This is a genomic window from Mycobacterium neumannii, from assembly GCF_002245615.1.
In the GTDB taxonomy this organism is placed as follows: Bacteria; Actinomycetota; Actinomycetes; order Mycobacteriales; family Mycobacteriaceae; genus Mycobacterium; species Mycobacterium neumannii_A.
Window position 1 is genome coordinate 57,672 of record NZ_NKCO01000016.1, and the last position, 56,407, is coordinate 114,078.

Here is a 56,407-nt window from a genome sequence, read left to right on the forward strand (position 1 = left end):
TGAACAGGCGCAACCCCAACGACCGGCCCACCGCGCCCATCACGGTGATCCGGTTGCGCCCGGTGGAGGTGGTGTCGGCCGAGGCGCTGCAGCTGCCACTGTGGGGCGGAGTGGGTGAAGAGGATCGACTGCGCGCCCGTCGTGCGCTGGTGCGCGTGCAGGGTCTGCTGGGGCCGGAGGCGGTGCAGGTCCCGGTGCTCAGCGGCGGTCGAGGCCCTGCCGAGCGCATCACGTTCACCCCGCTGGGGGATGAGCAGGTGCCGCGGGCCGATCCGTGTCAGCCGTGGCCGGGCCAGCTGCCCGAACCGTCGCCGACCGTGCTGCTCGACGATCCGGTCGAGTTGTTCGACGCCGACGGCCGTCCGGTGCGGGTGACCGCTCGTGGCCTGTTCTCCACCGATCCCGCGCGGTTGGACGCGCCGGGCAAGGCCGTCAAGGCGGGCAGATTGACCTGGTGGGCAGGACCATGGCCGGTCGACGAACGATGGTGGGATCCGGAAGGCCGCAAAGCCGGCCGCACCGCCCGCGCACAGGTGTTGCTCGACGACGAGTCCTCACGCGAAGCCCGACCGGGGCAGGCCTTGCTGCTGTGCTACCGGCAGCGACGGTGGTACGTCGAAGGGATTTATGAATGACGACCGCGCGATGGGGTACCCGTGCGTCGATGACCGCCATACCGCCCGACCCAGAACCGTCCAACACGCCGGACCTCGAACCCGGTGGCGGAGTGCCGCCGGGGTCGACGCCGCCCGACTCCGACCAGATCTCCGGTGTGGGCGCCGTCGAGTCCCGGCCGCGGCACCGGTGGACACCGACAGCCGTCGTCAGCGTCATCGCGCTCGCGATCTTTCTGCTGTTGTTCCTGGCGGTCGTGGTCTCGGTGATCCTCTAACCGTTCAGCGCTCGCGCGAGCGCGCCGACGCGGGCGATGAACCGGTCGAAGAACGCTCCCGGGTCGACGTCAACACCGATGAGCGCGTTGGGTTCCCGGCCCCACCGGTTGCTCCAGTCGGCGATGGTCATGCCGCGGGTCAGTGTGCCCGTCAACTCGACGTCGACGGTGGTCGGCCGGTAGGTGACGAGGTCGGGGTCCAGCGCCACCGCCGCGGCCAGCGGGTCGTGCAGATGCGCCAGATAACCCTCGCCCTGGTCGAAATGGAACTCGAAGTAGAACCGCATCGCGTCCTCCAGCACCGCGATCAGCGGGTTGTCCGACGCCGACCGGGTGCCGCGGTCGTCGGACACGCTCATCGCCACCGACTCCGCTCCGGCCTCCTCCGCGAGCCGGTTCAACAGGGCGGGTGTCATCGCGATGTGTTCGGTCAGGTTCAGCCCCAACACGATTGGGAGGTGCGAGGGTTTCTCGGCTCCCCACGCGGCCGTCCACTCGGTGAACACCTCGGCGGCGGCTTCCGGGTCCACGCTGATGTTCCATTCGGCGACCGGGGTCGTGTTACCGCGGTAGTCGAACGCGCCGCCCATGATGACCAGCCGGCGCAGCAGCGTGGGAAGGGCGGGTTCGGCGCGAAGCGCCAGCGCGAGATTGGTCAGTGGGCCGACGGCGATCGCGATCAGATCGCCGGGATGGGCGTGAGCGGCACGCACCCACGCCTCGGCAGCGTCGTACTCGGTGAGCCGGCGCTCGGAGGCGGGTAACTGCGCGTACCCCATCCCCTCAGGACCGTGGGTGTCCTCTGCGGTGCGCAGCGGCGAGCTGACGGGCTGCTCGGACCCTTTCGACACGGGGATGTCCGGCATCCTGCACATGTCCAACAGACCGAGGTTGTTGCGACAAACCTGTTGTACCGGAACATTTCCCGCTGTCGATGCGATACCGACCACCTCGGCGTCGTCACTGGCGAACAGGTATGCCAACGCCATCGCGTCGTCAACGCCGGTGTCGACGTCGACGAAGACTGGCTGTTTCACCTGGCCAACGATAGGGACAGGCGGTTACCAGTGCACACCCGGTACCAGGCGCACCGCGGACTTCACCGGCCGCGGAACTCGCACGGTGCGGACGGGTCGCTTCGGGCGACGCGTGGTGAGCGAGGCCGACGGGGCTGTCGGCACGCCGCGGGCCGCAGCCGAATCCGGATACCCGAGGTAGAGCTGGTGAAGGATCCGCCGCGAGAGTTTCGGCGTGAAGTAGTTGCCGAAGTCGGCGAGCGTGCCCAGCGGGGTGTCGATCCTGGCCGGCTTGTCGATCAGCGCGCGCACCACCATCGCCGCGGCGTGCTCGTCGCTGATGGCCGGAACCGGATTGAGCCGGCGCGACGGCACGATCATCGGCGTACGCACCAACGGCATATGGATGGTGGTGAATGTGATGTGGTCGGACAGCGTCTCGGTCGCGACAACATCGGCGAACGCGTCGAGCGCGGCCTTCGTCGGAAGGTAGGAACTGTATTTCGGGTTGCGCGCCTGCACACCGGCGCTGGACACGTTGACGACGTGGCCGAATCGCCGCTCACGCCAATGCGGGAGCAGCGCAAGGACCATCCGCACCGCGCCGAAGTAGTTGACGGCCATCACCCGCTCATAGTCGTGCAGGCGGTCGGTGGAGGCGATCACCGAGCGGCGAATCGATCGGCCCGCGTTGTTCACCAAGTAATCGACGTGGCCGAACCGGCCCAGGATGTCCTTGACGGTGCTCTCTACCGATGTCGAGTCGGTGACGTCGCAGGTGAACGCATGCGCCTGACCGCCGTCGGCCCGGATTTCGGCCACGAGGTCGTCGAGGGCATCGGCGTTGCGCGCCAACGCGAATACTGTCGCGCCACGTTCGGCGATCGCCAGGGACGAAGCCCGGCCGATCCCGCTCGATGCGCCGGTGACGATCACGTGCCTGCCGACCAGCGGGCCGCGGGGATGGTCGCGACGCGCCCGGTCGGGATCAAGATGTTCGGCCCAGTAGCGCCACAGGGCAGGCGCGTAGTCGGCGAAGTCGGGAACCGTGATTCCCGTGCCGCGCAACGCTTCCGAGGCGCGGTCGGCAGTGAACGTCGGCATCAGCCCGACTACGTCGAGGATCTCGGCGGACAGGCCGATCTGGGTGAGCGCCATATTGCGGATCACCTTGGCGCGGCCGGAGGCCCTCAGGAACGGTGTCGCGGTGGAGCGGGGCAGGGACGCCCGCAGCGGCGGAAGCCCTGCCGTCTTCGCCACACCACGGTAGATTCCGTGCAATCCAACGGATTTCGGTGCGGTCAGATGGAACGTCTCGTCGTCTCGGTCGGGCAGGTGCACCAGCGCGACGAGCGCGTCGGCCACGTAGTCGACCGGGACGAGGTTGGTGCGGCCGGCCTCGGGCAGGGCGATCGGCGCGATCGACGGTAGCTTGGCCAATTTCGCGAGCACCGGGAAGAGGTAGTACGGGCCGTCGACCTTGTCCATCTCGCCGGTGTTCGAATCGCCCACGACGACGGCAGGCCGGTACACGCGGTACCGCAAACCGGGGGTTGTGCGGACAATCTGCTCGGCCTCGAACTTGGTGCGGTGATACGGCGTGGGCAGGTCCTGGCCGACGTCGAAGTCGTCCTCGGTGAACTCGCCGCGGAACGTGCCTGCGACCGCGATCGACGACACATGGTGCAGCGTCGCGTCGAGCCGCAAGGTCAGGTCGACCACCGTGCGGGTGCCGTCGACGTTGGCCGCACGTTGATCGGCGTCGGAGGCGGTGATGTCGTAGACCGCGCCGCAGTGCACGACGTGATCGACGGAGCCGATGTCGGTGACGTCGTTGGGCGTGAGTCCAAGGTGCGGTTCGCCGAGGTCGCCGATCAGGGGTTTCACGCGTTCACTCCAGGTCGTGGCCAATCGCTCGAACCGCGACAGCGAAGTGCGTCTGACGAGCACCAGCACCTCGGCGTCGCTGCTGTGGGCCAACAACCGCGTCACGACCCGTCGGCCGATAAACCCGGTACCGCCGGTAACGACATAGCGCATGCGAGCAATCGTGGACCCCCGCGGGCGAGACGTCAATGCGGATATCGTTCGAGGTATGCCTCTCGACCCCAACGCCATCGGCGCCAAGACCGACCCGCATCTGTTCGAATGGACCGACCGCGACACGTTGCTGTACGCGCTGGGCGTCGGCGCGGGCACCGCTGATCTGGCATTCACCACCGAGAACAGTCACGGCATCGAACAACAGGTGCTGCCGACCTATGCGGTGATCGCCTGCCTGCCGTTCGCGGCGGTCGGCCTGGTCGGCTCGTTCAACTTCGCGATGCTGCTGCACGGGTCGCAGGGGATCCGGCTGCACGAACCGCTGAAACCGGCGGGCAAGCTCAGCGTCGTAGCCGAGGTCGCCGACATCCAGGACAAGGGTGAGGGCAAGAACGGGATCGTCATGCTCAAGGCGACGGGTACCGACCCCGACACGTCGAACGTCGTCGCTGAGACCTTCACCACCGCCGTCATCCGCGGTGAGGGCGGCTTCGGTGGGCAACCGGGGCAGCGGCCCGCCGCTCCGGAGATACCCGACCGCGAGCCCGACGCACGAATTGCCTTGCCCACGCGCGAAGATCAAGCGTTGATCTACAGGTTGTCGGGTGATCGCAACCCGCTGCACAGCGATCCGTGGTTTGCGCGGGAACTCGCCGGGTTCCCGAAGCCGATCCTGCACGGACTGTGCAGCTACGGCGTGGCGGGTCGGGCGCTGGTCGCTGAACTCGGTGGCGGCGACGCGACGAAGGTCAGCGCGATCGACGCCCGGTTCACTTCGCCGGTGTTCCCGGGGGAGACGCTGACCACCTCGATCTGGCGGACCGAGGCTGGTCGCGCGGTGTTCCGCACGGAGGCGGCCGAACCCGACGGGTCGAACTCGCGGCTCGTTCTCGAGGACGGTGCTGCCGAGTATCGCGACTGACGCGCATTTGGTCGATCCACGGGCGTGCGCCGCTTCAGATTGAAAGGATGACCGACCATGAGGCTCGTCGTTGGATATCTGGCCACGCCCGGCGGCGCGGATGCGCTGGCGCTCGGCGTGCGGTTCGCCCGAACGCTCGGCGCCGACCTCGACCTGTGCATGGTGCTGCCGCCGGACCGGGTGACGCCGTCGATCAAGCCGGTCGGCGACTTCGAGAAGCACCTCGTCGCGCAGGCCGAACAGTGGTTGGAGGAGGCTCGCGCCTCGGTGCCCGACGACATCATCGTGCGCAGCCACGTCCGCGTCGACGACTCGCCCGCTGATGCGCTGATCCAGGAAGCGGCGCGCGTCGAGGCCGACATGATCGTCGTCGGCGGATCGGGTGGCCTCGTCGCCAGCTACTCCCTGGGATCGACGGTCAACGCGCTGTTGCACTCGGCTCCGCTACCGGTGGCCGTGGCACCCCGGGGTACGAGGCATTCGCCCGTCGACCGCACACGCGAAGTGACATGTGCGATTGGCGAGCGCGAAGGCGCAGATGTGTTGTTGGACATCGCTGTTCAATACAGTCGGGTGGCGGGCGCGCCGCTGCGTCTGGTTTCCCTGGTGGCCCTGGACCCCACGTTCGGGACGCTGCGCGGTGACGGTGACGCGGTACGGGAGCATGGTCTCGCTCATGCGCGCCACGTCCTTGAGTTGGCGAAATCCGAGCTGCCGCAGGATTTCCCGGTGACCTCGATGATCGTAGAAGGTCGGACGATCGAGGAGGCGGTTGGCAAGCTGGACTGGCAAGACGGAGACCTGATCATGGTCGGGTCGAGCCGGCTCAGCGCGCCACGGCGACTGTTCCTCGGATCGAAGGCAGCCAAGATGTTGCGGGTGCTCGATGTCCCCATGGTGGTGGTGCCGCGTGAACAACTCGGCCCCGACGACTTGCCCTAGAACGGTGGTGGCTTGTTGCGCTCGTCGGCGTAGGGCTGGTTGCGCTGACGCTCCGCTTCGATGGCCGCAATGCGGCTCTGCTCGCGGGTTCGCTTGCGGCGGGGCATCTTCAAGCACCGAACCGCGTCGTCGAGTAGGTCGACGCTGGGGTCGACGACCGCGGGGGCGGTCGGCCGGCACAGCGACGGGAACAGCAGCCTGCTGCCGGGATGGGTCGTGTACTTCTGCCCGGTGGGTGAGAGCCAATCCACGGTGCCGTCCGGATGCTGTCGGTCCCGCCATCCTAGGAACGTCTTACAGAGATGATGAGTTCGGCACAGGCATTTGAGGTTTGACGCCTGTGTGGCACCCCGTGGATGGGGGATGGTGTGGTCGATGTCGCACTGGGTGGCCGGCTTGTCGCAGTTCGGGAAACGACAGGTTAGATCGCGGCAGCGGACGAACCATGCCAGTGCCGCCGAGGGAATACGCCGCTTCTCCGGAGGCGCATCCCCGGGATGTCTCACGGGTCGACGCCTGGCGACGGCCAGCTTGGCGGCCACGATCGGTGCCGGCACCAGTCGGCGACCCATCACGTAGCCCGGCCCCGTCGCGGCAGGACCGAGCAGCGTGGGATCGTCGGGCTCGACCGCCTCGACTGGCTTATCCCCGTCCAATTCGGCTGGGGTCTCATCATTTAGCGTGTCCTCGCTCGCCACGACGTGCACCACCACATTGCTGGCTGTGAGACCCGCGGCGGGGCACTCGTTCGAACCGCACGCACACGGCAGCGCTTTGGCGCCGCTGACCGCCGCGGCCAGAGCGTCGCCGCGGCGCTGCTCTTGAGTGCGGGGATCGTTTTCGCACACCGTCGCGGCGAAAGCATCGAGGCGTTGGTCGATCAACTCGCCGTCGTGGGCGTAAACCGTCGCCTCGATGTAGGCAACACCCGTGCCGTTGCCGCTGTCCCTGACGTCGACGTAGCGGCTGCGCGAGCTGTTTTCGGCGCGGCGCACCGCAGCGGGATCGAAGCGGTCGACCCAGTAGTCGATCTTGGTGTGCAACTTCATCAACGACAGCGTCGTCCACTCCTCGACGTTCCCGGCGATTGCGGCGTCGACTCCAGCCAGCGCGTCGCCGTCTTGGACCAAACGGGTACGCGACACGATTGCGGCGACCTCGCGGTACGAGATGGCGCCGGTCATGAACACCGCGTTGACGCCGGGGAAGCGGTCACGCAGGGCGACCGCGATCGCCAGCTGGGACGCGGCTAATCCCAGCGACAGATGCTGGGTTGGGGCGATCTCGGCGGCGACGGCAGCGTAGTTGTCCAGGATCCATTGGTCGCGCTCGGCCGAGCCGTCGGCGGCGTACATCCGATCCAACACATCGGCCGCCGCCGAGAGCCGGCGCGCGCAGGCGGCGTTCTCGATGCGCGCCCACGCACCGGCCGCTCCGGCACCGCTAGTGCCGTCGGCCGCTTGGACCAGCTGTTCGAACATACTAGCGAATTTAGCCACGGGGGCAGACGCGGATCGGCCGCCGGCGCACTCCGTCGCCCAACCTGTGGATGAATCTGGTCTTGGGGATAACGCGCGCTCGCAAGACTTGCGCGTAGGTGGATTCGTTGCCTCACGTAACCGGGCGCGCTGCGCCAACGTCAACCCGATCCGCTAGGCGTACGCGCGCATTTCTGATGAGTCAACGCGGTATCGAACGAAGGCAGCTGTTCGAACACAAGTTCGATACACTGCAACCATGGGCTGGCATACCGGACCGCCGAGCTGGGTGGAGATGGAGCGGGTGCTCAACGGCAAACCGCGTCGCGCCGGCGCTTGGCCCATCGACGAGCAGATCGGCGACGGCGGCGACAGCCCGGCCTGGTCCAGTAGGCGAGGGGAGTACCAGCCACTCGACGTCGAGCGACCCACGTCGACGGTTCCCTACGCCGAACTGCACGCGCATTCGGCTTACAGCTTCCTCGACGGCGCCAGCACGCCGGAGGAACTGGTCGAGGAGGCGGCCCGACTGGACCTGCGGGCGATCGCGCTGACCGACCACGACGGCCTCTACGGCGTGGTGCGCTTCGCCGAAGCCGCCAGAGAACTGGAGATGTCGACGGTCTTCGGCGCCGAACTGTCCCTCGGCGGGGGCAACCGGACCGAAGACCCCGATCCGCCCGGCCCGCACTTGCTGGTGCTCGCGCGCGGTCCCGAGGGCTACCGGCGGTTGTCACGCGAACTCGCCAAGGCGCACCTGGCCGGCGGTGAGAAGGGCAAGCTGCACTACGACTACGACGCGCTGACCGAGGCCGCAGGCGGACACTGGCACATCCTCACCGGCTGCCGTAAAGGACATGTCCGACAGGCGCTTTCAAAAGGCGGTCCGCAGGCCGCCGCCACCGCGCTGGCTGACCTGGTTGACCGCTTCGGCCGCGACCGGGTCAGCGTCGAGCTCACCCACCACGGGCACCCCTGCGACGACGAACGCAACGCCGCCCTCGCCGAGCTCGCGCCCCGGTTCGGTCTGAGCGTGGTCGCCACCACCGCCGCACATTTCGCCGAACCGTCACGGGGTCGGCTGGCCATGGCGATGGGGGCGATCCGCGCCCGGCATTCGATGGACGAGGCCGCCGGTTACCTTGCCCCGCTGGGCGGTTCGCATCTGCGGTCGGGTGAGGAGATGGCCCGGCTGTTCGCCGACCGGCCTGAGGTGGTGACGGCCGCGGCCGACCTCGGTGAGCAGTGCGCGTTCGGACTTGCGCTGATCGCACCGCAGTTACCGCCGTTCGACGTCCCCGACGGCCACACCGAGGACAGCTGGCTGCGTCATCTGGTGATGGAGGGCGCGCACCGGAGATACGGCCCACCGCAACGGGCGCCGCGCGCATACGCGCAGATCGAACATGAGCTGAAAGTCATTGAGCAGCTGACCTTTCCCGGGTACTTCCTGGTGGTCCACGACATCACCCGGTTCTGCAGGGAGAACGGCATCCTGGCCCAGGGCAGGGGATCGGCGGCCAATTCCGCGGTCTGCTACGCGCTCGGCGTCACCAACGTGGACCCGGTCGCCAACGAATTGCTGTTCGAACGCTTCCTGTCCCCGGCGCGCGACGGCCCACCCGACATCGACATCGATATCGAATCGGACCTGCGGGAGAAGGCTATTCAGTACGTCTACGACCGCTACGGCCGCGACTACGCCGCGCAGGTCGCCAACGTCATCACCTACCGGGGTCGCAGCGCGGTACGCGACATGGCCCGCGCACTGGGCTTCTCGCAAGGTCAGCAGGACGCCTGGAGCAAGCAGCTCGGCCAGTGGGGCAACCTCGCCGAGGCGCCGCACACTGAAGACATTCCCGAGCAGGTCATCGATCTGGCCAAGCAGATCTCCAACCTGCCCCGCCACATGGGCATCCACTCCGGCGGCATGGTCATCTGCGATCGGCCCATCGCCGACGTGTGCCCGGTCGAATGGGCGCGGATGGAGAACCGCAGCGTCCTGCAGTGGGACAAAGACGATTGCGCGGCAATAGGTTTGGTGAAGTTCGACATGCTTGGCCTCGGCATGCTCTCGGCGCTGCACTATTGCATCGACCTGGTGCGCGAGCACAAGGGTATCGACGTCGACCTGGCGAAACTGGACCTGTCCGAGCCCGCCGTGTACGAGATGCTGCAGAAAGCGGACTCCGTCGGGGTGTTCCAGGTGGAGTCGCGCGCCCAGATGGCCACCCTGCCGCGGCTCAAGCCTCGCGTGTTCTACGACCTGGTCGTCGAGGTGGCGCTGATCCGGCCCGGTCCCATCCAGGGCGGGTCGGTGCATCCGTACATCAAGCGTCGCAACGGCGAAGAGCCCGTCACCTACGACCACCCGTCGATGGAGCCGGCGTTGCACAAGACGCTGGGGGTGCCGCTGTTCCAGGAACAGCTCATGCAGCTGGCGGTGGACTGCGCGGGTTTCACCGCCGCCGAGTCCGACCAGCTGCGCCGCGCGATGGGATCCAAGCGGTCGACCGAACGGATGCGCCGACTGCGGAGCAGGTTCTACGACGGTATGCGCCAGCGCCACGGCATCACCGGCGAAGTCGCCGACCGCATCTACGAGAAACTGGAGGCCTTCGCGAACTTCGGTTTCCCCGAAAGTCATTCGCTCAGCTTCGCGTCGCTGGTGTTTTACTCCTCGTGGTTCAAACTGCATCACCCCGCCGCGTTCTGCGCCGCGCTGCTGCGCGCGCAGCCAATGGGCTTCTACTCACCGCAGACCCTGGTGGCCGACGCCCGCCGGCACGGTGTCACCGTGCGCGGACCGGACGTCAACGCCAGCCTGGCGCACGCGACTTTGGAAGACGCCGGGAACGCGGTCAGATTGGGCCTGGGGGCGGTTCGGCACATCGGCGACGAACTGGCCGAGCAGCTCGTCGAGGAGCGAAAGACCAACGGCGCGTTCACTTCCCTGTTGGATCTGACGCAGCGAGTGCAGCTGTCCGTGCCGCAGACCGAGGCGCTGGCCACCGCCGGGGCCCTGAGCTGCTTCGACATCGCCCGACGCGAAGGGTTGTGGGCGGCGGGCGCGGCCGCCAGCCAACGAGCCGACCGGCTGCCGGGTGTGGGCGCCTCGTCGCACATTCCCTCGCTGCCGGGTATGACCGAACTCGAGTTGGCTGCCTCCGACGTGTGGGCGACCGGTGTCTCACCGGACAGTTATCCGACGCAGTTCCTCCGAGAAGATCTCGACGACCTCGGTGTCATCCCGGCGGGAAGCCTGCTCGACGTGCCGGACGGCACCCGCGTGCTGGTGGCCGGGGCGGTGACGCACCGGCAGCGGCCGGCGACCGCACAAGGGGCCACCTTCCTCAACCTCGAGGACGAGACCGGAATGGTCAACGTCATCTGCTCGCGCGGGGTGTGGGCGCGACACCGCAAGCTGGCGCAAACGGCTCCGGCACTGCTGATCCGCGGTCAGGTGCAGAACGCGACCGGCGCCGTCACCGTCGTCGCCGAGCGGATGGGCAAGCTCACCTTGGCGATCGGCTCGAAGTCTCGCGACTTCCGCTAGCCCGCTACGGTTGAGCGGTGCGGCGACCCGTCTACCTCCCCGTCGGTGCGGGCACCGCACTGATCGCCTGCTGCTACGGCTTCGGGCGGTTCTCCTACGGACTGTTCGGCCCGGTGTTCGGCGAGACCTTCCGCCTGAGCCCCACCATCGCCGGCGTGATCGGTGCGGGCAGCTACATCGGCTACTGCGCGGCGATCACCGCCAGCCTGCTGCTGACCGACCGCATCGGCCCGCGACGGGTCGCGGTCACCGCCGGAGTCGTTGCCACGCTGGGGATCTCCATCATCGCGCTCGCGCCCTCGGCGTGGGTGCTCGCAGTAGGTGTGCTGGTCGCCGGCTGTAGCACCGGCATCGTCTCGCCGCCGCTGGCCGCCGCGGTCGCCCAACACGTGCCGCCGGCCACGGCGGACCGTGCGCAGACCGTGGTCAACGGCGGAACGGGCATCGGTGTGGTGCTGTCGGCACCGATCGCGCTGCTGTTGCTGAGCCACTGGCGCGCGGCGTGGGTGGTGTACGCGTTGGTCTCGGCGGCGGTGACCGTCTGGGTGTTCCTCGCCGTGCCGGCCAACTCGCAGCGCGCCGCGAAACGGGTCGATCCGCTCTGGCGCACAGGCACTTTCGGCTTGCTGCTGGCATCCTTGCTGACGGGCGTCGGCAGCGTCGCGGTGTGGACCTTCGGCCGCGACCTGATCACCACCGTCGGCGGGGCGGACGCCACCCGCTCGTCGTTGCTGTGGATCGTCATCGGCGCGGCGGGCATCGCCGGGGCGCTCGCCGGTGATGTGGTGCAGCGGATCGGACTGCAGTGGGCCTGGGTGGGCGCGACCGTCGCGATGGCCTCGGCGACGGCGCTGCTGGCGGCCGCCCCGTGGAACCTCGGCGTCATGATCGCGGCCGCCACGCTGTTCGGCGGGGCCTACATCGCGTTGACGGGTTTGGCCCTGCTGTGGAGCGCCCGCCTCTATCCCGACAGCACCTCATCCGGGGTCGGCCTGTCGTTCTTCACGCTCGCGGCCGGACAAGCCCTGGGGGCGCCCGTGGCCGGTGCGCTCATCGACCTGGCCGGTGGACGGGCCGCGTTCCTGGCGATCGCCGCGGTCGGCCTGTGTGCGCTTGCGGTGCGGCCCGTGAAAACAGCGCCGGTGCCCGCAGCGCGCTAACCCTCGGTGGGCGTGGTCCAGACCTTGTCGACGCTGATCCTCAGCCGCGTGTCGTAGGCGGCGAGAAACTCGTCGCTGAAACCGAGGCTGGCCGCCAACTCGTCGTATTTCGCGCGATACCGCTCGTCGTGCAGCGGATTCGCGCCCTCGGCATCGACGGTCGCGGGTCCGCCGACGACGATGATCCCGCTGCCGTTTCCATCGGAGTCCAGATTGAGGCTGACCCGTGGATGCGCCCGTATATGCCTGACTTTCGCGGCACTCGGTTCGGTGTAGACGAGCACGTCAGTCCCGTCGAAGTAGAACCACACCAATCTCGGGACGGGTTGTCCGGACTTGGCCACCGTGGTCAACCAGCCGTGCTTGTCCGACGAGAGCCGGTCGATGACTTCCTGGGTGAATTTGACTGCCATGAAGCGAATGTAGTCTCGAAAAATGACCTTGAACCTCTCCGCCGACGAAGTCCTCACCACCACCCGTTCGGTGCGCAAGCGGCTCGATTTCGAGAAGCCGGTGCCGCGTGAGGTGTTGCTGGAGTGCCTCGAGCTCGCCATCCAGGCGCCGACCGGATCGAACAGTCAAGCGTGGCAGTGGGTGTTCGTCGACGACGCCGAGAAGAAGACGGCGCTCGCCGAGATTTATCGCAACAGCTGGAAGTTGTACCGCACGATGCCCGAACCCGAATACGCCGAGGGCGACAGCCGCGGGGAGCGGCGCCAGGCCGTGGTGTCGTCGGCCGAATACCTCGCCGAGAACATGGAAAAGGCGCCCTGGCTGCTGATCCCGTGCCTCGAGGGACGATGCGACGGTGTGCCCGGCGCCGTCAGCGCCAGCTTCTGGGGTTCACTGTTGCCCGCCGCGTGGAGCTACATGCTGGCGTTGCGCACGCGCGGTCTGGGCTCGGCGTGGACGACGCTGCACCTGTTGGGTGAGGGCGAGAAGCAGGCCGCCGACGTCCTGGGCATCCCGCACGACCAGTACAGCCAAGGCGGGCTGTTCCCGATCGCTTACACCAAGGGCACCGACTTCCGCCCGGCCAAGCGCCTGCCCGTCGAGCAGATCGCGCACTTCAACTCCTGGTGATGCTCAGGTCGCGCCGCTGAATCCGTGCTGGCGCCACGCCTCGTACACCGCGACGGCCGCCGCGTTCGACAGGTTCAGCGAGCGCCTTCCGGCCAGCATCGGAATCCGCACCTGCGCGGTGATGTGCGGGTCGGCCAGCGTCGCCTCGTCGAGGCCGGAGGGTTCGGGACCGAACATCAGCACGTCACCCGGCCGGTACTCGATGTCGGTGAACGACGTCGTCGCGTGGGCGGTGAACGCATAGACCCGCTCGGGCGCCATCGCGGACCATGCCGCGGCCAGATCGGGATGGACGGTCACCGACGCCAGGTCGTGATAGTCCAGGCCGGCCCGCCGCAACTTCGGCTCGGACAGGTCGAAGCCCAACGGTTCCACCAGGTGCAGTTCGCAGCCGGTGCCCGCCACCATCCGGATCGCGTTACCCGTGTTGGGCGCGATGCGCGGTGAGTAGAACATCAATCTGAACAACTGGCACCTCTGGGTGGAGAGCGCTTTCGGGGCGAAGGGATAATGCTCGCATGGTCGCGAAGAGCCTCTGGATGCAGAAGGTGGCGGCCGACCCCGGCCATTCCCACTGGTATATCGAGCGATTCCGCGCCATGGCGCGGGCCGGTGACGACCTGGCGGGTGAGGCGCGCCTGATCGACGCGATGGCTCCGCGCGGCGCCCACATCCTCGATGCGGGATGCGGACCCGGCCGCCTGGGTGGCTACCTCGCCGCCGCCGGTCACCGCGTCGTCGGCGTCGACGTCGACCCCGCGCTGATCGAGGCGGCCGAACAGGACCATCCGGGCCCACAGTGGCTCGTCGGCGACCTCGCCGAACTCGACCTGCCCGCACGGGGCATCACCGAGAAATTCGACGTCATCCTGTCGGCGGGCAACGTCATGACGTTCCTGGCGCCGAGCACCCGTGGCGAGGTGCTCACCCGGCTGCGCGCCCATCTCAAGGACGACGGGCGGGTGGTGATCGGCTTCGGCGCCGGTCGCGACTACGCGTTCGCCGACTTCTTCGACGACGCCTCGAACGCCAGTCTCGCGCCGGATCTGCTGTTGTCGACGTGGGATGTGCGGCCGTTCGCCGACGACTCCGACTTCCTCGTCGCGATCCTTCGCCCGGCGTAGGCGGGCGCTGCTGCCGGGGTTCACATCACGATCGGGTCCCGGTATTTGCTCGGTATCCTCACACCGCTTTTCACCTGCGGTTTTGAACTCTGTCTGTTCAGTAAGAATGGTGGATTCGGCCGCACATCGCTGGCATACTCGTCCAATTGCCAGGGCCGGAACAGGCCCGCCGGGGTGGGCAGATCAGTAGAAAATCAGTGGGAAGTCTCATGAATGACGCGCCATCGCTGACGATGAAGCCGCCGGCCCTGCGAACGGGCCTGCGCCGATGAGCGTGTTCTCCCCGCGCGAACCCGAGCCACCGGTCAAACGGCCGTCGCGGTGGGCCTTGTCCAACTGGCCGGTCCGGTGGAAAGTGCTCGCTATCGTCCTGGTGCCGTTGATCGTGGCCGCAACGTTCGCCGGCCTGCGCATCCACGGCGACGTGACCGCGGAGGCCGATCTACGCCGCGCCGCCGAACGCGCCGAAATGGTGCCCGCGATCGAGCGCTACATGGAGGCGTTGGAAGCGGCGATGCTGGCCACCTCGGCCGACGGTGACATGCAGGCCGCCCTGAGCCGATTCGACAGCAGCCGTCGTGAACTCCAGCTCCGGGTGGAGGCCACCGACGTGGCCCCGGACGTCCGCCAGGGCGTCACCACCATGATCGACGACGGTCAGGCGCTGATGGACAGGGTCACCTCGAACAGCGTCGGACTGCGCGACAGCATTCAGGCCTACGCGCTGCTGCTTCTGCCCGCCGAGGATGCGGTGACCGGCTCGGTCCGCGTCGACGACGAACGCATCCGCGCGGAGACCGTCGGGCTGGCCCGGGCGATCGGGGCGCGCGGCCAGATGACGATGCAGACGCTCGCGCTCACCCGCGGTGCCGAGTTGCCAGAGCCCGAGTTGCGGACCGCGGTGATCGCACTTGCCGGCACCGAGCCGTCGACATTGTTCGGCATGAGCCAGGTGCTCGGGGTGGGATCGCCCGAGGCCAAGACGCTGCAGGCCGAGTTCGTCAAGCGGATGGCGCTGATGACCGACCCGGCGGTGCCGCTGGTCAACAACCCCGAACTGCTGGGGTCGGTGGCCGCAACCGATCAGATCGCGTCCCAGATCATCGAGCGGACCACCGGGGCGGTCACGTCGGCCGTGCGGGATCGAGCCGACGCTCAGCGCACCACCTTGATCCGCGATGCGGTCATCGTCGGTGTGGCGATGCTGGTCGCGCTGATCATCGTGGTCCTGGTGGCGCGCACGCTGGTGCGACCGCTGCGGCGTCTGCGCGACAGCGCGCTCAAGGTCGCCCACGAAGACCTCGGCGCAGAAATCGAGCGGGTGCGTGCCGGTGGTGACGCCTCGCAGATCACCCCGATCCCGGTGCACACGACCGAGGAGGTGGGCCAGGTAGCCCATGCCGTGGATGAACTTCACGAGCAGGCCGTCTTCCTCGCCGCCGAACAGTCGCGGTTGCAGCTGCAGATCGGGGACATGTTCGAGACGCTCTCACGGCGCAGCCGCTCGCTGGTGGACCAGCAGTTGGCGTTGATCGACCGGCTGGAGCGCAACGAGGAGGACCCCGAGCGGCTCGAGAGCCTGTTCCGGCTGGACCATCTGGCCGCCCGGATGCGACGTAACGGCGCGAACCTTCTGGTGCTGTCCGGCGCGAGGGTTCCTCGCGAGCAGGCCGAGCCGGTTCCGGTCTCCGCGGTGATCAACGCCGCGGCCTCCGAGGTCGAGGACTACACCCGGGTCGTCACCGCGACCGTTCCCGACAGTGAGGTCGTCGGCGCCGTCGCCGGTGACCTGGTCCACCTGCTCGCCGAACTGCTCGACAACGCGCTGCGCTACTCGCCGCCGATCTCACAGGTGCGGGTGTCAGCCGTGCACACCGCCAACGGCGGACTGGTCATCGAGGTGAGTGACATCGGGCTCGGGATGACCGAGTCGGATCTGCGGGTGGCCAACTCCCGTCTGCAGTCGGGCGGACAGGTCGACCCCTACACCGCGCGGCACATGGGGTTGTTCGTCGTGGGTCGCCTCGCCGCGCAGCACGGGCTGGTGGTCCGGTTGCGGTCCACGATCGGTGGCGAGCCGGATTCGGGCACCACCGCGGGTGTGTACGTGCCGAGCGAGTTGTTGAGGCGACCCGGGGAGCCGCACCAGTTCAGCGAGCCCGAGTACGCCACGCCCGCCGACGCCCACTCGGGGATCGCGACGGCGCTGGCGCTCGACGAGCCGAGGCACGCCAATGGCCACTCTGATGCGCCGATTGGGGTCCTGCCGCAGCGCAACCCCGGCGCCAGCGGTATCGCGGCAACCCCGGATGAAGAAGTCGGGGAGCCGGAACCGGCCGGCCGGCCGACGGACACCTCGAGCTTCTTCGCGGCGCGGACCCAAGCGGCGGAAACGGCCGATGCCGACGACTCGATCTACCAGAGCATGCTCTCGGAGTGGCTGGTCGACCCGACCGAACTCGCCAACAGCGAGGACCTGAACTGGGAATCGGTCTGGGACCACGGCTGGTCGGCCGCAGCCGCCGCCGACGAGGCCCCGGTCACCGAAGTCACCGACGACGGGCTTCCGGTGCGCACCCCGGGTGCCCGCCTCGTGCCGGGCGCCGCACAGACCGGCGAGGTAGCATCGGCGGCTGAGTTCGGCGCGCAACCGGAAGCCTCGCAACGCGATCCTGACGCCGTTCGCGCCAGCATCAGCAGCCACTTCGGCGGGGTGCACGCCGGCCGCTCGCACGCACGAGAGACCAGAGGAACCGATACCGAATGACGTACCCGGCCCGTTCGACGCAGCGCGACTCGCTCGACTGGCTGGTCTCCAAATTCGCCCGCGAAGTGTCGGGGGTGACGCACGCGGTGCTGGTGTCCGCCGACGGGCTGCTGATAGCGGCCAGTGAGCACATCCCGACCGAGCGGGCCGACCAACTCGCGGCCGTGGCGTCCGGACTGGCCAGCCTGTCCACGGGTGCAGCGCAACTCTTCGACGGTGGCCACGTGCTGCAGTCGGTGGTCGAGATGGAGAACGGCTACCTGCTGTTGATGCGCGTCGGCGACGGCTCGAACCTGGCGACCCTGGCGGCACGGAACTGCGACATCGGCCAGATCGGTTACGAGATGGCGGTATTGGTCGAGCGGGTGGGCACCGTCGCCCAGTCGGCGCGACGGCGCGCACCCCAACATTCGTGAGCGGCCGATGGACCAGTGGGAGGGCGACGTCGCGGCCGAGCCGAGCCTGGTCCGGCCGTACATCCTGACCGCGGGCCGTACCGACTCCCGCATCTCGCTGCCGATGGAAGCGCCGATCGAGACGGTCGACTCGGCCAAGCCGCCGCGCTGGCCGGGTAACGACGTGCGCGGGCAGATCGTGGCGATATGCGTCGACCGCCCGTCGGTTACCGAGATCGCTGTGAAGTTATCGTTGCCGCTCGGCGTGGCGCGGGTGCTCATCGGGGATCTCGTGACGCAGGGTTATGTGGCGGTCGGCAGCACCCTGGGCGAGTCGACCGACATCGACGAAAGACGTGAGTTGATAGGAAGGACACTGCGTGGCCTCAAGGCACTTTGAGGAGCGCCGAGCACCGAAACCCTCGGGCCAGCCGGCTTCTTCCAAGATCGTCATCTCGGGTGGCTTCGGCGCCGGGAAGACGACGTTCGTCGGCGCGGTCTCCGAGATCATGCCGCTGCGGACCGAGGCCTTGGTGACCACCGCCTCGGCGGGCGTCGACGGACTCGAAGCCACGCCCCAGAAGGACACGACGACGGTGGCGATGGACTTCGGTCGCATAACCTTGGCCGATGACCTGGTGTTGTACCTGTTCGGCACGCCCGGTCAGCGCAGGTTCTGGTTCATGTGGGACGACCTCGTCCGCGGCGCGATCGGAGCCATCATCCTGGTCGACGTGCGGCGTCTACAGGACAGCTTCGCCGCAGTCGACTTCTTCGAGGCGCGCAACCTGCCCTTCCTCGTCGCGATCAACCAGTTCGACAGCGCGCCAAGGCATCCCGCTGCCGCGGTACGCAAGGCGTTGGCGCTTGGCGAGCACGTTCCGGTGATCACCGTCGACGCGCGAGACCGGCAGTCCGCCAAGGCGGCGTTGATCGCGATCACCGAATACGCTCTGGCGAACCTGACCTCCCTGCCCGGTTGACCGAGTGCGCCCCGACGAAACACTGTGGAGCGACGAGCACTACACCGGCCGCGACTTCCGCGACGACGACCTCAGCAGGCTACGCACCGAACGCGTGGTGTTCGACGAATGTGATTTCCGCGGCGTCGACCTCACCGAATCCGAACATGCCGGTTCGGCGTTTCGGAACTGCCGGTTCGAGCGAGCAACCCTGCACCACAGCGTATTCCGGCAGTGCAGCATGCTCGGATCGGTATTCACCGGAAGCCGCCTTCGGCCGATGACGCTGGTCGACGTCGACCTGACACTGGCCGTCCTCGGCGGATGTGATCTGCGGGGTGTGGATCTCACCGGATGCCGGTTGCGCGAGGCAGGCCTCGTCGACGCCGATCTGCGCAAGGCGGTGTTGCGCGGCGCGGATCTGAGCGGGGCGCGGGTGCAGAACCTGCGACTAGACGAGGCCGACCTTCGCGGCGCGAGGACCGACCCGTCACTGTGGACCACCGCCGGCCTCACCGGCGTGAAAATCGACGTCGACCAAGCGCTTGCGTTCGCCGCCGCGCACGGCCTGAACATCCACGGGGAATGATCCCCATCACGCACGGATATCGGCGCGCTAAGCGCTGCTCAGCCGAATCCGCCAGCGCACGAACGCCGTGTAGCCGATGGAGATCAGCGCCAGCATGGCCATGTCGAACAGCCATGTGCCCGCGCTGTGTTCCCAGTGTCGGTCGTTGGGCGTCAATGGGCCGGGCACCAACCGGATCAGGTCGATCGTCGAGGCCGAAGCCGCGAAACCCCAGCGGGCAGGGGTGAACCAGGACATCTGGTCGAGCACGATCCGGTCCGTCACGGGGATCATGCCGCCCGAGAACACCAGCTGGGACATGATCGCCACCACCAGTAGCGGCATGATCTGTTCGTTGGACCTGGCCAACGCCGAGAGCGCCAGGCCCACCATCGCCGCGGCCACCGTCGTCACCGCGATGTCGACGAACAGCTCGATGCTGCGGTTGCCGATAAATGCACCGCTGTCGACGGCACCGGGACCCCAACCTTTGCCGATGATCGCGATCGCCGTCACGATCGCCGACTGGACGACCGCGAACAGGGTGAACACGAACACCTTCGCCAAAAGGTATGCGGTCGTTGACAATCCGACGGCCTGCTCGCGGCGGAAGATCGCCCGTTCGCCGATCAGCGCCCGGATGGTCAGCGCGGTGCCCATGAAAATGGCGCCGACGTTGAGCATGACCAGGATCTGGCCCGGCTCGTTGGGTGCCGCGCCGCCCTGCATCGCAGGCACGGGCACGCCGAACCCGACGTCACCGGGCACCGAGAGCGACAGCACGCCCATGATGAACGGCAGCAGCATCAGGAACGCGAAGTAGCCGCGGTCGGATACCACCAGTCGCACCTGTCGGCGCGCGATCGTCGAGAACTGCCGCCGCACGCTCGTGCTCGTCGGGCTGCCCAGATCGGACGGCTCCTCGGTCGGCGGTGGTGGTGGCGGAGGCCCGTGCTGGGACAGGAAGCGCTCGTTGGCCGCCTTGGGGTCGCTGGCCACCGAGCTGAAGATGTCGGCCCAGTTGGTGGTGCCCATCGACGGGCCGATCTGGCTGGGCGGGCCGTAGAACGCGGTCTTTCCGCCGGGCGCCAGCAGCAGCACCTGATCGCAGACGTCGAGATAGGTCAGCGAGTGCGTGACGACCAGCACGACGCGCCCGGCGTCGGCCAGTTGCCGCAGCATCGTCATCACCTGGCGGTCCAGTGCGGGGTCCAGACCCGAGGTCGGCTCGTCGAGGATCAGCAGCGACGGGCCGGTCAACAGTTCGAGCGCAACCGAAGCGCGCTTGCGCTGGCCGCCGGAGAGCTTGTCGACGCGGGTCTCCAGATGGTTGGTCATCTCGAGTTCCTCGAGCACCTGCATGACGACCTGTTCTCGGTCGGCCTTCGTGGTGTCCGGCGGCAGGCGCAGTTCCGCCGCGTACATCAGCGCCTGACGCACGGTCAGCTGACCGTGCACGACGTCGTCCTGGGGAACCATCCCGATCCGCGAGCGCAGCGACGCGTATTCGGCGTGCACGTTGTGGCCCTCGAAGGTCACCGTGCCCGTCGTCGGATGGGTGTAGCCGGCGACCAACCGGGCGAACGTCGACTTACCGGCGCCCGACGGGCCGATGATCGCGGTCAGCGTTCCCGGCCGCGCGGCGATCGAGATGTTGTCCAGCAGCGTTTTGTTGTTCTCGATCGTCCACGTGACGCCGTGGACTTCCAGTCCGCCGGTGCGGGTCGCGGCCTCGCTCTCGCTGCGGCGGACCAGCGTGCCGCCGGAGAAGACGAGGTCGATGTTGCCGATCGTGACCGTGTCACCGTCGCGAAGCAGCGCGGACTCCACGCGTGCACCGTTGACGAACGTGCCGTTGATGCTGCGGTTGTCGATGATCTCGGTACCGGCCGCCGTCGGCACCAGGGTGGCGTGGTGGCGCGAGGCCAGCACGTCGGGTACGACGATGTCGTTGTCGGTGGCTCGACCGATCTTGACTGCGCCGGGGACGTTGTCCGGCGGCCTGGTTCCCGGCCGCAGGATCTTGAGCATGCTCGTGGCGAGGTTGCCCTCGCTGGAGCGCGGCGCCGCGGTCGGTCCCATCATCGTCGCCGACTCGAGCGCCGGGGACGATATCACCTGACGCACCGGCTGTTGAGGGCTCGTATAGGCCGCGGGCTGCGGCGTGCTGGGATGACGGGGCGGGGGAGGCGCACTCGGGTAGGTCGGTTGCGGACGCGCCTGACCCGGCGGCGGACCGTATGGCCGCGCGGGGTGCGGAGCCGAGTGTGGACCCGAAACCGGCGGGGGCGGCGGCGCGGTGGGGTAGGTGCCCGTCGGTCGCTGGTTGGCGATCGGCACCGCCACGGTCGGCGTCCGGCCCACCGCGCCCTGATGGCGGCCGATCTCGAAAGTCAGTCGCGGACCGTCGGGATTGCCGATGTTGATCGTCTGACCGTCGTGGATGTCGACCGCGGAAACTCTGCGGTTGTTGACGAACATCCCGTTGAGGCTGCCGTTGTCGATCGCCACCCAGCGGCCCTGGTCAAAGCGCAACACCAGATGCGCACGGGAGATCAACGGATGGGCGATGCGAACGTCGGCGCGCAGATCGCGGCCAATGACGACGTCATTGCCCGCCGCGAAGGTTCGGGTCGATCCGTCGTACCGAACGGTCAGCGCGGGCGGGGCGGGTCGGCTCATCGTCGCCAACTCTAACGGTAGGCATGTGCGACCCGGTGCTCCGACCACGGAAGTTTGCCGGTCGTACGGCGAGTCGCGCGCTTATGGCGACGAAACGTGGTCACCATAGGTCATGGTGTCTCGGGCGCCTTTCCTGGTCTTCGGCATTGGCGGGCTCTGTGTCGTCGCGGCGTTCCTGGCGCCGACGGTCGATGCGCAAGGCGCCATAGCGATCGACGCCCGTGGGTTCGTCGACTCAAAAGCCCGTTGCGAGGCGCCATGGCAGCCAGCGGCTTTGGGCCGCACCCAGTTTGCGCTCGTCGCGATCTGCGAGCGGGGCAGCAGCTACGAGTACCGCGGGGTGCGGATGAGTGACGGTCTGGTGCTGACCGCGCCTGCCGTCGAAAACAGTGACGGCGTCTTCACCGTCGAGAACGAGGGCGCCACTTATACGTTCTCGCCCAAGGAACTCGTCGTCACCGCCGGAGACCAGGTGCTGGTGACCGAACCGATGGTGGCCTACGTCGAACCGCGGCCCGCCGTCGACGGCTGATAGTTGTCCGGCGCCCCGGTCAGCACACAGCGGGTGTGGCTGTAGATCGTCGGCATGCACTTGTTGCAGTGATCGCAGATCGACTGCACCGAGCTGTCGGCCTGGATGCGGTTGATCAGGTCCGGTTCGGCCAGCAACGCGCGTCCCATCGCCACGAATTCGAAGCCCTCGGCCATCGCGAGGTCCATCGACTCTCGGTTGGTGATGCCGCCCAACAGGATCAGCGGCATCTTCAATTCGGCGCGGAACTTCTGGGCGTGGCGCAACAGGAATGCGTCGCGGTAGGGGTATTGGCGCAGGAACTTCTTGCCGGTCATCCGAATGCCCCACCGGATCGGCGGCTTGAACGCGTTCGCGAACTCCTTGATCGGCGCGTCGCCGTGGAACAGGTACATCGGGTTGACCAGCGAACTGCCCGCCGTCAACTCGATGGCGTCCAGCCCGCCGTCCTCCTCGAGCCATTTCGCGGTCTGCAGCGACTCCTCGATCGGAATGCCGCCACGCACACCGTCGGTCATGGTCAGCTTCGCGGTCACCGCGATCGGGGCACCTTCCTTCTCCACCGCGCGCCGCACCGCCATGACGACGCCGCGGGCCACTTTGGCGCGGTTCTGAAGCGAGCCGCCGAACTCGTCGGTGCGGCGGTTGAGCAGCGGACTGAGGAACGAGCTGGCCAGGTAGTTGTGGCCGAGATGGATCTCGACCGCGTCGAAACCGGATTCGATCGCCAGGCGCGCGGCGTTGGCGTGGGCCTCGGTGACGTCGCGGATGTCCTCACGCGTGGCCTTCTTGGCGAACCGCATCGACAGCGGGTTGAAGAAGCGGATCGGCGCCAGCGCCTTGGCCTTGTTGGTCCGCGCATTCGCCACTGGGCCGGCATGGCCGATCTGTGCGCTGATCGCCGCGCCCTCGGCATGGACCGCTTCGGTCAGCCGCTTCAGCCCTGGCACCGCCTCAGGGCGCATCCAGATCTGCCAGCCGTCGGTGCGCCCGCCGGGAGCGACCGCGCAGTAGGCGACCGTCGTCATCCCGACTCCGCCTGCGGCGGGCAGCCGGTGGAAGTTGATCAGTTCGTCGGTGACGAGCGCGTTCGGCGTCGACGCCTCGAACGTCGCCGCCTTGATGATCCGGTTGCGCAGCGTCACCGGGCCGAGCTTGGCCGGGGTGAACACATTGGGCCGAGTGTTCATGGTCTCAGAGCATGCCAGACTGTGACGCGTGGGTGCGATCACACTGGACGGCAAGGCCACGCGCGACGAGATCTTCGTCGACCTCACCGAACGCGTCGCGGCGCTGACCGCGGCGGGACGTACGCCGGGGCTGGGCACGGTGCTCGTCGGCGACGATCCCGGCTCGCAGGCCTACGTGCGCGGTAAGCACTCCGACTGCGCGAAGGTCGGCATCAACTCGATCCGCCGCGACCTGCCCGCCGACATCAGCCAGGCCACGCTCGACGAGACGATCGACGAGCTCAACGCCAACCCCGAGTGCACCGGTTACATCGTGCAGTTGCCGCTGCCCAAGCACCTCAACGAGAACGCCGCCCTGGAGCGCGTCGACCCGGGCAAGGACGCAGACGGTCTGCATCCGACGAACCTCGGCAGGCTGGTTCTCAACGAACCGGCCCCGCTGCCGTGCACCCCGCGCGGGATCGTGCACCTGCTGCGCCGCTACGAGGTGGAGATCGCCGGCGCGCAGGTCGTCGTCATCGGCCGCGGTGTGACGGTCGGCCGCCCGCTCGGACTGCTGCTGACGCGTCGTTCGGAGAACGCGACGGTGACGTTGTGCCACACCGCGACTCGCCATCTTCCGGAGCTGGCCCGAGAGGCCGACATCATCATCGCCGCGGCGGGCATGCCGCACATGGTGACCGCCGAAATGGTGCGACCCGGCGCGGCGGTCGTCGACGTCGGGGTCAGCCGCGACGAGAACGGCAAGCTCGTCGGTGACGTCCACCCCGACGTCTGGGACGTCGCCGGCCACGTCTCGCCCAATCCGGGTGGCGTCGGCCCGCTGACGCGGGCGTTCCTTCTGACGAACGTGGTCGAGCGCGCGGAGGCACCGGCGGCGACGTGACGCCAAAGGAGTTCGCGCGCAAGGTTTTCGCGAGTCAGTGGCCGTTCTGGTCGGTCGGGCTGATCTTCGCCGCCGCGTTCGTCCTGGTGGTCGCGGGCTACTGGCGACGCGGCGCGCTGGTGATGGCGATCGGGGTCGGTGTGGCTGCAGCGCTGCGGCTGATGTTGAGCGACGAACGGGCGGGGCTGCTGGCGGTGCGAAGCCGAGGCGTCGATTTCGTCACCACCGCGACCGTCAGCGCGACGATGCTCTATGTCGCCTGGACCATCGACCCGCTGGGCACCAGCTAACGGCACAGTCGCCGAGACTTACGCTTTGGCGGGTTTTCCTCGACCATTTCCGCCAATACGTCGATCTCGGCGCGGCTGTCAGGCCAGCGTCGCCCGGATGCACACCGTGACGTACGGCAGCGCCAGCCCGGTGGAGTTGGCCAGCGCCGGGTGGGTCGACAGCAGCTCGCGCACACGGTCCAGGGTCCTGGTGCGCACCTGCTCCGGTGAGGTGATGCAGTAGCTGCGCGACGCCACCAGGTCGATAAGCGCCTGCGGGGTCAGATAACTGGTCCACTCGACCTGATGACGTTCGACATCGGTGAACGGTTCGGGCAGCGACACGGTGTTGCTGAACGGATCGTGTTCGTGACCGATGATGCGGCCGAGGTCTTTGACCCAGCCGAGCCGCTCGTCGCGGGTGTTCCACACCAGGCCCAGCCGACCGCCGGGGCGCAGCACGCGGGCGACCTCCTTGACCGCGATCTCGGGATCGAACCAGTGCCAGGCCTGGGCCACCAGCACGGCGTCCACGCTGTCGTCGGGCAGCGGGATCTCCTCGGCCGTGCCGAGCAGCGCGGGCGTCTCGGGAAGCGAACGACTCAGCAGGTCAAGCATTTCGGGAATCGGATCGACGGCGACGACGTCGAGGCCGCGCTCGACGAGGCGCGTGGTCAACTTGCCCGTGCCCGCCCCGAGGTCGAGCACCTTGGCGGCGGCCGACGGCAGCAGCCAGTCGATCGCCTCCGGCGGATACGACGGCCTACCGCGTTCGTAGGCCGCGGCTTCCGCGCCGAACGACAGCGAGCGATTTTGTTCCGGCCCGCTCACCGAGATGCCAGCTCCAGCGTTCGGCGGATCAGCTTGTTGACCGCGTCGGTCTCCACCAGGAAGCCGTCGTGCCCGTAGATCGACTCGACGACATCGAGTCCGGCGCAGCCGGGCAGCAATTCGGCCAGCTCCTCCTGCAGCCGAAGCGGGTAGAGCCGGTCGGAGGTGATGCCGCCGACCACGGCAGGCACACCACAGCCACGCAGCGCGGCCTCGACGCCACCGCGGTTCCGTCCGACGTCATGGCTCGACAGCGCCTCGGTGAGGGCCACATACGTGCCCGCGTCGAACCGCGACACCAGCTTTCGGCCCTGATGCTCCAGATAGCTCTGCACGGCGTAGCGGCCGCCGACGCCGGGGTCCTCGTCGTCCTGCGGATCGTTGGCGAACCGGGTGTCGAGCTCGAGTTCGCCGCGATAGGTCAGGTGGGCGAACCGGCGGGCGATCTCCATGCCGAGGTCGGGGGACAGGCCGGTGCCGTAGTAGTCGCCGTTCTGCCAGTTCGGGTCGGCCTTGATCGCGGCGACCTGTGAGCTCTGCGTGCCGATCTGGTCTGCGGTGGCACGCGCGCCGACGGCCAGCACCAGCCCCGAGCGCACCCTGTCCGGATGGCCGACCATCCACTCGAGCGCGCGGGCGCCACCCAACGAGCCGCCCATGACCGCGGCGACCTCGGTGATCCCGAACGCCTCCAGCGCGGCGATGTCGGCGCGCACCTGGTCGCGGACGGAGACGACCGGGAAACGCGAACCCCACGCCTTGCCGTCGGGATGCGGTGAGCTCGGGCCGGTGGAGCCGCGGCAGCCGCCGAGCACATTGGTCGCCACCGCGCACCAGCGGTCGGTGTCGATGGGTCCGCCGGGTCCCGCGACGCCGTCCCACCAGCCGGGGGTCGGGTGGTCGGGTCCTGCCGGACCGGTGATGTGCGAATCGCCGGTCAGCGCGTGCAGCACGACGACGACGTTGTCGCGCTCGGGCGACAACTCGCCCCAGCGCTGCACGGCGATCGACACGTCGTCGATGACCGCGCCGTTCTCCAGCGTCAGCGGGCCGATATCGACCACTTCGATCTCGCCTTCAACCGGCAGGGTCAAGGTGGGTACCTCCGATATCGTCATCAGAACGCCGCCGTGGTGCTCGGATCAATGCGTCTTGGAGAGCTGAACGGCTTGGCGGCGGCGAAGCCCTGCTCCAGATCGGCCAGGATGTCGTCGATGCCCTCGATGCCAACCGCCAGGCGCACCAGCCCGGGCGTGACACCGCTGGCCAACTGCTCCTCGGGTGAGAGCTGCGCATGTGTCGTGGAAGCGGGATGGATCACCAGCGAGCGCACATCGCCGATGTTGGCGACATGGCTGTGCAGGGTCAGCGCGTTGACGAAGGCCTTTCCGGCCTCGACCCCGCCCGCCAACTCGAACGCGAGCACGGCGCCGGTCCCCTTGGGCGCCAACTTCTTTCCGAGCTCATACCAGGGAGACGACGGCAACCCGGCGTAATTGACCGAGATGACATGCTCATGCCCCGCTAGATAATCGGCGACCTTCCGTGCATTCTCGACATGTCGCTCGACGCGCAGGCTCAACGTCTCTAGTCCCTGGGCAACCAGGAACGCGTTGAACGGCGACGCCGCCGAACCCAGGTCGCGCAGCAGCTGAACGCGCGCCTTCAGCGCGAACGCGGGCGGGCCGAGTTCGGCGAACACAACGCCGTGATAGCTGGGGTCGGGCTCGGTGAAGCCGGGGAACTTGCCGTTGGTCCAGTCAAAGGTGCCCCCATCGACAATGACACCGGCGATCGCCGTCCCGTGCCCGCCGAGGTACTTGGTTGCCGAGTGCACGACGATGTCGGCGCCGTGGGTCAACGGTTGGATCAGATACGGCGTGGCAATCGTGTTGTCGACGATCAGCGGTACCCCGGCGTCGTGGGCGACGCCCGAGACGCCCGGGATGTCGAGCACGTCGATCTTCGGATTGGAGATCGTCTCGGCGAAGAACGCCTTGGTGTTCGGCCGCACCGCGGCGCGCCAGGAGTCGAGGTCGTCGGCGTCTTCGACGAAGCTGACCTCGATGCCCAGCTTCGGCAGCGAGTAGTGGAACAGGTTGTAGGTGCCGCCGTACAGCCGTGGGCTGGACACGATGTGGTCACCCGTGTCGGCGAGGTTGAGAATCGCGAACGTCGATGCGGCCTGACCGGAGGCCAGGAACAGTGCGGCGACACCGCCCTCGAGCGCGGCGATGCGCTGCTCGACGGCGTCCTGGGTCGGGTTCATGATCCGCGTGTAGATGTTGCCCGGCTCGGCGAGGCCGAACAGTGCAGCGGCATGATCGGTGCTGTCGAACGTGTACGACGTGGTCTGGTAGATGGGCAGCGCCCGCGCGTTCGTTGCGCTGTCGGGGGTCTGTCCGGCGTGGATCTGTTTGGTTTCGAACGCCCACCGCGCGGTCGGGTCATCGTGTTCGGTGCTCATAGCTTCTCCTGTTGTGAGGGGCCGAAAAGGGGCATTTCACGCACTCAGCGGTAACTGCGCACGCCGGACCTCCACTGTCTTCTCTGGGGGCCCGTCACAACGGACCCGCGCTTGCCGGTAACCGCTTGTCAGCGGGTACTCAACCTGGTCATCACCCGGGGCACCCCACCGCGGTTGGAGGGTTGCCGACCAGCAAGCCGGGGCTTGTCGCTGGCACTCATGACCGATGAGAAGCTTATCGCACGTCACCTGCGTCTGCCAGCAAGGGATGCCGACGACCGGCTACCCGCCGGTAACGGATCACAGTCCTTCGCGGCGGACCCCCTGGCTCACACAGAGCACCGGGTACGGCGCAATACTGGTAGTCGACTGACCGAGGCCTGAACCGATTAGCGAGCCGGGAGAACCCCACATGACTGCCGAGCAGCCGACCATCATCTACACGCTGACCGACGAGGCGCCGCTGCTGGCGACCTACGCGTTCCTGCCGATCATTCGCACGTTCACCGAGCCGGCGGGCATCAACGTCGAGACCAGTGACATCTCGGTGGCCGCACGCATTCTCGCGGAGTTCTCCGACCGCCTCACCGACGAGCAGCGGGTGCCCGACAACCTGGCGCGGCTGGGCGAACTCACGGAGAGTCCCGACACCAACATCATCAAGCTGCCCAACATCAGCGCCTCGGTGCCGCAGCTGTTGGCCGCGATCAAGGAACTCAAGGCGAAGGGCTACGACCTTCCCGACTACCCCGGCGAGCCTAAGAACGACGAAGAAAAAGAGATCAAGGAACGCTACGCCAAGGTCCTCGGCAGCGCGGTCAACCCGGTTCTGCGGCAAGGTAACTCGGATCGTCGCGCCCCCAAGGCGGTCAAGGAGTACGCGCGTCGGCACCCGCACAGCATGGGCGAGTGGTCGATGGCCTCGCGCACACACGTGGCGACGATGAAGACCGGTGACTTCTACGACGGCGAGAAGTCGATGACGCTGGACAAGGACCGCAGGGTCAAGATGGTGCTCGAAACTAAGAGCGGCGAGACGATCGTGCTCAAGCCGGAGGTGGCGCTCGACGACGGCGACATCATCGACAGCATGTTCATGAGCAAAAAGGCGCTCTGCGAATTCTTCGAAGAACAGATCGAGGACGCCTACAAGACCGGCGTGATGTTCTCGCTGCACGTCAAGGCGACGATGATGAAGGTGTCGCACCCGATCGTGTTCGGCCACGCGGTGAAGGTGTTCTACAAGGACGCGTTCGCCAAGCACCAGAAGGTGCTCGACGAGCTCGGCGTGAACGTCAACAACGGCATGTCCGACCTCTACGACAAGATCCAGGCGCTGCCCGCCTCGCAGCGTGAGGAGATCGTCCAGGACATCCACGCCGTGCACGAGCACCGGCCGGAACTGGCGATGGTGGATTCGGCCCGCGGCATCACGAACTTCCATTCGCCGAGCGATGTGATCGTCGACGCGTCCATGCCCGCCATGATCCGGCTCGGCGGCAAGATGTACGGCGCCGACGGGCGGACCAAGGACACCAAGGCGGTCAACCCCGAGTCCACATTCAGTCGGATCTACCAGGAGATGGTCAACTTCTGTAAGACCCACGGGCAGTTCGATCCGACGACCATCGGCACCGTGCCCAACGTGGGGCTGATGGCGCAGAAGGCCGAGGAGTACGGCAGCCACGACAAGACGTTCGAGATCCCCGAGGACGGCGTCGCCAACATCGTCGACGTCGACACCGGCGAGGTGCTGATGACCCAGAACGTCGAGGCCGGCGATATCTGGCGCATGCCGGTGGTCAAGGACGCCGCGATCCGCGACTGGGTGAAGCTGGCCGTGACGAGGGCCAGGGCCGCCGACATGACCGCGCTGTTCTGGCTCGACACGGAGCGTCCGCACGAGGTGGAGCTGCGCAAGAAGGTCAAGGAGTACCTTAAGGACCACGACACCGAGGGCCTCCACATCCAGATCATGCCGCAGGTGTGGGCCATGCGGTACACCCTGGAACGGTTGATCCGCGGCCAGGACACCATCGCCGTGACCGGAAACATCCTGCGCGACTACCTGACTGACCTCTTCCCGATCCTGGAGCTGGGCACCAGCGCCAAGATGCTGTCGATCGTGCCGCTGATGGCCGGCGGCGGGATGTACGAGACCGGTGCCGGTGGCTCCGCACCCAAGCACGTCCACCAGCTGGTCGAGGAGAACCACCTGCGCTGGGATTCGCTCGGCGAATACCTCGCTCTGGGAGCATGTTTCGAGGACATCGGGCGCAAGGCCGAGAACAAGCGAGCCGTTCTGCTGGGTAAGACGCTGGACTCGGCCATCGGAAAACTGTTGGACAACAACAAGAGCCCGTCACGCAAGACCGGTGAGCTCGACAACAGGGGCAGCCAGTACTACCTCGCGATGTACTGGGCGCAGGAGCTGGCCGAGCAGACCGACGACAAGGAGCTCGCCGACCACTTCGCGGATCTCGCAAAGTCGTTGGCCGACAACGAGGATGCGATCGTCAACGAACTCGTCGAGGTGCAGGGCGACTCGGTCGACATCGGCGGGTACTACTACCCGGACCCGGAGAAGACCACTGCGGTGATGCGTCCCAGCAAGACGCTGAACTCGGTGCTGGAGGGCGCGACGAGCGAGCCGGTGACGAAGCTCTAGCCGCCCAGCGCCTCACGCGGCTCGGCGGCGTGCCCGTCGATGAAGGCGACGATCAGGTCGGCGACTTGCTGCGGCGCCTCGAACATCGGGATGTGGCCGACGTCCTCGAGATGCGTGACCTGCGTGCTCGACGGCAGCTGCTGGGTGAAGTGGCGGGTGAACCGCGGATGCGGCAGCACCCGGTCCTTCTCGCAGATCACCAGGTGGGTGGGGCACGCGCTTGCGGCCAGTTCCATCAGGCCCGGGGTCAGCAGCGACTTCACCAGCAGCTGGTAGTAGGCCGGGCAGTGGGTGACGTCGTCGATGATGTCGATGAGGTCGTCGTCGGACAACCGGTCCGGCGCGGCGCTGATGGGGAAGTGCGCCAGCCAGCGCGTGAACGGCAGCTTCAGAACGCGTTGCCGGAACGCCAGCGTGAACACCCACACCGGGAAGCCGGCCAAAAACTTGCCGACGATCTCGAATTTCGCCGGCGTGAACTTGCTCCAACCGCCTGCCGGTGCGATCCCGGTCAGCGTGCGGGCCCGTCCGCGGCGCTCCAATTCGAAGGCCACCCACCCGCCGAGCGAGTTGCCGACGATGTGGGCGGTGTCCCAGCCCAGCGCATCCATCCTGCGTTCGACGTCATCGGCCAGCTCGGCGGTGTCCAGGAACCGGTGCCCTTTCACCCCGCCGTTGTGCCCGGGCATCGTCGGGGCCAGCACCTCGTAGCGGCCGGTGTCGGCGATGAGCGGGGCGACCTTCTTCCAGACGTTCTGCGACATCATGAACGGGTGTAGCAACACGATGGGCTCGCCTGAGCCGACGTGGATCGGTGCGCGCTCGGTCATCAGCCCGACAGTAAAGGTGATACCGGCGGTACCGCAAGTGCGTCGGTATGGTCTGCCGCTGTGACCTCGCTGATCGTCAGCACCATCAACGTCAACGGCATCCGCGCTGCGGTCAAAGAGCGCTCGCCGCAGAACCGCGGCCTGTTGCCGTGGCTGGCGTCGACCCCCGCCGACGTGATCTGCCTGCAGGAAACCCGCGCGAACGATGAGCAGCTGACCGCCGCACTGGCGCCCGCCCTGGCCGACGGTTGGCGCCTGGCGTCGGCCGAACCGCACATCAAGGGTCGCAGCGGCGTGGCCGCGCTGTCGCGCCACCCGATCTCGGCGTCGCGGCTGCTCGAGTCCGACGAGTTCGGCGCGCACGGCCGCTATCTGGAGGTCGACACCGCCGGGGTGACGGTCGCGAGCGTCTACGTCCAGACCGGCGAGGCAGAGACGGACCGCCAGCTCGAAAAGGAACGGTTCATGGCCGAGCTCGCCGCTCGGATGGCGACGTTGACCGACCGCGAGGCCGTCGTATGCGGCGACTGGAACATCGCCCACACCACCAACGACATCAAGAACTGGAAGGGAAACCTCAAGAAGTCCGGGTTCCTGCCGGGTGAGCGACAGTGGCTCACCGCGCTGCTCGCCTCGGGTTGGGTGGACGTGGTTCGCGAATTGCACCCCGACCAGCCGGGTCCGTACGCGTGGTGGTCGTGGCGGGGCCGCGCCTTCGACAACGACGCCGGCTGGCGCATCGACTACCAGTTGGCCACCAAGGCGCTGGCGGAGCGGGCCGTCGCTGCCCGGGTGGAGCGCGCCGAGGCGTATGCGCTGCGCTGGTCGGACCACGCGCCGGTGACGGTCGAATACCGGTCGCGTGAAATGATCGGGCGATCATGAGCAGTTCGCCGAAACCCGTCGTCTTCTCCGGGGTCCAACCGACCTCCGACTCGCTGCACCTCGGCAATGCGCTGGGAGCGATCCAGCAGTGGGTCGGCCTCCAGGACGACCACGACGCGTTCTTCTGCGTCGTGGACCTGCACGCGATCACGATCCCGCAAGACCCCGAGCGGCTGAGGCGGCGCACGCTGGTCACCGCCGCGCAGTACCTCGCGCTGGGCATCGACCCGGGCCGGGCCACGGTCTTCGTGCAGAGCCATGTTCCGGCGCACGCCGAATTGGCTTGGGTGCTCGGCTGTTTCACCGGTTTCGGGCAGGCGTCGCGGATGACGCAGTTCAAGGACAAGTCACAGAAGGAAGGCAGCGAGGCCACCACCGTGGGGTTGTTCACCTATCCGGTGCTGATGGCCGCCGATGTGCTGTTGTACGACACCGAGCTCGTGCCGGTCGGGGAGGACCAACGCCAACATCTGGAGCTGGCACGCGATGTGGCGCAACGGGTCAACTCCCGCTTCCCGGACACCTTCGTCATCCCCGAGCCGATGATCCCGAAGGCGACGGCCAAGATCTACGACCTGCAGGACCCGACGTCGAAGATGAGCAAATCCGCGGGAACCGAGGCAGGCCTGATCGCCCTGCTCGATGAGCCGAAGGCCTCGGCCAAAAAGATCCGCTCCGCGGTCACCGACAGCGCACGCGAGGTGCGTTACGACCCCGACGCCAAACCCGGCGTCTCGAACCTGCTGACCATCCAGTCTGCGGTCACCGGCACCGACATCGACAAACTCGTCGACGGTTACGCGGGACGCGGATACGGCGACCTCAAAGCCGACACCGCCGAAGCCGTCGTCGAGTTCGTGACACCGATCAAGGCCAGGGTCGACGAACTGCTCGCCGATCCCGCCGAGTTGGAATCGATTCTGGCGGCCGGTGCCGAGCGTGCCCGCGACGTGTCTGCGACGACACTGCGGCGGGTATATGACCGGTTGGGGTTTCTGCGGCCGGGGGTCTGACGTGGGGAGGCTGGCGTGACACCTCCGGGGGAGCCGGAAGAGAAGCAGGGGTTCGTCGACCGGATGCGCGCGCGGCACGAATGGTTCGACCACGTCATGCGGGCGCAGGAGCGCTACAAGGACAGCAAGGGCGACTTCTACGCCGCAGGCATCACCTACTTCACGGTCTTCGCGATGTTCCCGTTGTTGATGGTCGGTTTCGCCGTCGGCGGTTTCATCCTGGTCAGGCAGCCCGAACTGCTCGCCGAGATCCAGGATCGGATCAGGGCGTCGGTGTCCGGCGACGTCGCCACACAACTCGTCGAGCTGATGGACTCCGCGATCGAGTCCCGCACCTCGGTCGGCATCATCGGGCTGGCCACCGCGGCCTGGGCCGGGCTCGGCTGGATGGCCAACCTGCGCGAGGCGCTGAGCCAGATGTGGGGCCTGATGCGACACGACACCCCCGGTTTCGTGCGCACGAAGCTGTCGGACCTGACGGCCATCGCCGGCTTGTTCCTGGCGATCGCGGCCACCATCGCGCTGACCGTGGTGAGCAGCTCGGGTTTGGCCCGCAAGGCCGTCGAATGGGTTGGGCTGGACGATGTTCCGGGCATGAGCATTCTGCTGCGGGTGATCTCGCTGGCCGTCTCGGTGTTGATCAGCTGGCTGCTGTTCACCTGGATCATCGCGCGGCTGCCCCGCGAGTCGATCAGCTTCAGTTCGGCGATGCGGGCCGGGGTGCTCGCGGCGGTGGCATTCGAGGTCTTCAAACAGGTGGCGTCGATCTACCTGCGCTCGGTGGTGACCGGCCCGGCAGGAGCGACGTTCGGCCCGGTGCTCGGCCTGATGGTGTTCGCCTACATCACCGCTCGGCTCATCCTCTTCGCCACGGCGTGGGCGGCCACGTCGATCGAGAATATGGAGGCCGCACCGCTCCCGCCGCCCGGGCTCGTGCAGATCACCCCCCGGGTGCATGTGCACGAGGGTGTCGGCGTCGGTGGTGTGCTGACCGCCGCTGCGGCGGGAGCCGTTGGCGCGTTGGGGATTTCGCGGCTGCGACGGCGTCAGTGACCCTGGCTGACCAGCTGCAGGCCGACCACGCAACCGACGATGCCGAGCAGCAGTGCCACCTTGATCGGTGACGCGCTCTCCTCGCCGGTGGCCAGCGCATAGATGACGGTGAGCGCGGCGCCCACGCCCACCCACACCGCATAACCGGTGCCGACGGGCAGATCCCGCAATGCGATACCCAGACCGCCCATCGAGATGATCAGTGCCACAACGAAAACCGTTATCGGGATCGGCCGGGTGAAACCTTCCGACTTGCTCAGCGCGACGGCCCACACGGCTTCGAACGCACCCGAAACGATGAGGATGACCCAGGGCATGAAGCAACACCTCCGAAACGCCGTCTTGTCGCTGGCCGGGTACGGCGCCGCTCGTCCGGTGTCAACTGCTGACAGGCCCACCGTAGCAAAGCGGTAACGTCACGCCCGTGCCCCTTGCGACGCCCTGGTCCCGCCGGATGGGCCTCGAGGCGCCGATCGTCAACGCGCCGATGGGCGGCACCGCGGGCGGCGTCCTGGCCGCAGCGGTGTCGCGGGCGGGCTGCCTCGGCATGATCGGCATGGGAAGTTCGGCCACCGCCGCGAAGTTGGCGGCCGAACTCGCGCACGTGTCGGGGCTCGAGCGTCCCTTCGGGATCGGGCTCGTGCACTGGGTGACGGCGGCCGAGCCCGAACTGTTGGAGGTCGCGCTCGCCGCGAAGCCGGCATTGCTGGCCGTCAGCTTCGGTGACGACTGGTCCTGGGTGGGGCAGGCTCACGACGCCGGCGTACCGGTCGCCGCACAAGTGGCCGATGTGACCGGCGCGCGGCGGGCGGTCGACGCCGGTGTCGACGTGATCGTCGCGCGCGGGGCTGAGGGCGGCGGGCACGGCGAGGCGCGCATCGGGACCTTGCCGCTGCTCGCCGAGGTGCTCGACGCGGTGCCGGTGCCCGTACTCGCCGCCGGTGGTATCGGCTCGGGCCGCGGCCTGGCCGCGGTGCTGGCCGCCGGAGCCTCGGGCGCCTGGCTGGGGACCGCGTTCACGACCTGCACCGAAGCGACGACGTCCGATGGTGCGCGCTGGCAGCTGTTGCGCGCATCCGGCGACGATACGGTGACGACCCGCGTCTTCGACATCGCGCTCGAGTACCCCTGGCCGGCAACGCTTCCCGAGCGGGTGCTCCGAAACGAATTCGCCGACCGCTTCGACGGTCGCGAGGGGCTCATCGACGCCGACGCCCGCGCCGAACTCGCCGCCGCCGCGACCGCCGAGGACTACCGGGTGGCGCCCGTCAACGCCGGGCAGGGCGTCGGCATGGTCGCAGAGTCGTGCTCCGCGGCGGAGGTGATCGAACGGCTCTGCGCCGATGCGGAGTTGTTGTTGCGCCGCTGGTGCTAGTGCTGCGGTCGCCGATTCATCGACCGTGCGCCCATGATCAACGAGAACACGATCACGCTGCCGACCACCCCGACACCGACCCGCACCGGCATCGCGTCGATGTCCGACATCATCGGGGCCGCGTTGACCGCGGGGTTGGCGTCGTCGCCGTCCGGGTTGGTTCCCAGCAACGACGGGTCGGGCTCGATCAGTGTGCCGACGCTGGTGCCCGGCGCCGTGGCGAAGCCGTAGTCGAGCAGATGCGCGGCTTGCTCCCACGGTGCGATCGGCTGGCGGGTGCCCTTGAGGAGCACCGCGACGAGCCGACGGCCGTCGCGGTCGGCGGCGCCGACGAACGTCTGCCCGGCGTCGTCGGTGTAGCCGGTCTTACCGCCCATCGCGCCGGGGTAGTTGAGCAACAGCTTGTTGTCGTTCTCGATCGGGTAGCCGACATCGCCGCGGCCGGGGAAGTCGAATGCGCGGGTCAACACGATGTCGCTGAAAACCGGGTTGCGCCAGGCGTACCGGTAGAACAGCGCCATGTCGTAGGCCGAGGTGCTCATGCCGGGACCGTCGAGCCCGGACGGCGTGGCGACCCGGGTGTCGAGGCCACCCAGCTTGCGGGCCAGGTCGTTGAGCTTGTGCAGCGCGGCGTCCCAGCCGCCCATCTGGCGAGCCAGTGCGAACGCGGCGTCGTTGCCCGAATACATCAGCAGCCCGTGCAGCAGGTCGTTGATCGAGTAGTGGCCGCCCTCGCCGACGCCAACCTTGGTGCCCTCCTGGGCGGCATCCTCGGCGGTGCCGGGCACGACCTTGTGGAGCGGCAGTTCCTTGATCGCCTGCATGGCGGTCAACACTTTGACGATGCTGGCGGGCCGGTGCCTGCCGTGCGGATCCTTGGCCGCGATGACGTCGCCGGAGTCGAGGTCGGCGACCACCCATGCCTCGGCGGAGATGTCGTTCGGTAGTGGTGGCGTGCCCGGCGCGGTGATGACGCCGCAGCCGGAGAGCTTCTCGCCGCCCATCGGCGTGGCGGGCACCGGCAGCGGTGCGGGTGGTGCCTGACCGGGTTTGGGGACCTCGGACGCGTCGACCGCGGGTGGTGTCACCTCGCGGTACGGGCATGCGCTCGCCTCGGGGGCAGCCGGCGGCTGCGCGCTTGCCACGGCTGGTCCCGCGGCCACGAACAAGGCCGTGGCCAGTACGGCGGCGCGTTGCAGCGGAATTCGAAACTTCGCCATCGTGACCGCACATTAAGCCGCGAACGGGCCGATCGCGGGTAGGCGCGCTGTGACTGGTGTTACTTGAGTTTCATTTGTGACTTACGGCGGTCAGAGGGACAGCGCCGCCAGGTCGACGTGCGCGACCGCGGGGAAGCCGATGCTGCCCATCCACAGCCGGCCCTCGGACTCGACCAGACCGGTCACCATCCCGAACCGCGGATGCTCGCAGCGGATACCCGCGACGACGTCACCGGTGTCCGGATCGAACGCCACCGCCCACACCTCGGGCTTGATCTGCGGCTGCAGCTTGTCGGGCAGCTTCCACAACAGCTTGCGCAACGCCGGCCAGCGCGGCGCGAGCCATTCGGCAGCGGCGTTGAGCGGTGAGACCATCGCGCACCAGATGCGGCCGTCGGCGCCGGTGGACAGGTTGTCGGGATGGCCGGGCAGATTTGCGCGAAGCGGCGTCACCGACCCGGCGCGCTCACCGGTGAGCCAGAACTTCGACAACCCGCGCCCCATCGTCTCGGCGAACACCAACGCCGACCCGTCGGCGGTGGGGGTCACACCGTTGGCGAAATACAGCCCGGCAACCGCGGTGAGCACGGTGCCGTCGGCGTCGCGCCGAAACAGGCTGCCGCGCGGGCGCGCCTCCATCACCGCACCCTTGAAATGGGCGTAGTCGAACGCGCTCGTCGACTCGGTGAAATAGATTGTGCCGTCCGGTGATTGGGTGACATTGGAGCAGAACATCAATCGCCGGTCATCGACCTCGGCCACGAATGTCTCCACCGTGTCGCTGGCCGGGTCGAGCGACAGCAGGCCGCCGGGACTGGTGCAAACCAGGATGCGGCCGTCGTGGGCGACGTGCATGCCCAGCGGCCGGCCCTCGGTGGTGGCGACGACGACCGGGTCCCCACCGCCGGGGGTGATGCGCACGATGCGGCCGTCGTCGACGCCTGCCCAGATGGCGCCGTCGGCGTCGACGACCACGTCCTCGGGCGCGTTGCCCGGGAGCGGGACGACGGTCAGGTCCGCCGACGGCAGATCTGGAAGGGGATCGACGGGCGGAGGCTGCCAGCGGACGGGATCGATCGGCGGCTTCTTCGGCTTCGGCTTGGTGGACACGCCGCCAGTCTCGCCGAAATGGCATTCCAGCAGGCAGTTACTCGTACTTTCGCTGCTGGAATGCAATTTCGCGCAAACTCAGATGCGGCGGCCGGCCTCGGCGAGCACATCGCGCATGATCTGGTAGATCGCGTCGAACTCCTTCTGACCGCTGATCAGTGGCGGGGCCAACTGCACGACCGGATCGCCGCGGTCGTCGGCGCGGCAGTACAGGCCTGCCTCGAACAGCGCCGGGGTCAAGAAGCCGCGCAGCAGCCGCTCGGACTCCTCGTCGTTGAAGGTCTCCTTGGTGGCCTTGTCCTTCACGAGTTCGATGCCGTAGAAGTAGCCCTCGCCGCGAACGTCACCGACGATCGGCAGGTCGTACAACTGCTCGAGGGTGGCCCGGAATCTCGGCGCGTTCTCCTTGACGTGGTCGTTGAGGCCCTCGCGCTCGAAGATGTCGAGGTTGGCCAGCGCCACCGCCGACGACACCGGATGCCCGCCGAACGTGTAGCCATGTGCGAACGTGGTCTTGCCGTCGTTGAACGGCTCGAACAGCCGGTCGCTGGCGATCATCGCGCCGATCGGCGAGTAGCCGGACGTCAAACCCTTTGCGCAGGTGATGATGTCGGGCACGTAACCGAAGTCGTCACAGGCGAACATCGACCCGATCCGGCCGTATGCGCAGATGACCTCGTCGGACACCAGCAGCACGTCGTACTCGTCGCAGATCTCCCTGACCCGCTCGAAATAGCCTGGCGGAGGCGGGAAGCAGCCGCCCGCGTTCTGCACCGGTTCGAGGAAGACGGCCGCGACGGTGTCGGGCCCCTCGAATTCGATGGCTTCGGCGATGCGGTCGGCGCAGTACTGCCCGAACGCCTTCTCGTCGTCCTGGTATGGCGCGGGGGCGCGGTAGAAGTTGGTGTTGGGCACCCGGAAACCACCGGGTGTCAGCGGCTCGAACGGTGCCTTGAACACCGGTAATCCGGTGATCGCCAACGCCCCCTGCGGTGTGCCGTGGTAGGCGATGGACCGCGAAACCACCTTGTGCTTACCGGGTTTGCCCGTCAGCTTGAAGTAGTTCTTGGCCAGTTTCCACGCCGACTCGACGGCTTCCCCGCCGCCGGTGGTGAAGAACACCCGGTTCAGGTCGCCGGGCGCATAATTGGCGACCCGTTCGGCGAGTTCGATCGCGGTCGGCGTGGCGTAGGACCACAGCGGAAAGAACGCCAGCTGCTCGGCCTGTTTGGCAGCGGCCTCGGCCAGTTCCTGGCGGCCGTGACCGACCTGTACGACGAAAAGCCCCGACAGCCCGTCGATGTAGCTCTTGCCGTTGTTGTCCCAGATCGTGACGCCCTCACCGCGTGTGATGATCGGCGGGGTGATACCGGCGCCGTGCCGGGCGAAGTGACCCCACAGGTGACGGTTGGCTTTCGCGCCGAGCTCGGCCGAAACATCCTGCGCGATATCGGTCGTAGTCATCTAGTGCCCCAATTATATTGCTGCTTAACAAGTTTCAAGTACACGAGAGTTTCGGTGGATATCACTCCCGGCAGGGCACGGATCTGGGTGTTGAGAAGGTCGAGCAGGTCGTCGTCGTCCTCGCAGACCACCTCGACGATGGCGTCGAAGGATCCGGCGGTGAGCACCACGTAGTCGACGGATTCGATGGCGGCCAGCTTCTCGGCGATCTTGGTGGTGTCGCCGGTGCAGCGGATCCCGATCATCGCTTGGCGGGCGAAGCCCAGCTGCATCGGATCGGTGACGGCGACGATCTGCATGACGCCGGCGTCGACCATGCGTTGCACCCGCTGCCGGACGGCGGCCTCCGAAAGCCCGACCGACTTGCCGATGCCCGCATACGAGCGTCGTCCGTCCTGCTGCAGCTTCTCGATGATCTGCTTGCTCAGATCGTCGAGCTGGAACGCAGCACCGGGACGGGACTGGTTGAGTCGGAACGAAACGGGGCCGAGACCGTGCGTAGCACCCGGGGTAGGCATGCCAGTGATTGTGCACGGAATCCGTCGTCAGGGGCAACCACAGCCATGAATTCACTCGTTCAAAGCGCATTCGGCTGCGGGAAAGCGTAGGGGATTGCGTGGCTCGTTGCGGTCGGGTCCGTTAGCGTATGGCCATGACTGCGACATCCGTTTCCACCAGTGTGGCGGGCAGCTGGATCGACGGCGCCGCGGTGGCCACCGGAGGGGCTGCCTTCCGGGTCGTCAACCCCGCAACCGGTGAGGCTGTGGCCGATTATGCGGTGGCCACACCCGCCGACGTGGACACCGCGGTGGCATCTGCTCGGGGCGCGCTGGCCGAGTGGTCGGGGGCCACGCCGGCGGAGCGCTCGGCGGTGCTGTTCACGCTGGCGCAGTTGGCGGGCGCGAGCACCGACGCGCTCGTCGCCGAGGAGGTCAGCCAGACCGGTAAGCCGGTGCGGCTGGCCGCAGAATTCGATGTGCCCGGAAGCGTCGACAACATCGACTTCTTTGCAGGCGCGGCCCGTCACCTGGAAGGCAAGGCGAGCGCCGAGTACTCCGGCGACCACACGTCGAGCATCCGCCGTGAGGCCGTCGGCGTCGTCGCGACGATCACGCCGTGGAACTATCCGCTGCAGATGGCGGTGTGGAAGGTGTTGCCCGCGTTGGCCGCCGGCTGTTCGGTGGTGATCAAACCGTGTGAGCTGACGCCGTTGACCACGTTGACGCTGGCGCGCCTCGCCAAGGAGGCGGGTCTGCCCGATGGCGTCTTCAACGTGGTCACCGGGCTCGGCGCCGACGTCGGCACCGCGCTGGCCGGGCACCGCGACGTCGACGTGGTGACGTTCACCGGTTCGACGCCGGTGGGGCGCAAGGTGATGGCCGCGGCGGCGGTGCACGGGCACCGCGTGCAGCTCGAACTCGGTGGCAAGGCGCCGTTCGTGGTGTTCGACGACGCCGACCTGGATGCGGCGATCCAGGGCGCGGCCGCCGGTGCATTGATCAACACCGGTCAGGACTGCACGGCGGCCACCCGCGCGATCGTCGCGCGCGAGCTCTACGAGGATTTCGTCGCGGGCGTCGGCGAATTGTTCTCCAAGGTCGTCGTCGGCGACCCGCAGGACCCGGACACCGATCTCGGACCGCTGATCTCGATGGCGCACCGCGCCAAGGTGGCAGGCATGGTCGAGCGCGCCCCCGGTCAGGGCGGGCGGATCGTCTGCGGCGGGAGGGCCCCGGACCGACCGGGTTCGTTCTATCTACCGACCGTGATCGCCGACGTCGACGAGCGCTCGGAGGTGTATCGCGACGAGATCTTCGGGCCGGTGCTTACGGTGCGCTCGTTCACCGATGACGAAGACGCGCTGCGGCAGGCCAACGACACCGACTACGGGCTGGCGGCATCGGCGTGGACGCGTGACGTGTACCGCGCGCAGCGGGCCTCGCGGGAGATCAAGGCCGGTTGTGTGTGGATCAACGACCACATCCCGATCATCAGCGAGATGCCGCACGGCGGTGTGGGCGCTTCAGGGTTCGGCAAGGACATGAGCGACTACTCACTCGAGGAGTACCTCACGGTCAAGCACGTGATGAGCGACATCACCGGGGTGGCCGAAAAGGACTGGCACCGCACGGTGTTCACGAAGCGCTAACCGCGCTGAACCACCGGCTCCGCGAACGCCGACTCGGCGGTCCAAGACCCTTGTATCCGGTCGAGCGCCGCACGCTGTTGGGCCTTGACTGCCTTGGCGGCTGCGCGGCCACCGCCCTTTTTCGCCGCCTTCTTCAGGGCACGGCGCCGGCGACGCGTCGGCAGCGAGTCCAGAACGTCGTCGCGGATGCCGGAGAGCTCGCCGCTGGCGCGGCCCGCCGCGATGCGGGCGATCACCCAGCGCCGCTCGTCACGCAGTAATAGTGCCGCGACGATCAGGAAGAACACCAGGCCGCCGAGTATCTTCAGCGGCATCGCCGCCACCGGACCCGGTGCGTTCCAGATGAAGTGCAGCAGCGGGCCGCTCAGCAGCAGTCCGCAAGCGGTGGCCAGCCGCCGACCGGTCGACCAGTGCGACCCGCCGCGGAACGTCGGGAGCAACATCAGCACGCCGACCGACGTCAGCGCCGTGTAGGTCCAGTGCGCCGGCACGGCGGTGAAGAACCGCACGAGGAGATTGCCGCCCGCGCCGACCACATCCGAGTCGAGGTCCTGCAGTGCGCTGTTCGCGGCGTACGACAGGTCCTCCATCAGGTCGAAACCGAAGCCGACGAACATTCCGAGCATCAGTGCGTGCGAAATCCGCTGCAGCACATACCCACACAGCACCAGCACCACCGCTGCGCACAACGCCTTGGACGCCTCTTCGATGATCGGCGCGGTGAGCGAGGCCTGCCAGGCGGTCACAGTCTCCGGTGGGAGCACCAGACTCCACAGCTGGCCGAGCGCATCGTTGCCGATCATCGCCATCGCCACCGCCGTGGTGCCGCCCAGCGCGAAACCGGCCACAAGTGCCTGCGGATAACGCCGACCGCTGCGGAACGGGTCGAACCGGAAAATCAACCACACCATGAAGACGATGAACAGCAGCCACAGCCACGCCAGGTCGAGTTGGGCGTCGACGGTGGCGCGGATGACGGACCAGGAGTCGTCGAGCAGGGCGAGCGTGCCGACGACCAGGGCCACGACGAACACCCAGAACACCTCGGATTCAGGGCGGTACACCACAGGACGCGGTACTTGCACGGAATCGCCGGTCACGGTTGGTCCCTTCTGATCGGTGCCACGACGAGGTCCAGCGGCGGCGCGGGCTGGTCGGCGGTTCCGAGGGTCTGGACCCACACGATCACCTCGTCGTCGGCCAGAAATGCGCAGTCGCCCAACCGGTCGCCGGCCACGAGTTCACACGTCTCGCCGGTCAGGGTGCCGTCGGCGGTGGTGATGGTCTCGCCTGTCATCGCGGCGCTGGCACCGGTGACGCGGTCGGCCCGCATGAGCCGGCGTGCGACAGCGCCCACGTCGCGGCCACCCCGGTCGAAGACCTGCACGATGACGAGCTCGTCCCCTGAGCGGTAGCCGATCCCGTTGCCGAACTCGCGGGCGTCCCAGCCGGACGGGCCCACCACGACGACCTGGTTGCCGTCCTCGCTGGCCACCTGCGCCGTCTCGGAGCCCGGCTGCCATGCGTCGTCGTCGACCATGGCGGCCGCGGCCATCGGGATCCCCGGTACCGCAATCAGTCCCGCCGCCAGCAGCAGCGCTGCCCGAACCTGAATCAACCGCGTCCCCCTCCATAAGTCCGGGTATGTCGAGGGCCGAACCTAGCAAGTGGAGTGCGGCGCCGCGGGCGCGCCACGCTGGAAGTATTGGCGCGGACTAGGCTGGCTGAATGACCGCCAGCGCGCGGGTCGACGAGTTCGAGGAGCTGCGGCCGCACCTGCTGTCCGTCGCCTACCGGCTCACGGGCACGATGGCCGACGCCGAGGACATCGTCCAGGACGCCTGGTTGCGCTGGAGCGCCGCCCACCACGAGTCGATCAAAGATCTGCGGGCCTGGCTCACGACGGTGGTCAGCCGATTGGGCCTGGACCGGCTTCGTTCGGCGGCGCATCGGCGTGAAACCTATGTCGGCCAATGGCTTCCGGAGCCGGTGGTCACCCCGCTGGACGGTGACGACCCGTTGGCGGCGGTGGTCGCCGGTGAAGACGCCCGGTTCGCGGCGATGGTGGTGCTCGAACGGCTCAACCCCGATCAGCGGGTGGCGTTCGTGCTGCACGACGGCTTCTCGGTGCCGTTCGGGGAGGTCGCCGACGTGCTCGGTGTCAGTGCGGCGGCGGCGCGCCAGCTGGCTTCCCGGGCACGGCGTGCCGTCGCCGACGCGCCACCGCCGGTATCCGACGACACCCACAACGAGATCGCCGGAGCGCTGATGGCAGCCCTCGCTGCGGGTGACATGGAAGCCGTTGTGGCACTGCTACATCCCGATGTCACCTTCACCGGCGACTCGAACCGCCGCGCGCCGACCGCGCCGCGCGTCATCCACGGCCCGGAGAAGGTGGCCCGGTTCCTGTTCGGGCTGGCCCGCCGCTATGGACCGGGCTGGCTCGAGACGGGTGTGCCCGCTTTGATCAACGGTCAGTTCGGCAGCTGGACTCCCGGGGCACCCGCCCACGGCGGCTATGCGGAGATGATGCCGCGGGTCACCGCGATGACCGTGCGCGACGGCAAGGTCTGCGCGATATGGGATGTCGCCAACCCGGAAAAGTTCACCGGCTCGCCGCTGAAGGCTCGTCGGTAACCCACGGAACACGGCATGCGTCGCCCGAGCCGAAGCCCTGCTCGGTGATGCCCAGCGCCGAGTACATCCGTGCGCGCATGTTCTCCACGCCGATCTGATACGTCAGCTCGATGACACCGTCGTCGCCGAACCGTCGGCGAAGGTCGTCCACCTGTTCGTCGGTGATGGTGTGCGGATCACCGGTCATCCCGTCGGCGTAGGCGATCGCGGCGCGCTCGTCGTCGGAGAACAGCGGCGACGTCGCGTATTCGTCGATGTGCTTGAGGCGGTCGACGTCAAGGCCGTCGAGGCGCTGCAGCATCGCGCCGAAGTCGACACACCACGAGCATCCGACCGTCCGGGCGGCCCAGAACACCGCGAGCTCGCGGACGCTGGTGGGCAGCTTCTTCGACCCGGACTGCAGCATGCCTTCGTGCACGACGTTGGCGATCATGAGCCGCGGATGGTGCGCGGCCACGGCGAAGGGCTCGGGCACCTCGCCGAAGCGGCGCTTGGCCACGCGGTACAGGAGCTTGGTCAGCAGCGAGGCACGCTGCGGGGGCAGGGGTTCGATGCGGGTTTTCTGTGCGTTTTCGGTCATACCCGTTAGACGAGACAGCCCGCCGAAGTGTGACAGGTCTACTACTAACGCGCGAACATCAACGCGCGCTTGACCTCCTGGATGGCCTGCGTGACCTGGATGCCGCGCGGGCAGGACTCGGTGCAGTTGAACGTCGTTCGGCAGCGCCACACCCCGTCGACCTCGTTGAGTATGTCGAGCCGCTCGGCGGCGGCCTCATCGCGGCTGTCGAAGATGAAGCGGTGCGCGTTGACGATCGCGGCGGGGCCGAAGTAGGACCCCTCGCTCCAGTAGATCGGGCAGCTCGTCGTGCAGCACGCGCACAGGATGCACTTGGTGGTGTCGTCGTAGCGGGCCCGGTCGGTCTGGCTCTGAATACGTTCGCGCGTGGGGGGATTGCCGCTGGTGACCAGGTACGGTTTGATCGCGCGGTAGGCGTCGAAGAACGGTTCCATGTCCACGATCAGGTCCTTCTCCACGGGCAGGCCGCGGATCGGCTCGATCGTGATGGTCAACTGCTTCTTCGGATTCTTCGGCAGCATGTCGCGCATCAGCACCTTGCACGCCAACCGGTTGACCCCGTTGATCCGCATCGCATCCGAACCGCACACTCCGTGCGCGCACGACCGCCGGAACGTCAACGTGCCGTCCAGATACCACTTCACGTAGTGCAGCAGGTTGAGCAGCCGGTCGGTGGGCAGGCACGGAACCCGGAAACTCTGCCAGCCTCCCGAATCGGCGTAGGCGTCGGGCTCTTCCGGATTGAACCGCGCGATCTTCAGCGTCACCATCACCGAACCCTCGGGCACGGGTGGCAGTTCGGGTTCGGCGGTGGCCGGGCCTTTCACGTCAGGCGCGATCGTCATGGTCAGTACTTCCGTTCCATCGGCTCATAGCGGGTCTGGACCACGGGCTTGTAGTCCAGCCGGATGTCGGACAGAAGGTCGGTGCCCTCCTTGTAGGCCATGGTGTGGCGCATGTAGTTGGTGTCGTCGCGGTTGGGGTAGTCCTCGCGGGCATGCCCGCCACGGGACTCCTTGCGGTTCAACGCCCCGACCACGGTGACCTCGGCGAGCTCGAGCAGGAAGCCGAGCTCGATCGCCTCGAGCAGATCGCTGTTGTAGCGCTTGCCCTTGTCGTGCACCGTGATTCGCGAGTACCGCTCCTTGAGTGCGTGGATGTCGGTCAGCGCCTGCTTCAGCGTCTCCTCGGTGCGGAACACCGCGGCGTTGTTGTCCATCGACTGCTGCAGGGCGCCGCGGATGTCGGCGACGCGCTCGTTGCCGTGCTCGGAGAGGATGTCGCCAACCCAGTCGACCACCATGCCCGCCGGATTCTGCGGAAGCGGGACGTGGTCGTGTCCCAGTGCGTAATTGGCCGCGGCGATGCCGGCGCGACGGCCGAACACGTTGATGTCCAGCAGCGAGTTGGTGCCCAGGCGGTTGGCGCCGTGGACGGACACGCACGCGCATTCACCCGCGGCGTAGAGGCCGGGGATGATCGTCGTGTTGTCGCGCAGCACCTGGCCGTTGACGTTGGTCGGGATGCCGCCCATCACGTAGTGGCACGTCGGGTAGACCGGTACCAGCTCCTTGACCGGGTCGACGCCCAGGTACGTGCGGGCGAACTCGGTGATGTCGGGCAGCTTGGCTTCGAGCACGTCCTCGCCGAGGTGGCGTACGTCGATGTAGACGTAGTCCTTGTTCGGCCCCGCGCCGCGGCCCTCAAGCACCTCGAGCACCATCGACCTGGCGACGATGTCGCGCGGTGCCAGGTCGACGATCGTCGGCGCGTAGCGCTCCATGAAGCGCTCGCCGTCACCGTTGAGCAACCGGCCGCCCTCACCGCGCACCGCCTCGGAGATCAGGATGCCGAGGCCGGCCAGGCCGGTCGGATGGAACTGGTGAAACTCCATGTCCTCCAAGGGAAGTCCCTTGCGGAAGATGATGCCGAGGCCGTCCCCGGTCAACGTGTGCGCATTGGAGGTCGTCTTGTACATCCGCCCCGACCCGCCCGTGGCGAACACGATGGCCTTGGCGTGGAAGACATGGATGTCGCCGGTGGCCAGCTCATAGGCGATGACGCCGGTGGCCACGGGGCCTGACTGCGTCTCGGTGATCGAGATGTCCAGCGCGTAGAACTCGTTGAAGAACTCGACGTCGTGCTTGACGCAGTTTTGATACAGCGTCTGCAGGATCATGTGGCCGGTGCGGTCGGCGGCATAACAGGCCCGGCGCACCGGAGCCTTGCCGTGATCGCGGGTGTGCCCGCCGAAGCGGCGCTGGTCGATGCGGCCCTCGGGGGTGCGGTTAAACGGCATCCCCATCTTCTCGAGGTCCAGCACCGCGTCGATGGCTTCCTTGCACATGATCTCGACGGCGTCCTGATCGGCGAGATAGTCGCCGCCCTTGACGGTGTCGAAAGTGTGCCACTCCCAGTTGTCCTCTTCGACGTTGGCCAGCGCCGCGCACATCCCGCCCTGGGCCGCGCCGGTGTGGCTGCGCGTCGGGTACAGCTTGGTCAGCACCGCGGTGCGGGCTCGCGGACCCGCCTCCACCGCTGCGCGCATACCGGCCCCGCCCGCACCGACGATGACGACGTCGTAGCGATGTTCCTGAATCATGTGAAGCTCACCCTCATGAGATGTTCGCGTCGAAGGTCACCAGCACGTAACTGCCCAGCACCAGGGTGAATCCGGTCGCCAGCAGCAACAGCGAGTTCAGCCAGAATTTCGTGGTGTTCTTGCGCGCGTAGTCACCGATGATCGTGCGCAGGCCGTTGGCTCCGTGCAGCTGGGCCAGCCACAGCAGCGCCATGTCCCAGATCTGCCAGAACGGTGACGCCCAGCGTTCGGCGACGTAGTTGAAGTCGATGCGGTAGACCCCGTCCTCCCACATCAGCATCACGAACAGGTGGCCGAGCGCCAGAAAGACCAGCGCGACACCCGAGAACCGCATGAACAGCCATGCGTATTTCTCGAAGTAGGGGATGCCGCGCGGACGCCGAGGTGCCCGTGGGTGGTCCAGGCCGGCCGGCCTGTCGTGCTCCTTTTGCATCACCGGGGCGATGCGGCCCTCGCGGTGGTGCGGCGTCCAGGCTCCCGCGGGCCCGCCGGCTGGTGCGCTCACAGGAACCGCTCCGCCATGTGCATGCCGATGATGCCGAGGGACGGGATGAAGATCGCCAGGAAGACACCGACCACGATCCACAGCATCACCCGCTGATAGCGCGCGCCGTGCTGCCAGAAGTCGATGAGGATCACTCGGATGCCGTTGAGGGCGTGGTAGAGCACCGCGACGACCAGCCCGATCTCCATCAGCCCGATCAGCGGAGTCTTGTAGGTCTCGATGACCTCGTTATAGGCCTGCGGGCTGACCCGCACCAGCGCCGTGTCGAGCACGTGCACGAACAGGAAGAAGAAGATCGTCGCACCGGTGATGCGGTGCAGCACCCAGGACCACATCCCGGGATCGCCGCGGTAGAGGGTTCGTCTGCGCGACGGTTGCGATCGTGGAGCCGCTTGGCTCTCGGGTGTCGCAGTACTCATCTGGCCTCCAACGCCTTCGGTGGACGATTGGGCTTCGGAGCTGCACCGGGCGGCAGGTTCCTTCCTGGCGGTCGGTTCCGGTTCGTGCACTTCACCCAAACCTCGGGGCGACTCTAAACCCAGTTGTACTGCTAAACGAACTACGGTTTAGCCGTCGATGTCTTGAAAAACGCCGAAGTTAGGGTTGCCTATTCCTATTCCCGGCTTCGGGGAGGGGACATCGGAATGCATTCAGAACCGGCCGGGCGAGGGTGGGACGATGTCGGAGATCAATTGGAATACGTTGCGTCACAGGGCAACTGAAGTGTCCAGGGCAGCGTACGCGCCATATTCGGGGTTCGCGGTCGGCGCGGCCGCCCTGGTCGACGACGGGCGGGTGGCGACTGGTTGCAATGTGGAAAATGTCTCATATGGTCTTGGTCTCTGTGCGGAGTGCGCGGTGGTCTGCGACCTGCATTCGGGCGGCGGCGGGCGACTGATCGCGCTGTCGTGCGTCGACGCGGCGGGGGAGCTGCTCATGCCGTGCGGCCGGTGTCGTCAGGTGCTGCTCGAGCACGGCGGGCCGGAGATGCTGATCGACCATCCGGGCGGACCGCGGCCGCTGGCCGAGCTGCTTCCCGACGCGTTCGGCCCGCAGGACCTGGCCCGTCGGGAGGGGCCGCGGGATGGGGAAACTCCGTGACGCAGTTCACATTTGACGCACCCGGCCCGATGTCGCATCCGTTTGATGCTCCGACGGTGATCCGGACCAAGCGCGACGGTGGCGTGCTCTCCGATGCGGCGATCGACTGGGTGATCGACGCCTACACCCATGGCCGGGTGGCCGACGAGCAGATGTCGGCGTTGCTGATGGCGATCTTCCTGCGCGGTATGACGGCAGCCGAGATCGCCCGTTGGACGGCGGCGATGGTCGCCTCCGGCGAGCAAATGGACTTCAGCGATCTCCGTCGCGGCGGAAAGCCTCTGGCGTTGGTGGACAAGCACTCCACCGGTGGTGTCGGGGACAAGACCACCATCCCGCTGGTGCCCGTCGTGATGGCCTGCGGCGGCGCGGTGCCCCAGGCCGCCGGACGAGGCCTCGGCCATACCGGCGGCACGCTCGACAAGCTGGAGTCCATCGCCGGGTTCACCGCTGAGATCTCCAAACACCAGATCCGCCAACAGCTTTGCGACCTGGGCGCTGCGATCTTCGCTGCCGGTGAACTGGCACCCGCCGACCGCAAGATCTATGCGCTGCGCGACATCACGGCGACCACGGAGTCGCTGCCGTTGATCGCGAGTTCGGTGATGAGCAAGAAGATCGCGGAGGGCGCCAACGCATTGGTGCTCGACACCAAGGTCGGTTCGGGTGCATTCCTGAAGACGGACGAGGAGTCGCGGGAGCTGGCCCGCACGATGGTCGAACTGGGCACCGCGCACGGCCTGACCACCCGGGCGGTGCTGACCGACATGTCCACACCGCTGGGCCGCGCCGTCGGCAATGCCGTGGAGGTGGCCGAATCGCTGGAGGTGCTCGCCGGTGGCGGTCCGCCCGACGTGGTCGAGCTCACGGTCACCCTGGCCTCCGAGATGCTCGATGCCGCGGGCCTCGACGGTGTGGACCCGGCCCAGACCCTTGCGGACGGCTCGGCGATGGACCGGTTCCGCGACCTCGTCGCCGCACAGGGCGGTGATCTGGGCCAGGACCTGCCCGTCGGTCCTCACGCCGAAACCATCACGGCGCCGCGCGATGGCAGGATGGAGAGCATCGACGCGATGGCGGTGGGTCTGGCGGTGTGGCGGCTCGGAGCGGGCCGCTCCGCTCCTGGTGAGCGGGTCCAGCCGGGCGCGGGGATGTACATCCACCGGCGGGTGGGCGAACCGGTGAGCGCCGGAGAGCCGCTGTTCACGCTGTACACCGAGACCCCCGACCGTTTCGACGGGGCGATCGCCGAACTGTCCGGCGGCTGGGCCGTCGGCGACGCCGAACCGCCGGCGCGTCCGCTGATCATCGACCGAATCACGAGCGGAGACTGACCGGAGACCGACATGACGACGCTTTCGCTGGACTCAATCAGACAAGCGCCCAAGGCGCTGCTGCACGACCACCTGGACGGCGGGTTGCGGCCCGCGACCGTCCTGGAGCTGGCCGAGGCGACGGGTTACGACGACCTTCCGGCCACCGATGTCGACGAGCTGGCGACGTTCTTCCGCACCGCCGCACACAGCGGATCGCTGGTGCGCTATCTGGAGCCGTTCGCTCACACCGTCGGCGTCATGCAGACACCCGAGGCGCTGCACCGGGTGGCCTACGAGTGCGTCGAGGATCTCGCCGCCGACAACGTGGTCTACGCCGAGGTTCGCTTCGCCCCCGAACTGCACATCGACGGTGGGCTGTCGCTGGACGCCGTCGTCGACGCGGTGATGGCCGGGTTCGCCGACGGTGAGAAGGCGGCCAGCGCCGAAGGGCGGACGATCACCGTGCGCTGCCTGGTGACCGCGATGCGGCACGCGGCGCGTTCACTCGAGATCGCCGAATTGGCGGTTCGGTTCCGCGACAAGGGCGTTGTCGGTTTCGACATCGCGGGTGCAGAAGCCGGCCATCCGCCGACACGGCATCTCGACGCCTTCGAGTACATGCGAGGCAACAACGCGCGCTTCACGATTCACGCGGGGGAGGCCTTCGGTCTGCCGTCGATCCACGAGGCGATCGCCTACTGCGGCGCCGACCGCCTCGGCCACGGTGTGCGCATCGTCGATGACATCACCGTCGCACCTGACGGCACCGCGCAACTGGGCCGGCTCGCGGCACTGCTGCGCGACAAGCGGATCCCGTTCGAGATGTGTCCCTCGTCCAACGTGCAGACCGGTGCGGTGGCCAGCATCGCCGAGCATCCGTTCGACCTGTTGGCGCGGCTGCGCTTCCGCGTCACCGTTAACACCGACAACCGGCTGATGAGCGATACGACGATGAGCCAGGAGATGCTGCGCCTGGTCGAGACCTTCGGCTACGGCTGGAGCGATCTGCAGCGGTTCACGATCAACGCGATGAAGTCGGCGTTCGTCTCGTTCGACGAGCGCCTGTCGATCATCGACGACGTCATCAAGCCGCGGTACGCCGTCCTGATCGGCTGACCAGCACCCCCGCGAGCGGCCGTGTTTGCACACGGACACGCCGCGTCCGCTTGACAGTTTGCGGTCGCTCGCGGTTGACGAGTGTCTATTCGGGACGAAGCCGCGACTCGACGAACGCCTCCAACGCCTCCCATTGTTCGACGGCCTTGGCGTACGGCGGGCTCGGTGCGCGGACGGTGCCGGGTTCCAGGACGTGCGCGATCAGCCTTCCGAGCGGCTGGTCCGCATCGAGGGTCTGGTCGACGGTCGTGTCTTCCGAGTAGTCGCCGACATCGCGGAGCAGTTCGACGGCGAGCTCCAATTGGTCGCGATCCAACGCGTCGGGCCCGTCCGCGAGATCGTCGACGATGCCCGTCAACACGTAGACGTTGTCGTCGGTGATCTCGACCTGAAGCGAGCCGTCGGTGGCGGCCGTGCGGATGTCGTCGTAGGTGGCAAGACCCGACAGGTCGTGGTCGTGTTCGTCGGCCAGGTAGCGCGCCAGTGCTCGCTCGGAACCGAACACGCTGATACGCCCGTTGCGGCCGAGGAAGACCGGCTGATCGTCGAGGTAGCAGCGCAGCGTGTAGTAGGTTCCCGCGCTCGTCATCAACCGGACCGGGTCGATGCCGACCTTGAGCCAGAAGTCCTCGTCGCTGCCCAGCACCTGGCTCTGCGCCTGGGAGCTCAGGGCGTCGGACTCCTCTTCCTCGGCCTCGTCCGGGGATTCGGCCTCGGAAACCTCTTCGACCAGCTCGCCCTCTTCGGGTTCCGGCGCCGGCTCGGCCAGCTCGGCTTCGGCCTTCTGCGAGGCGGCGGCGTCGACGTCGGGGATTGTGATCACCTCGTCGAGCGCGTCGACGACGTTGTCCCAGGCCCGGGCGATGACCGCCTCGATCTCGCCCCACCGTTTGCGTCCGCTGCGACCGGAGAAGGCCTCGATCCCGCCGCCGAGCGTGCCCAGCACCGGGTTGCCGTTGAAAAACCTTGTGACGACCGGAAGTTCGCACACCGAGCCGAGCGACGAGACGATCACCAGTGTGCGGTGCAGCTGCCGAACCGCGTCCTCGCTGACCTTCTCGGCGACGATCTCCGGCACGCCGATCACGTCGTACTGGTGCTCCTCGACCGGGTCCAGGCGGTGGGCGTTGGCCTCGGTGATCTTGGTCCATGCGGGGTGATCGACCAGGTCGTTGTCCTTGTCGGCCCTGACGAACGCGACCAGGTCGGCGACCGACTCGAACCCGTACAGATCCTCGTCCTTGCCGAGGAACGCCTCCCACTCGTCGCCGCCATCACGCCAGCGTGGAGCCCACAACGTGTAGAGGTCGCCCTTGGTCAAGCCGAGCCGGATCGCCACGATGTCAGCAGCCATGCGGCACAGGATAGCCACTCGACCCGCACGCCCCTGCGCGGAGCAGGGCCCAACGGTAGCGAGCCGCTTCGGAGGGTTCGTGTGGTCGGCGCGCGAAATCAGCCCACCTTCGGGAGCAGCTAGGGCAGGCTGGCGTGATGACGGAAGCCACCGACCTGGTCGATGCGGTGGTCGACCTGAGCCAGGTGTTGGCACGGACGACATTTCCGCTACCTGCGCCGTCGGCGTGGCCGGCCGAGCGTGACCGCCGCGAGCTGGCCGGGCAGCTGGCCGACTATCTGATTCCTCGGTTGCGCAGTATCGACGCCCCGCTGCTGGCGGTCGTCGGTGGCTCCACGGGCGCCGGGAAGTCGACGCTGATCAACTCATTGGTCGGTGTCGATGTGAGCCCGGCAGGTGTGCTGCGGCCAACCACCCGGGGGCCGGTGATCGTGTGCCATCCGACAGACCTGATGTGGTTCACCGACAATCGGATCCTGCCGCAGTTGCCGCGCTCGTCGGGGCCCGATGGCCTGCGGTTGGCGACAAATACGGGTATCGGCCCCGGGCTCGCGCTGCTCGACGCTCCGGATATCGACAGCGTGGTGAGCACGAACCGGGAGCTCGCGGCCACTCTGCTGGCCGCCGCCGACCTGTGGATCTTCCTGACCACCGCGGCCCGCTACGCCGACGCGGTGCCTTGGCAGCTGCTGCACACAGCGCGGGACCGGGGGACGGCGATCGCCATCGTGCTCGACCGCTGCCCGCCGGAAGCGGTGAGGGACATCGGTGCGCACCTGTCGGACATGCTCGCAGCCAATGGGTTGGGAGGCGCGCCGCTGTTCGTTATCGTCGAGCAGTCGTTACGAGGCGGGCTGTTGCGGGAGAAGGCGATCGCCCCAATCCGCTCGTGGCTGGCGAGCCTGACCGCGGATGCGGAGCAGCGTGCCGCGGTGGTCCGCTACACCTTGGACGGGGCACTCCGCAGCCTCGCGCCTCGGGCATACGCGTTGGCCGAGGCGGCCGATGAGCAGGCCGCGGTGCGCAAGCAGCTGGAGTCGTGTGTGTCTTCGTCCTATGCGGGCGCGCTGGCGCGGGTGGAAGAGGCGATCCGCGATGGCGCGTTGCTGCGCGGCGAGGTGCTGGCTCGCTGGCAGGACGTCGTCGGAACCGGCGAATTCCTGCGCAAACTGGAGTCGCGCGTCGGCCGAATCCGCGACCGGGTGGTGGCCGCGGTTAGCGGGCGGCCCACCCCCGTCGAGGAACTGGGTTCAGCATTGGAGTCCGGCATCGCGACGGTTGTTCAGGCCGCAGTGGAGGATGCCACCGAGACGGCGTACGGCTGCTGGGCCCGGCACCAGGCCGGAGCAAGCCTGCTGACCGACGCATTGGCCCGTCCCGCTGCCGGGCTGGCCGAGGCCGTGGAGCGGATGGTCCGCGACTGGCAGGAGTTTGTGCTCGAACTTGTGCGTACGGAGGGCGCGTCGAAGCGGACGGGGGCACGACTGGCCTCCTACGGCGTCAATGGTGCGGGACTGGTGGTCATGTTGGCGGTGTTCAGCCAGACGGCCGGGCTGACCGGCGCGGAGATAGCGGTGGCGGGCGGCACGACGGTGGCCAGCCAGAAGGTCCTCGAGGCGATCTTCGGCGAGCAAGCGGTCCGCGGCTTGGCCCGGCGGGCCCGCGAGGAGCTGCTGGTCCGCGTCGACGGGCTGTTGCACCAGGACGCCGCTCGGTACGACGAGGTGCTCGGGGCGGCGTCGGCGATGATCTCCGGTGACCAGTTGCGAGTGGCCGCCGATCGCATGGCGGCGGTGCTGCGGTGACGCTGACCGATCGCCTGGCGGCGTTGTCGGCGATCACCGCGCTGGGGGACGGTCGCCTTCCTGACGAGCTGCTCGCCGAACTGCGAGGCCTGGACCAGCGTGCCGGAACTCGGTTACGGCTGTCGGGTGAGAACACCGTGGTTGCGTTGGCCGGCGCGACCGGCAGCGGGAAGTCGTCGTTGTTCAACGCCATCGTCGGCGCGCCTCTGGCAGTGGTCGGCGTACGCCGACCGACGACGTCGGCCACCCAGGCCGTTGTGTTCGGGCGTTCGGGCGCAACGGAACTGTTGGATTGGTTGGAGATCGGGACTCGGCAGTACAGCGACGCGTCGGCGGCCCCGGAGTTGTCCGGCCTGGTGCTGCTCGACCTGCCGGATCACGACTCCACCGAGTTGTCCCATCGGGCCGAGGTGGACCGGCTGGTGCGCCTTGTCGACGCCTTTGTCTGGGTGCTCGATCCGCAGAAGTACGCAGACGCGGTGCTACACGACTCCTATCTGCGACCGCTGGCCGCGCACCGAGATGTGATGGCGGTAGTGCTCAACCAGTCCGACCGGCTCTCGTCTTCCGATGTGGACGCGTGTGTGCGCGACCTCCACCGGCTGCTGGCCGACGACGGGTTGGCCGGGGTGCCCGTGCTGGCGACGTCGGCGGTCACACCCGACTGGGTGGCCCCCCTGCACGACTTCTTGGCCGCCACCGTGGCCGACCATCGAGCCCGGACCGCGCGGGTCAGCGCGGATCTGGATGCGACAGCCGCCCGCGTTGCCCCGCTGATACCGCAGCGGCGTTCCGATCCCGCGCTGCGCGACGGCGGACGACGGCTGCAGAGCGCGCTGGCGGCGGCGGCCGGTGTTCCCACCGTCGTGGCCGCGGTCGGCCGGGCCTATGATCGACGCGGGTTGGCCGCGGTCGGTTGGCCGCCGCTGCGCTGGCTGGCCAAAGTACGACCAGATCCGTTGCGGCGGTTAGGAATAAGTCAGCCCGACGGGCATGACGAAGTACTTCGTCGCACGTCGTTACCCTCGGCATCTGCGGCCTCGCGCGCGGCAGTTGACACCGCCGTCCGCTCGCTGGCCGACGTCGCGTCGACTGGGCTGCCGGCACCGTGGCCTCGTAAAATGTTGGAGGCAGCCAAGTCTCGGACGGCAGACGTGCCCGATGCGCTCGACAGAGTCGTCGGCGGAACCAACCTCGGCCTGGACCGTGCGCCGCGGTGGTGGGCGTTGGTCGGCGTGTTCCAGTGGGCGTTGCTCGCCGCGGCGGTTGTGGGCGGAGCGTCACTCGGGGTGATCGCCGTGTTGGCCTACCTGCAGATCGATGTCGAGGCCCCGTCACTCGGACCATTCGCCTGGCCCACAGTGCTTGTCGTCGGCGGACTCGCCCTCGGCCTGGCGCTGCGGGTGATCATTCGGCCCTTCGTTGCGGTGGGCGCGGCGCGACGCAGACGACGGGCGGCAGCGGAACTGCGGCGGCGGGTGGACGCGGTGGGAGACGAGCTCATCCTGGCACCGCTGCGGGCGGAACTGGCCGTTTACGAGCAACTTTCGGCGGCTGTCCACCGGCTCGGCCGTGGCTGAGGCGCCCCCAACTACGCGCAAACCATGGTGATGCCCTCACGCCGTCGGCCGCCAGAATCCCTGGAAGCCCTGTCCGGCGTTCGTCGTCCGGATCGGCGACAACTTCACCGGGTCGCCGGCCTCGATCATCTGGCCGTTGCCGACCACCATCGCCACGTGGCCGTCCCACACCGCGAGGTCACCAGGCCTCAGGTCGCCCGGCGACACGGGCGCGCCGACATCCTGTTCCTGCGCCAACCGTGGCAGGGCCAAACCGGCTTCGGAGTAGGCCCACTGCGT

52 protein-coding genes, 1 pseudogene and 2 riboswitches (2 of these 55 only partly in view) are annotated in these 56,407 nt (G+C 67.7%); of the genes and pseudogenes, 28 read left to right on the top strand and 25 right to left on the bottom strand.

Features of this window, described 5'->3' with window-relative positions; translation table 11 throughout:
* On the top strand, positions 1-635 hold the 3' portion of the coding sequence (locus tag CEX88_RS18005; protein WP_202931557.1) for a DNA polymerase Y family protein. 931 nt of this gene lie to the left of the window's left edge; the window shows 635 of its 1,566 coding nt (coding positions 932-1,566); the start codon falls outside the window, past its left edge; its stop codon occupies positions 633-635.
* Positions 636-664: 29 nt separating this feature from the next.
* The gene (locus CEX88_RS18010; protein ID WP_064394324.1) at positions 665-892 is read left to right on the top strand and encodes a DUF6480 family protein; all 228 of its coding nucleotides are present in this window, start codon (positions 665-667) and stop codon (positions 890-892) included.
* On the opposite strand, the gene CEX88_RS18015 is transcribed toward CEX88_RS18010, so the two are convergent.
* Both CEX88_RS18015 and CEX88_RS18020 read right to left on the bottom strand, forming a co-directional pair.
* On the bottom strand, positions 889-1,929 hold the full coding sequence (locus tag CEX88_RS18015; protein WP_094294517.1) for a nucleoside hydrolase: 1,041 nt from the start codon (positions 1,927-1,929) through the stop codon (positions 889-891). The genes CEX88_RS18010 and CEX88_RS18015 overlap by 4 nt on opposite strands.
* Before the next feature lie 24 nt (positions 1,930-1,953).
* On the bottom strand, positions 1,954-3,948 hold the full coding sequence (locus CEX88_RS18020; RefSeq protein WP_094294518.1) for an SDR family oxidoreductase: 1,995 nt from the start codon (positions 3,946-3,948) through the stop codon (positions 1,954-1,956).
* 55 nt (positions 3,949-4,003) lie between these two features.
* On the opposite strand from CEX88_RS18020, the gene CEX88_RS18025 reads away from it, so the two are divergent.
* Together CEX88_RS18025 and CEX88_RS18030 are read left to right on the top strand one after the other, a co-directional pair.
* Complete coding sequence (locus CEX88_RS18025; protein WP_066849259.1) at positions 4,004-4,873, top strand: MaoC family dehydratase; 870 nt, start codon at positions 4,004-4,006, stop codon at positions 4,871-4,873.
* Between the two features lie 57 nt (positions 4,874-4,930).
* A complete protein-coding gene (locus tag CEX88_RS18030) occupies positions 4,931-5,815 on the top strand; it encodes a universal stress protein (protein ID WP_094294519.1) in 885 nt (294 codons plus the stop codon).
* Here CEX88_RS18030 and CEX88_RS18035 read toward each other — a convergent pair.
* The gene (locus tag CEX88_RS18035) at positions 5,812-7,296 is read right to left on the bottom strand and encodes an HNH endonuclease signature motif containing protein (protein ID WP_094294520.1); all 1,485 of its coding nucleotides are present in this window, start codon (positions 7,294-7,296) and stop codon (positions 5,812-5,814) included. The genes CEX88_RS18030 and CEX88_RS18035 overlap by 4 nt on opposite strands.
* A 256-nt stretch (positions 7,297-7,552) precedes the next feature.
* On the opposite strand from CEX88_RS18035, the gene CEX88_RS18040 reads away from it, so the two are divergent.
* Both CEX88_RS18040 and CEX88_RS18045 read left to right on the top strand, forming a co-directional pair.
* Positions 7,553-10,849: an error-prone DNA polymerase gene (locus CEX88_RS18040; protein ID WP_094294521.1), complete on the top strand. Its 3,297-nt coding sequence runs from the start codon at positions 7,553-7,555 to the stop codon at positions 10,847-10,849.
* A gap of 17 nt (positions 10,850-10,866) precedes the next feature.
* On the top strand, positions 10,867-12,009 hold the full coding sequence (locus CEX88_RS18045; RefSeq protein WP_094294522.1) for an MFS transporter: 1,143 nt from the start codon (positions 10,867-10,869) through the stop codon (positions 12,007-12,009).
* Here the strand turns inward: CEX88_RS18045 and CEX88_RS18050 are convergent.
* Positions 12,006-12,422 carry a TIGR03667 family PPOX class F420-dependent oxidoreductase gene (locus CEX88_RS18050; RefSeq protein WP_094294523.1) on the bottom strand — a complete coding sequence of 139 codons (417 nt, stop codon included), beginning with the start codon at positions 12,420-12,422 and terminating at the stop codon, positions 12,006-12,008. The genes CEX88_RS18045 and CEX88_RS18050 overlap by 4 nt on opposite strands.
* A gap of 22 nt (positions 12,423-12,444) precedes the next feature.
* Between CEX88_RS18050 and CEX88_RS18055 the strand changes: the two genes are divergently transcribed.
* Positions 12,445-13,092 carry a nitroreductase family protein gene (locus CEX88_RS18055; protein ID WP_068193755.1) on the top strand — a complete coding sequence of 216 codons (648 nt, stop codon included), beginning with the start codon at positions 12,445-12,447 and terminating at the stop codon, positions 13,090-13,092.
* A 3-nt stretch (positions 13,093-13,095) separates the two neighbouring features.
* Here the strand turns inward: CEX88_RS18055 and CEX88_RS18060 are convergent, their stop codons facing one another.
* Positions 13,096-13,560 (bottom strand): tRNA (cytidine(34)-2'-O)-methyltransferase, encoded by a 465-nt coding sequence (locus CEX88_RS18060; protein WP_066849235.1) that lies wholly within the window; start codon positions 13,558-13,560, stop codon positions 13,096-13,098.
* A 50-nt stretch (positions 13,561-13,610) separates the two neighbouring features.
* On the opposite strand from CEX88_RS18060, the gene CEX88_RS18065 reads away from it, so the two are divergent.
* From CEX88_RS18065 to CEX88_RS18090, 6 genes are all read left to right on the top strand, one after another.
* Entirely contained in the window at positions 13,611-14,216 is a 606-nt protein-coding gene (locus tag CEX88_RS18065) for a class I SAM-dependent methyltransferase (protein ID WP_094294524.1), read from the top strand.
* Positions 14,217-14,484: 268 nt separating this feature from the next.
* Positions 14,485-16,983, top strand: coding sequence for an ATP-binding protein (locus CEX88_RS18070; RefSeq protein WP_094294525.1), 2,499 nt, complete (start codon positions 14,485-14,487; stop codon positions 16,981-16,983).
* Entirely contained in the window at positions 16,980-17,399 is a 420-nt protein-coding gene (locus CEX88_RS18075) for a roadblock/LC7 domain-containing protein (protein WP_094294526.1), read from the top strand. Before CEX88_RS18070 ends, CEX88_RS18075 begins: the two co-directional genes overlap by 4 nt.
* A gap of 7 nt (positions 17,400-17,406) precedes the next feature.
* Positions 17,407-17,778: a DUF742 domain-containing protein gene (locus CEX88_RS18080; protein WP_066849229.1), complete on the top strand. Its 372-nt coding sequence runs from the start codon at positions 17,407-17,409 to the stop codon at positions 17,776-17,778.
* Positions 17,759-18,361: a GTP-binding protein gene (locus CEX88_RS18085; protein WP_094294527.1), complete on the top strand. Its 603-nt coding sequence runs from the start codon at positions 17,759-17,761 to the stop codon at positions 18,359-18,361. Before CEX88_RS18080 ends, CEX88_RS18085 begins: the two co-directional genes overlap by 20 nt.
* Positions 18,362-18,365: 4 nt before the next feature.
* On the top strand, positions 18,366-18,929 hold the full coding sequence (locus tag CEX88_RS18090) for a pentapeptide repeat-containing protein (protein WP_066849226.1): 564 nt from the start codon (positions 18,366-18,368) through the stop codon (positions 18,927-18,929).
* A gap of 27 nt (positions 18,930-18,956) precedes the next feature.
* Here the strand turns inward: CEX88_RS18090 and CEX88_RS18095 are convergent, their stop codons facing one another.
* Positions 18,957-21,590 carry an FHA domain-containing protein gene (locus CEX88_RS18095; protein WP_094294528.1) on the bottom strand — a complete coding sequence of 878 codons (2,634 nt, stop codon included), beginning with the start codon at positions 21,588-21,590 and terminating at the stop codon, positions 18,957-18,959.
* A gap of 115 nt (positions 21,591-21,705) precedes the next feature.
* On the opposite strand from CEX88_RS18095, the gene CEX88_RS18100 reads away from it, so the two are divergent.
* Positions 21,706-22,122 (top strand): hypothetical protein, encoded by a 417-nt coding sequence (locus CEX88_RS18100; protein WP_126315890.1) that lies wholly within the window; start codon positions 21,706-21,708, stop codon positions 22,120-22,122.
* Here CEX88_RS18100 and CEX88_RS18105 read toward each other — a convergent pair.
* Entirely contained in the window at positions 22,089-23,312 is a 1,224-nt protein-coding gene (locus CEX88_RS18105) for an NADH:flavin oxidoreductase (RefSeq protein ID WP_066849219.1), read from the bottom strand. The two genes, CEX88_RS18100 and CEX88_RS18105, sit on opposite strands and share 34 nt — an antisense overlap.
* A gap of 28 nt (positions 23,313-23,340) precedes the next feature.
* Here CEX88_RS18105 and CEX88_RS18110 point away from each other — a divergent pair, with 28 nt between their 5' ends.
* Positions 23,341-24,198 carry a bifunctional methylenetetrahydrofolate dehydrogenase/methenyltetrahydrofolate cyclohydrolase gene (locus CEX88_RS18110; RefSeq protein ID WP_094294529.1) on the top strand — a complete coding sequence of 286 codons (858 nt, stop codon included), beginning with the start codon at positions 23,341-23,343 and terminating at the stop codon, positions 24,196-24,198.
* Positions 24,195-24,488, top strand: coding sequence for a DUF3017 domain-containing protein (locus CEX88_RS18115; RefSeq protein WP_064394249.1), 294 nt, complete (start codon positions 24,195-24,197; stop codon positions 24,486-24,488). Before CEX88_RS18110 ends, CEX88_RS18115 begins: the two co-directional genes overlap by 4 nt.
* A 78-nt stretch (positions 24,489-24,566) precedes the next feature.
* On the opposite strand, the gene CEX88_RS18120 is transcribed toward CEX88_RS18115, so the two are convergent.
* The 3 genes from CEX88_RS18120 to CEX88_RS18130 are packed head-to-tail and all read right to left on the bottom strand — an operon-like array spanning position 24,567 to position 27,765.
* A complete protein-coding gene (locus CEX88_RS18120) occupies positions 24,567-25,298 on the bottom strand; it encodes a class I SAM-dependent methyltransferase (RefSeq protein WP_197696859.1) in 732 nt (243 codons plus the stop codon).
* Positions 25,295-26,416 (bottom strand): homoserine O-acetyltransferase MetX, encoded by a 1,122-nt coding sequence (gene metX, locus CEX88_RS18125; RefSeq protein ID WP_066849209.1) that lies wholly within the window; start codon positions 26,414-26,416, stop codon positions 25,295-25,297. The genes CEX88_RS18120 and metX overlap by 4 nt, the downstream gene beginning before the upstream one ends.
* Positions 26,416-27,765 carry a bifunctional o-acetylhomoserine/o-acetylserine sulfhydrylase gene (locus CEX88_RS18130; protein ID WP_094294530.1) on the bottom strand — a complete coding sequence of 450 codons (1,350 nt, stop codon included), beginning with the start codon at positions 27,763-27,765 and terminating at the stop codon, positions 26,416-26,418. Before CEX88_RS18130 ends, metX begins: the two co-directional genes overlap by 1 nt.
* 102 nt (positions 27,766-27,867) lie before the next feature.
* Positions 27,868-27,990: riboswitch (SAM riboswitch) on the bottom strand.
* A 187-nt stretch (positions 27,991-28,177) separates the two neighbouring features.
* Between CEX88_RS18130 and CEX88_RS18135 the strand changes: the two genes are divergently transcribed.
* A complete protein-coding gene (locus CEX88_RS18135) occupies positions 28,178-30,433 on the top strand; it encodes an NADP-dependent isocitrate dehydrogenase (protein WP_094294531.1) in 2,256 nt (751 codons plus the stop codon).
* On the opposite strand, the gene CEX88_RS18140 is transcribed toward CEX88_RS18135, so the two are convergent.
* A complete protein-coding gene (locus CEX88_RS18140) occupies positions 30,430-31,263 on the bottom strand; it encodes an alpha/beta fold hydrolase (protein ID WP_094294532.1) in 834 nt (277 codons plus the stop codon). The two genes, CEX88_RS18135 and CEX88_RS18140, sit on opposite strands and share 4 nt — an antisense overlap.
* A gap of 69 nt (positions 31,264-31,332) precedes the next feature.
* Here CEX88_RS18140 and CEX88_RS18145 point away from each other — a divergent pair, with 69 nt between their 5' ends.
* The 3 genes from CEX88_RS18145 to yhjD are packed head-to-tail and all read left to right on the top strand — an operon-like array spanning position 31,333 to position 34,214.
* The gene (locus CEX88_RS18145) at positions 31,333-32,148 is read left to right on the top strand and encodes an exodeoxyribonuclease III (RefSeq protein ID WP_094294564.1); all 816 of its coding nucleotides are present in this window, start codon (positions 31,333-31,335) and stop codon (positions 32,146-32,148) included.
* The gene (gene trpS, locus CEX88_RS18150; protein ID WP_094294533.1) at positions 32,145-33,161 is read left to right on the top strand and encodes a tryptophan--tRNA ligase; all 1,017 of its coding nucleotides are present in this window, start codon (positions 32,145-32,147) and stop codon (positions 33,159-33,161) included. Before CEX88_RS18145 ends, trpS begins: the two co-directional genes overlap by 4 nt.
* A 15-nt stretch (positions 33,162-33,176) precedes the next feature.
* Entirely contained in the window at positions 33,177-34,214 is a 1,038-nt protein-coding gene (gene yhjD / locus CEX88_RS18155; protein ID WP_420799229.1) for an inner membrane protein YhjD, read from the top strand.
* On the opposite strand, the gene CEX88_RS18160 is transcribed toward yhjD, so the two are convergent.
* Positions 34,208-34,531: a DMT family transporter gene (locus CEX88_RS18160; RefSeq protein ID WP_094294535.1), complete on the bottom strand. Its 324-nt coding sequence runs from the start codon at positions 34,529-34,531 to the stop codon at positions 34,208-34,210. The genes yhjD and CEX88_RS18160 overlap by 7 nt on opposite strands.
* Positions 34,532-34,545: 14 nt before the next feature.
* A riboswitch (guanidine-III (ykkC-III) riboswitch) is annotated at positions 34,546-34,609 on the bottom strand.
* A gap of 59 nt (positions 34,610-34,668) precedes the next feature.
* Here CEX88_RS18160 and CEX88_RS18165 point away from each other — a divergent pair.
* Complete coding sequence (locus CEX88_RS18165; RefSeq protein WP_202931558.1) at positions 34,669-35,589, top strand: NAD(P)H-dependent flavin oxidoreductase; 921 nt, start codon at positions 34,669-34,671, stop codon at positions 35,587-35,589.
* On the opposite strand, the gene CEX88_RS18170 is transcribed toward CEX88_RS18165, so the two are convergent.
* The 4 genes from CEX88_RS18170 to CEX88_RS18185 form a co-directional block, all read right to left on the bottom strand.
* Positions 35,586-36,809 (bottom strand): D-alanyl-D-alanine carboxypeptidase family protein, encoded by a 1,224-nt coding sequence (locus tag CEX88_RS18170; protein ID WP_094294537.1) that lies wholly within the window; start codon positions 36,807-36,809, stop codon positions 35,586-35,588. The two genes, CEX88_RS18165 and CEX88_RS18170, sit on opposite strands and share 4 nt — an antisense overlap.
* A gap of 90 nt (positions 36,810-36,899) precedes the next feature.
* A complete protein-coding gene (locus tag CEX88_RS18175; protein WP_094294538.1) occupies positions 36,900-37,919 on the bottom strand; it encodes an SMP-30/gluconolactonase/LRE family protein in 1,020 nt (339 codons plus the stop codon).
* A gap of 78 nt (positions 37,920-37,997) precedes the next feature.
* Positions 37,998-39,383, bottom strand: a complete 1,386-nt coding sequence (locus CEX88_RS18180; protein ID WP_094294539.1) for an aspartate aminotransferase family protein — start codon at positions 39,381-39,383, stop codon at positions 37,998-38,000.
* Positions 39,380-39,901 (bottom strand): Lrp/AsnC family transcriptional regulator, encoded by a 522-nt coding sequence (locus CEX88_RS18185; RefSeq protein WP_064394236.1) that lies wholly within the window; start codon positions 39,899-39,901, stop codon positions 39,380-39,382. The genes CEX88_RS18180 and CEX88_RS18185 overlap by 4 nt, the downstream gene beginning before the upstream one ends.
* A 134-nt stretch (positions 39,902-40,035) precedes the next feature.
* Between CEX88_RS18185 and CEX88_RS18190 the strand changes: the two genes are divergently transcribed.
* The gene (locus tag CEX88_RS18190; RefSeq protein ID WP_094294565.1) at positions 40,036-41,532 is read left to right on the top strand and encodes a gamma-aminobutyraldehyde dehydrogenase; all 1,497 of its coding nucleotides are present in this window, start codon (positions 40,036-40,038) and stop codon (positions 41,530-41,532) included.
* Here CEX88_RS18190 and CEX88_RS18195 read toward each other — a convergent pair.
* Positions 41,529-42,632: a PrsW family intramembrane metalloprotease gene (locus tag CEX88_RS18195; RefSeq protein ID WP_094294540.1), complete on the bottom strand. Its 1,104-nt coding sequence runs from the start codon at positions 42,630-42,632 to the stop codon at positions 41,529-41,531. The genes CEX88_RS18190 and CEX88_RS18195 overlap by 4 nt on opposite strands.
* On the bottom strand, positions 42,629-43,150 hold the full coding sequence (locus tag CEX88_RS18200; RefSeq protein ID WP_094294541.1) for a hypothetical protein: 522 nt from the start codon (positions 43,148-43,150) through the stop codon (positions 42,629-42,631). Before CEX88_RS18200 ends, CEX88_RS18195 begins: the two co-directional genes overlap by 4 nt.
* A gap of 110 nt (positions 43,151-43,260) precedes the next feature.
* Between CEX88_RS18200 and CEX88_RS18205 the strand changes: the two genes are divergently transcribed.
* Positions 43,261-44,169 carry a sigma-70 family RNA polymerase sigma factor gene (locus tag CEX88_RS18205; protein WP_094294542.1) on the top strand — a complete coding sequence of 303 codons (909 nt, stop codon included), beginning with the start codon at positions 43,261-43,263 and terminating at the stop codon, positions 44,167-44,169.
* On the opposite strand, the pseudogene CEX88_RS18210 reads toward CEX88_RS18205, so the two are convergent.
* The 5 genes and pseudogenes from CEX88_RS18210 to sdhC all read right to left on the bottom strand — a co-directional run.
* Positions 44,138-44,782: pseudogene (locus CEX88_RS18210) on the bottom strand (carboxymuconolactone decarboxylase family protein); the annotation flags it as partial. The gene CEX88_RS18205 and the pseudogene CEX88_RS18210 sit on opposite strands and share 32 nt — an antisense overlap.
* Before the next feature lie 11 nt (positions 44,783-44,793).
* A complete protein-coding gene (locus CEX88_RS18215; RefSeq protein WP_064425250.1) occupies positions 44,794-45,594 on the bottom strand; it encodes a succinate dehydrogenase iron-sulfur subunit in 801 nt (266 codons plus the stop codon).
* A gap of 2 nt (positions 45,595-45,596) precedes the next feature.
* Positions 45,597-47,351 (bottom strand): succinate dehydrogenase flavoprotein subunit, encoded by a 1,755-nt coding sequence (gene sdhA, locus CEX88_RS18220; protein WP_068193834.1) that lies wholly within the window; start codon positions 47,349-47,351, stop codon positions 45,597-45,599.
* Between the two features lie 13 nt (positions 47,352-47,364).
* Entirely contained in the window at positions 47,365-47,784 is a 420-nt protein-coding gene (locus CEX88_RS18225; RefSeq protein ID WP_064394320.1) for a succinate dehydrogenase hydrophobic membrane anchor subunit, read from the bottom strand.
* A gap of 68 nt (positions 47,785-47,852) precedes the next feature.
* Entirely contained in the window at positions 47,853-48,275 is a 423-nt protein-coding gene (gene sdhC, locus CEX88_RS18230; protein WP_082961950.1) for a succinate dehydrogenase, cytochrome b556 subunit, read from the bottom strand.
* Between the two features lie 259 nt (positions 48,276-48,534).
* On the opposite strand from sdhC, the gene CEX88_RS18235 reads away from it, so the two are divergent.
* The 3 genes from CEX88_RS18235 to CEX88_RS18245 are packed head-to-tail and all read left to right on the top strand — an operon-like array spanning position 48,535 to position 51,389.
* Entirely contained in the window at positions 48,535-48,957 is a 423-nt protein-coding gene (locus tag CEX88_RS18235; RefSeq protein WP_202931556.1) for a cytidine deaminase, read from the top strand.
* A gap of 29 nt (positions 48,958-48,986) precedes the next feature.
* Entirely contained in the window at positions 48,987-50,291 is a 1,305-nt protein-coding gene (locus CEX88_RS18240; protein WP_094294544.1) for a thymidine phosphorylase, read from the top strand.
* A 12-nt stretch (positions 50,292-50,303) separates the two neighbouring features.
* Positions 50,304-51,389: an adenosine deaminase gene (locus CEX88_RS18245; RefSeq protein ID WP_064394225.1), complete on the top strand. Its 1,086-nt coding sequence runs from the start codon at positions 50,304-50,306 to the stop codon at positions 51,387-51,389.
* Positions 51,390-51,474: 85 nt separating this feature from the next.
* Here CEX88_RS18245 and satS read toward each other — a convergent pair whose 3' ends face one another.
* Positions 51,475-52,743: a protein export chaperone SatS gene (gene satS, locus CEX88_RS18250; protein WP_094294545.1), complete on the bottom strand. Its 1,269-nt coding sequence runs from the start codon at positions 52,741-52,743 to the stop codon at positions 51,475-51,477.
* 137 nt (positions 52,744-52,880) lie between these two features.
* Between satS and CEX88_RS18255 the strand changes: the two genes are divergently transcribed.
* Both CEX88_RS18255 and CEX88_RS18260 read left to right on the top strand, forming a co-directional pair.
* Positions 52,881-54,548 (top strand): dynamin family protein, encoded by a 1,668-nt coding sequence (locus CEX88_RS18255; RefSeq protein WP_094294546.1) that lies wholly within the window; start codon positions 52,881-52,883, stop codon positions 54,546-54,548.
* Positions 54,545-56,128 carry a GTPase gene (locus CEX88_RS18260; RefSeq protein ID WP_094294547.1) on the top strand — a complete coding sequence of 528 codons (1,584 nt, stop codon included), beginning with the start codon at positions 54,545-54,547 and terminating at the stop codon, positions 56,126-56,128. Before CEX88_RS18255 ends, CEX88_RS18260 begins: the two co-directional genes overlap by 4 nt.
* 36 nt (positions 56,129-56,164) lie before the next feature.
* On the opposite strand, the gene CEX88_RS18265 is transcribed toward CEX88_RS18260, so the two are convergent.
* A protein-coding gene (locus CEX88_RS18265) for a C40 family peptidase (protein ID WP_094294548.1) crosses the window boundary here: on the bottom strand, positions 56,165-56,407 show its final stretch. Its footprint extends 876 nt past the window's final position; the window shows 243 of its 1,119 coding nt (coding positions 877-1,119); its start codon lies beyond the right edge, outside the window; its stop codon occupies positions 56,165-56,167.

What these genes read in the sequence shown, in the direction of transcription:
- CEX88_RS18170 (WP_094294537.1), bottom strand. Translation starts at nt 36,809, where the DNA reads ATGGCGAAGTTTCGAATTCCGCTGCAACGCGCCGCCGTACTGGCCACG.
- CEX88_RS18225 (WP_064394320.1), bottom strand. Translation starts at nt 47,784, where the DNA reads ATGCAAAAGGAGCACGACAGGCCGGCCGGCCTGGACCACCCACGGGCA.
- CEX88_RS18070 (WP_094294525.1), top strand. Translation starts at nt 14,485, where the DNA reads ATGAGCGTGTTCTCCCCGCGCGAACCCGAGCCACCGGTCAAACGGCCG.
- CEX88_RS18095 (WP_094294528.1), bottom strand. Translation starts at nt 21,590, where the DNA reads ATGAGCCGACCCGCCCCGCCCGCGCTGACCGTTCGGTACGACGGATCG.
- CEX88_RS18135 (WP_094294531.1), top strand. Translation starts at nt 28,178, where the DNA reads ATGACTGCCGAGCAGCCGACCATCATCTACACGCTGACCGACGAGGCG.
- CEX88_RS18055 (WP_068193755.1), top strand. Translation starts at nt 12,445, where the DNA reads ATGACCTTGAACCTCTCCGCCGACGAAGTCCTCACCACCACCCGTTCG.
- satS (WP_094294545.1), bottom strand. Translation starts at nt 52,743, where the DNA reads ATGGCTGCTGACATCGTGGCGATCCGGCTCGGCTTGACCAAGGGCGAC.
- CEX88_RS18025 (WP_066849259.1), top strand. Translation starts at nt 4,004, where the DNA reads ATGCCTCTCGACCCCAACGCCATCGGCGCCAAGACCGACCCGCATCTG.
- CEX88_RS18075 (WP_094294526.1), top strand. Translation starts at nt 16,980, where the DNA reads ATGACGTACCCGGCCCGTTCGACGCAGCGCGACTCGCTCGACTGGCTG.
- CEX88_RS18035 (WP_094294520.1), bottom strand. Translation starts at nt 7,296, where the DNA reads ATGTTCGAACAGCTGGTCCAAGCGGCCGACGGCACTAGCGGTGCCGGA.
- CEX88_RS18050 (WP_094294523.1), bottom strand. Translation starts at nt 12,422, where the DNA reads ATGGCAGTCAAATTCACCCAGGAAGTCATCGACCGGCTCTCGTCGGAC.
- sdhC (WP_082961950.1), bottom strand. Translation starts at nt 48,275, where the DNA reads ATGAGTACTGCGACACCCGAGAGCCAAGCGGCTCCACGATCGCAACCG.
- CEX88_RS18030 (WP_094294519.1), top strand. Translation starts at nt 4,931, where the DNA reads ATGAGGCTCGTCGTTGGATATCTGGCCACGCCCGGCGGCGCGGATGCG.
- CEX88_RS18245 (WP_064394225.1), top strand. Translation starts at nt 50,304, where the DNA reads ATGACGACGCTTTCGCTGGACTCAATCAGACAAGCGCCCAAGGCGCTG.
- metX (WP_066849209.1), bottom strand. Translation starts at nt 26,416, where the DNA reads ATGACGATATCGGAGGTACCCACCTTGACCCTGCCGGTTGAAGGCGAG.
- CEX88_RS18215 (WP_064425250.1), bottom strand. Translation starts at nt 45,594, where the DNA reads ATGACGATCGCGCCTGACGTGAAAGGCCCGGCCACCGCCGAACCCGAA.
- CEX88_RS18040 (WP_094294521.1), top strand. Translation starts at nt 7,553, where the DNA reads ATGGGCTGGCATACCGGACCGCCGAGCTGGGTGGAGATGGAGCGGGTG.
- CEX88_RS18255 (WP_094294546.1), top strand. Translation starts at nt 52,881, where the DNA reads ATGACGGAAGCCACCGACCTGGTCGATGCGGTGGTCGACCTGAGCCAG.
- CEX88_RS18140 (WP_094294532.1), bottom strand. Translation starts at nt 31,263, where the DNA reads ATGACCGAGCGCGCACCGATCCACGTCGGCTCAGGCGAGCCCATCGTG.
- CEX88_RS18020 (WP_094294518.1), bottom strand. Translation starts at nt 3,948, where the DNA reads ATGCGCTATGTCGTTACCGGCGGTACCGGGTTTATCGGCCGACGGGTC.
- CEX88_RS18130 (WP_094294530.1), bottom strand. Translation starts at nt 27,765, where the DNA reads ATGAGCACCGAACACGATGACCCGACCGCGCGGTGGGCGTTCGAAACC.
- CEX88_RS18235 (WP_202931556.1), top strand. Translation starts at nt 48,535, where the DNA reads ATGTCGGAGATCAATTGGAATACGTTGCGTCACAGGGCAACTGAAGTG.
- CEX88_RS18160 (WP_094294535.1), bottom strand. Translation starts at nt 34,531, where the DNA reads ATGCCCTGGGTCATCCTCATCGTTTCGGGTGCGTTCGAAGCCGTGTGG.
- CEX88_RS18105 (WP_066849219.1), bottom strand. Translation starts at nt 23,312, where the DNA reads ATGAACACTCGGCCCAATGTGTTCACCCCGGCCAAGCTCGGCCCGGTG.
- CEX88_RS18190 (WP_094294565.1), top strand. Translation starts at nt 40,036, where the DNA reads ATGACTGCGACATCCGTTTCCACCAGTGTGGCGGGCAGCTGGATCGAC.
- CEX88_RS18205 (WP_094294542.1), top strand. Translation starts at nt 43,261, where the DNA reads ATGACCGCCAGCGCGCGGGTCGACGAGTTCGAGGAGCTGCGGCCGCAC.
- trpS (WP_094294533.1), top strand. Translation starts at nt 32,145, where the DNA reads ATGAGCAGTTCGCCGAAACCCGTCGTCTTCTCCGGGGTCCAACCGACC.
- CEX88_RS18010 (WP_064394324.1), top strand. Translation starts at nt 665, where the DNA reads ATGACCGCCATACCGCCCGACCCAGAACCGTCCAACACGCCGGACCTC.
- CEX88_RS18065 (WP_094294524.1), top strand. Translation starts at nt 13,611, where the DNA reads ATGGTCGCGAAGAGCCTCTGGATGCAGAAGGTGGCGGCCGACCCCGGC.
- CEX88_RS18185 (WP_064394236.1), bottom strand. Translation starts at nt 39,901, where the DNA reads ATGCCTACCCCGGGTGCTACGCACGGTCTCGGCCCCGTTTCGTTCCGA.
- CEX88_RS18165 (WP_202931558.1), top strand. Translation starts at nt 34,669, where the DNA reads ATGGGCCTCGAGGCGCCGATCGTCAACGCGCCGATGGGCGGCACCGCG.
- CEX88_RS18080 (WP_066849229.1), top strand. Translation starts at nt 17,407, where the DNA reads ATGGACCAGTGGGAGGGCGACGTCGCGGCCGAGCCGAGCCTGGTCCGG.
- sdhA (WP_068193834.1), bottom strand. Translation starts at nt 47,351, where the DNA reads ATGATTCAGGAACATCGCTACGACGTCGTCATCGTCGGTGCGGGCGGG.
- CEX88_RS18240 (WP_094294544.1), top strand. Translation starts at nt 48,987, where the DNA reads ATGTCGCATCCGTTTGATGCTCCGACGGTGATCCGGACCAAGCGCGAC.
- CEX88_RS18180 (WP_094294539.1), bottom strand. Translation starts at nt 39,383, where the DNA reads ATGACTACGACCGATATCGCGCAGGATGTTTCGGCCGAGCTCGGCGCG.